The 57671-nt window shown below is 40.3% G+C and carries 54 protein-coding genes (2 of these 54 only partly in view); 24 read left to right on the top strand and 30 right to left on the bottom strand.

Features of this window, described 5'->3' with window-relative positions:
- From EV695_RS13055 to EV695_RS13030, 6 genes are all read right to left on the bottom strand, one after another.
- Positions 1-27: the start of a M14 family metallopeptidase gene (locus EV695_RS13055; protein WP_131906427.1), read on the bottom strand. Its footprint begins 885 nt before the window's first position; 27 of the gene's 912 nt are visible here — the first part of the coding sequence; the start codon lies at positions 25-27; the stop codon falls past the left edge of the window.
- A gap of 111 nt (positions 28-138) precedes the next feature.
- Entirely contained in the window at positions 139-678 is a 540-nt protein-coding gene (locus EV695_RS13050; protein WP_131906426.1) for a tetratricopeptide repeat protein, read from the bottom strand.
- Between the two features lie 123 nt (positions 679-801).
- On the bottom strand, positions 802-2058 hold the full coding sequence (locus EV695_RS13045) for an OmpA family protein (RefSeq protein ID WP_131906425.1): 1257 nt from the start codon (positions 2056-2058) through the stop codon (positions 802-804).
- A gap of 128 nt (positions 2059-2186) precedes the next feature.
- A complete protein-coding gene (locus EV695_RS13040) occupies positions 2187-2987 on the bottom strand; it encodes a class I SAM-dependent methyltransferase (RefSeq protein ID WP_131906424.1) in 801 nt (266 codons plus the stop codon).
- Between the two features lie 42 nt (positions 2988-3029).
- Positions 3030-3236: a SlyX family protein gene (locus EV695_RS13035; protein WP_131906423.1), complete on the bottom strand. Its 207-nt coding sequence runs from the start codon at positions 3234-3236 to the stop codon at positions 3030-3032.
- 36 nt (positions 3237-3272) lie between these two features.
- The gene (locus tag EV695_RS13030) at positions 3273-4520 is read right to left on the bottom strand and encodes an argininosuccinate synthase (protein WP_131906422.1); all 1248 of its coding nucleotides are present in this window, start codon (positions 4518-4520) and stop codon (positions 3273-3275) included.
- A 75-nt stretch (positions 4521-4595) separates the two neighbouring features.
- On the opposite strand from EV695_RS13030, the gene murB reads away from it, so the two are divergent.
- Both murB and EV695_RS13020 read left to right on the top strand, forming a co-directional pair.
- A complete protein-coding gene (gene murB / locus EV695_RS13025; RefSeq protein WP_131906421.1) occupies positions 4596-5609 on the top strand; it encodes a UDP-N-acetylmuramate dehydrogenase in 1014 nt (337 codons plus the stop codon).
- 162 nt (positions 5610-5771) lie between these two features.
- On the top strand, positions 5772-6746 hold the full coding sequence (locus tag EV695_RS13020; RefSeq protein WP_131906420.1) for a PhzF family isomerase: 975 nt from the start codon (positions 5772-5774) through the stop codon (positions 6744-6746).
- Positions 6747-6804: 58 nt separating this feature from the next.
- On the opposite strand, the gene cydC is transcribed toward EV695_RS13020, so the two are convergent.
- The 6 genes from cydC to fur all read right to left on the bottom strand — a co-directional run bounded on the left by cydC (position 6805) and on the right by fur (position 14113).
- On the bottom strand, positions 6805-8493 hold the full coding sequence (cydC, locus tag EV695_RS13015) for a thiol reductant ABC exporter subunit CydC (RefSeq protein WP_131906419.1): 1689 nt from the start codon (positions 8491-8493) through the stop codon (positions 6805-6807).
- Positions 8483-10351: a thiol reductant ABC exporter subunit CydD gene (gene cydD / locus EV695_RS13010; protein WP_131906418.1), complete on the bottom strand. Its 1869-nt coding sequence runs from the start codon at positions 10349-10351 to the stop codon at positions 8483-8485. Before cydD ends, cydC begins: the two co-directional genes overlap by 11 nt.
- A 46-nt stretch (positions 10352-10397) precedes the next feature.
- Positions 10398-10499, bottom strand: coding sequence for a cytochrome bd-I oxidase subunit CydX (gene cydX / locus EV695_RS13005; protein WP_022954336.1), 102 nt, complete (start codon positions 10497-10499; stop codon positions 10398-10400).
- 24 nt (positions 10500-10523) lie between these two features.
- Entirely contained in the window at positions 10524-11669 is a 1146-nt protein-coding gene (gene cydB, locus EV695_RS13000) for a cytochrome d ubiquinol oxidase subunit II (RefSeq protein WP_131907058.1), read from the bottom strand.
- An 11-nt stretch (positions 11670-11680) separates the two neighbouring features.
- The gene (locus EV695_RS12995) at positions 11681-13285 is read right to left on the bottom strand and encodes a cytochrome ubiquinol oxidase subunit I (RefSeq protein WP_131906417.1); all 1605 of its coding nucleotides are present in this window, start codon (positions 13283-13285) and stop codon (positions 11681-11683) included.
- A gap of 423 nt (positions 13286-13708) precedes the next feature.
- The gene (gene fur, locus EV695_RS12990; RefSeq protein WP_131906416.1) at positions 13709-14113 is read right to left on the bottom strand and encodes a ferric iron uptake transcriptional regulator; all 405 of its coding nucleotides are present in this window, start codon (positions 14111-14113) and stop codon (positions 13709-13711) included.
- A 145-nt stretch (positions 14114-14258) separates the two neighbouring features.
- Here fur and hemP point away from each other — a divergent pair, with 145 nt between their 5' ends.
- The 4 genes from hemP (at position 14259) to EV695_RS12975 (ending at position 15623) form a co-directional block, all read left to right on the top strand.
- Positions 14259-14444, top strand: a complete 186-nt coding sequence (gene hemP, locus EV695_RS12985) for a hemin uptake protein HemP (RefSeq protein WP_131906415.1) — start codon at positions 14259-14261, stop codon at positions 14442-14444.
- A 235-nt stretch (positions 14445-14679) separates the two neighbouring features.
- A complete protein-coding gene (locus EV695_RS12980) occupies positions 14680-15060 on the top strand; it encodes a hypothetical protein (RefSeq protein WP_131906414.1) in 381 nt (126 codons plus the stop codon).
- 22 nt (positions 15061-15082) lie between these two features.
- On the top strand, positions 15083-15256 hold the full coding sequence (locus EV695_RS20195; RefSeq protein WP_165874707.1) for a hypothetical protein: 174 nt from the start codon (positions 15083-15085) through the stop codon (positions 15254-15256).
- 34 nt (positions 15257-15290) lie between these two features.
- Positions 15291-15623 (top strand): hypothetical protein, encoded by a 333-nt coding sequence (locus EV695_RS12975; protein WP_131906413.1) that lies wholly within the window; start codon positions 15291-15293, stop codon positions 15621-15623.
- A gap of 224 nt (positions 15624-15847) precedes the next feature.
- Here the strand turns inward: EV695_RS12975 and EV695_RS12970 are convergent, their stop codons facing one another.
- A complete protein-coding gene (locus EV695_RS12970) occupies positions 15848-16087 on the bottom strand; it encodes a hypothetical protein (RefSeq protein WP_131906412.1) in 240 nt (79 codons plus the stop codon).
- Positions 16088-16205: 118 nt separating this feature from the next.
- On the opposite strand from EV695_RS12970, the gene EV695_RS12965 reads away from it, so the two are divergent.
- The 5 genes from EV695_RS12965 (at position 16206) to EV695_RS12945 (ending at position 20893) form a co-directional block, all read left to right on the top strand.
- Positions 16206-17507 carry a DUF2325 domain-containing protein gene (locus EV695_RS12965; RefSeq protein ID WP_131906411.1) on the top strand — a complete coding sequence of 434 codons (1302 nt, stop codon included), beginning with the start codon at positions 16206-16208 and terminating at the stop codon, positions 17505-17507.
- Between the two features lie 85 nt (positions 17508-17592).
- Positions 17593-17985, top strand: coding sequence for a Fur family transcriptional regulator (locus EV695_RS12960; protein WP_243651604.1), 393 nt, complete (start codon positions 17593-17595; stop codon positions 17983-17985).
- A 200-nt stretch (positions 17986-18185) separates the two neighbouring features.
- Positions 18186-18998: an NAD(P)-binding domain-containing protein gene (locus tag EV695_RS12955; protein ID WP_131906409.1), complete on the top strand. Its 813-nt coding sequence runs from the start codon at positions 18186-18188 to the stop codon at positions 18996-18998.
- Between the two features lie 157 nt (positions 18999-19155).
- Entirely contained in the window at positions 19156-20394 is a 1239-nt protein-coding gene (locus EV695_RS12950; protein ID WP_131906408.1) for a glycosyltransferase family 4 protein, read from the top strand.
- On the top strand, positions 20369-20893 hold the full coding sequence (locus tag EV695_RS12945; protein ID WP_243651603.1) for a phosphatase PAP2 family protein: 525 nt from the start codon (positions 20369-20371) through the stop codon (positions 20891-20893). Before EV695_RS12950 ends, EV695_RS12945 begins: the two co-directional genes overlap by 26 nt.
- A 261-nt stretch (positions 20894-21154) precedes the next feature.
- On the opposite strand, the gene EV695_RS20275 is transcribed toward EV695_RS12945, so the two are convergent.
- The 5 genes from EV695_RS20275 to EV695_RS12920 all read right to left on the bottom strand — a co-directional run bounded on the left by EV695_RS20275 (position 21155) and on the right by EV695_RS12920 (position 28904).
- Positions 21155-23776 (bottom strand): SRPBCC family protein, encoded by a 2622-nt coding sequence (locus EV695_RS20275; RefSeq protein WP_131906407.1) that lies wholly within the window; start codon positions 23774-23776, stop codon positions 21155-21157.
- 237 nt (positions 23777-24013) lie between these two features.
- Positions 24014-25243 carry a TFIIB-type zinc ribbon-containing protein gene (locus tag EV695_RS12935; protein ID WP_243651602.1) on the bottom strand — a complete coding sequence of 410 codons (1230 nt, stop codon included), beginning with the start codon at positions 25241-25243 and terminating at the stop codon, positions 24014-24016.
- Between the two features lie 218 nt (positions 25244-25461).
- Entirely contained in the window at positions 25462-26592 is a 1131-nt protein-coding gene (locus EV695_RS12930; RefSeq protein WP_131906406.1) for an SPFH domain-containing protein, read from the bottom strand.
- Positions 26593-26659: 67 nt separating this feature from the next.
- Complete coding sequence (locus tag EV695_RS12925) at positions 26660-27862, bottom strand: toxic anion resistance protein (protein WP_131906405.1); 1203 nt, start codon at positions 27860-27862, stop codon at positions 26660-26662.
- A gap of 196 nt (positions 27863-28058) precedes the next feature.
- A complete protein-coding gene (locus EV695_RS12920; protein WP_131906404.1) occupies positions 28059-28904 on the bottom strand; it encodes a 5-bromo-4-chloroindolyl phosphate hydrolysis family protein in 846 nt (281 codons plus the stop codon).
- A 395-nt stretch (positions 28905-29299) separates the two neighbouring features.
- On the opposite strand from EV695_RS12920, the gene EV695_RS12915 reads away from it, so the two are divergent.
- Positions 29300-29779, top strand: coding sequence for a rhodanese-like domain-containing protein (locus EV695_RS12915; protein WP_131906403.1), 480 nt, complete (start codon positions 29300-29302; stop codon positions 29777-29779).
- 243 nt (positions 29780-30022) lie between these two features.
- Here EV695_RS12915 and exaC read toward each other — a convergent pair whose 3' ends face one another.
- A complete protein-coding gene (gene exaC, locus EV695_RS12910; RefSeq protein WP_131906402.1) occupies positions 30023-31543 on the bottom strand; it encodes an acetaldehyde dehydrogenase ExaC in 1521 nt (506 codons plus the stop codon).
- A gap of 133 nt (positions 31544-31676) precedes the next feature.
- On the opposite strand from exaC, the gene EV695_RS20180 reads away from it, so the two are divergent.
- Positions 31677-31829, top strand: coding sequence for a hypothetical protein (locus EV695_RS20180; RefSeq protein WP_207907082.1), 153 nt, complete (start codon positions 31677-31679; stop codon positions 31827-31829).
- Positions 31816-32736 (top strand): helix-turn-helix domain-containing protein, encoded by a 921-nt coding sequence (locus tag EV695_RS12905; RefSeq protein WP_243651600.1) that lies wholly within the window; start codon positions 31816-31818, stop codon positions 32734-32736. Before EV695_RS20180 ends, EV695_RS12905 begins: the two co-directional genes overlap by 14 nt.
- Before the next feature lie 127 nt (positions 32737-32863).
- Here EV695_RS12905 and EV695_RS12900 read toward each other — a convergent pair whose 3' ends face one another.
- The gene (locus EV695_RS12900) at positions 32864-33718 is read right to left on the bottom strand and encodes a sulfurtransferase (protein ID WP_131906400.1); all 855 of its coding nucleotides are present in this window, start codon (positions 33716-33718) and stop codon (positions 32864-32866) included.
- Between the two features lie 23 nt (positions 33719-33741).
- Positions 33742-34407, bottom strand: coding sequence for a glutathione S-transferase N-terminal domain-containing protein (locus EV695_RS12895; RefSeq protein WP_131906399.1), 666 nt, complete (start codon positions 34405-34407; stop codon positions 33742-33744).
- Positions 34408-34708: 301 nt separating this feature from the next.
- Here EV695_RS12895 and EV695_RS12890 point away from each other — a divergent pair, with 301 nt between their 5' ends.
- The gene (locus tag EV695_RS12890; RefSeq protein WP_131906398.1) at positions 34709-35314 is read left to right on the top strand and encodes a hypothetical protein; all 606 of its coding nucleotides are present in this window, start codon (positions 34709-34711) and stop codon (positions 35312-35314) included.
- A gap of 90 nt (positions 35315-35404) precedes the next feature.
- Here the strand turns inward: EV695_RS12890 and rlmB are convergent, their stop codons facing one another.
- From rlmB to EV695_RS12865, 5 genes are all read right to left on the bottom strand, one after another.
- Entirely contained in the window at positions 35405-36142 is a 738-nt protein-coding gene (gene rlmB, locus EV695_RS12885; RefSeq protein ID WP_131906397.1) for a 23S rRNA (guanosine(2251)-2'-O)-methyltransferase RlmB, read from the bottom strand.
- 3 nt (positions 36143-36145) lie between these two features.
- Positions 36146-36448, bottom strand: coding sequence for an antibiotic biosynthesis monooxygenase family protein (locus tag EV695_RS12880; protein ID WP_131906396.1), 303 nt, complete (start codon positions 36446-36448; stop codon positions 36146-36148).
- Positions 36449-36457: 9 nt separating this feature from the next.
- On the bottom strand, positions 36458-38845 hold the full coding sequence (gene rnr, locus EV695_RS12875) for a ribonuclease R (protein ID WP_131906395.1): 2388 nt from the start codon (positions 38843-38845) through the stop codon (positions 36458-36460).
- 149 nt (positions 38846-38994) lie between these two features.
- Positions 38995-39366 carry a hypothetical protein gene (locus EV695_RS12870; protein WP_131906394.1) on the bottom strand — a complete coding sequence of 124 codons (372 nt, stop codon included), beginning with the start codon at positions 39364-39366 and terminating at the stop codon, positions 38995-38997.
- Between the two features lie 265 nt (positions 39367-39631).
- Positions 39632-40411, bottom strand: a complete 780-nt coding sequence (locus EV695_RS12865; protein ID WP_131906393.1) for a sialate O-acetylesterase — start codon at positions 40409-40411, stop codon at positions 39632-39634.
- Between the two features lie 154 nt (positions 40412-40565).
- Here EV695_RS12865 and recB point away from each other — a divergent pair, with 154 nt between their 5' ends.
- Together recB and recD are read left to right on the top strand one after the other, a co-directional pair.
- Positions 40566-44309 (top strand): exodeoxyribonuclease V subunit beta, encoded by a 3744-nt coding sequence (recB, locus tag EV695_RS12860; RefSeq protein ID WP_131906392.1) that lies wholly within the window; start codon positions 40566-40568, stop codon positions 44307-44309.
- Positions 44309-46240 carry an exodeoxyribonuclease V subunit alpha gene (gene recD, locus EV695_RS12855; RefSeq protein WP_131906391.1) on the top strand — a complete coding sequence of 644 codons (1932 nt, stop codon included), beginning with the start codon at positions 44309-44311 and terminating at the stop codon, positions 46238-46240. Before recB ends, recD begins: the two co-directional genes overlap by 1 nt.
- 252 nt (positions 46241-46492) lie before the next feature.
- On the opposite strand, the gene EV695_RS12850 is transcribed toward recD, so the two are convergent.
- Entirely contained in the window at positions 46493-46717 is a 225-nt protein-coding gene (locus EV695_RS12850) for a tautomerase family protein (protein ID WP_131906390.1), read from the bottom strand.
- Positions 46718-46898: 181 nt separating this feature from the next.
- Between EV695_RS12850 and EV695_RS12845 the strand changes: the two genes are divergently transcribed.
- A complete protein-coding gene (locus tag EV695_RS12845; protein WP_131906389.1) occupies positions 46899-47585 on the top strand; it encodes a winged helix-turn-helix transcriptional regulator in 687 nt (228 codons plus the stop codon).
- 257 nt (positions 47586-47842) lie between these two features.
- Here the strand turns inward: EV695_RS12845 and EV695_RS12840 are convergent, their stop codons facing one another.
- Both EV695_RS12840 and EV695_RS12835 read right to left on the bottom strand, forming a co-directional pair.
- Positions 47843-49588 (bottom strand): Ig-like domain-containing protein, encoded by a 1746-nt coding sequence (locus EV695_RS12840; protein WP_131906388.1) that lies wholly within the window; start codon positions 49586-49588, stop codon positions 47843-47845.
- A 475-nt stretch (positions 49589-50063) separates the two neighbouring features.
- A complete protein-coding gene (locus tag EV695_RS12835; protein WP_131906387.1) occupies positions 50064-50951 on the bottom strand; it encodes a hypothetical protein in 888 nt (295 codons plus the stop codon).
- 380 nt (positions 50952-51331) lie between these two features.
- On the opposite strand from EV695_RS12835, the gene EV695_RS12830 reads away from it, so the two are divergent.
- The 6 genes from EV695_RS12830 to EV695_RS12805 all read left to right on the top strand — a co-directional run bounded on the left by EV695_RS12830 (position 51332) and on the right by EV695_RS12805 (position 57194).
- A complete protein-coding gene (locus tag EV695_RS12830; RefSeq protein WP_131906386.1) occupies positions 51332-52540 on the top strand; it encodes a hypothetical protein in 1209 nt (402 codons plus the stop codon).
- The gene (locus EV695_RS12825; protein ID WP_131906385.1) at positions 52537-53880 is read left to right on the top strand and encodes a hypothetical protein; all 1344 of its coding nucleotides are present in this window, start codon (positions 52537-52539) and stop codon (positions 53878-53880) included. Before EV695_RS12830 ends, EV695_RS12825 begins: the two co-directional genes overlap by 4 nt.
- A 7-nt stretch (positions 53881-53887) precedes the next feature.
- Positions 53888-54301 carry a hypothetical protein gene (locus EV695_RS12820; RefSeq protein WP_131906384.1) on the top strand — a complete coding sequence of 138 codons (414 nt, stop codon included), beginning with the start codon at positions 53888-53890 and terminating at the stop codon, positions 54299-54301.
- Positions 54302-54872: 571 nt separating this feature from the next.
- Positions 54873-55157, top strand: coding sequence for a type II toxin-antitoxin system Phd/YefM family antitoxin (locus EV695_RS12815; RefSeq protein ID WP_131906383.1), 285 nt, complete (start codon positions 54873-54875; stop codon positions 55155-55157).
- Positions 55158-55528: 371 nt separating this feature from the next.
- The gene (locus tag EV695_RS12810; protein WP_131906382.1) at positions 55529-56194 is read left to right on the top strand and encodes an AP2/ERF family transcription factor; all 666 of its coding nucleotides are present in this window, start codon (positions 55529-55531) and stop codon (positions 56192-56194) included.
- Positions 56195-56333: 139 nt separating this feature from the next.
- Positions 56334-57194: a DUF1287 domain-containing protein gene (locus tag EV695_RS12805; protein ID WP_207907080.1), complete on the top strand. Its 861-nt coding sequence runs from the start codon at positions 56334-56336 to the stop codon at positions 57192-57194.
- Positions 57195-57239: 45 nt separating this feature from the next.
- Here EV695_RS12805 and EV695_RS12800 read toward each other — a convergent pair whose 3' ends face one another.
- Positions 57240-57671: the end of a DUF4116 domain-containing protein gene (locus EV695_RS12800; protein ID WP_131906381.1), read on the bottom strand. Its footprint extends 1437 nt past the window's final position; 432 of the gene's 1869 nt are visible here — the last part of the coding sequence; its start codon lies beyond the right edge, outside the window; it ends in the stop codon at positions 57240-57242.

Here is a 57671-nt window from a genome sequence, read left to right as displayed (position 1 = left end):
TTTTGACGGTTCACTGTTGTGACTCATTGCGTTACCTTTGAATGATTTCTTGTTTAAGCTTCAAAGTGCATTTTACGGAATCGAAAAAGCGCTGTCTCTACCTATAAAAAGATAAATTACTAGCTAGTATTGCTAGCATTAAGTGAGTGTCAGATTAGGAAAGAAGTCTTTTTCTTTAAGGTAGGGATTAAACTGCAACGCATGAATAATATTCTGCATCGCTAGTGAAAGTTTGTTCTGGCGTAATCTAATGATCGCGCGACCCGCGAGAGAACCAAAATGACGAGGTTCGAGTTCCAGCGTCTTGGCAATATCTATCAATGATTTTTCGTATTTTTCCTGATGGAAATACACAGTAGCTCGTTGATTCCAGCCTTCTGCATAATCAGGTTTCATTTTGATGACTTGATTCAATACTTCTATCGCACCGTTGAAATCGTAAGAACGACGTTTCTGCAAGGCATCTTGCATCAATTCATCAACCTTATCGTCACCTGACATCATCCACTGTTTCCAGATTACCTGCTCAAGCTTACGTGCCTGTTCCACACTGGACGCGTGTTTTAAATCTTTAAACAGAGAGTCCAGAATTGTGTTTTCGGCAAATACAGGTGCGTGAGCCATTATGCTGAGTAGAATAATACAGAAAGTCTGTTTTAACAGTGAATAGTGGCTCATATCATCTCTTTTGATTTTGCAGTAACAGTATTTCAAGCATAGACCATTAATAATGATATTCAACTTTTATGATTTTTGTTTTGTCCTTTTTAATCCGGAAACCTAAAAATGATATCAAGCAAACTAGTTACTCTTTTTATCATTATTAGGCTCATCGATAAGAATGGGTTTAACGACAACCCTTCTATTAGTAATATGGACTAAATCACTGCTACCTTTTAATAAGGGCTTGGTTTCACCAAATGCCTTAGTGGTAAAACGTGATTGATGAACACCCTGTTTGTATAAATAATCTTTCAGGGTTTCAGCGCGTTCTATGGATAGCTTCTTGTTATATTCAATTTCAGATCGCGCGTCAGAATGCGTCTCTATTATAAAGTTATAACGGGTACAGTTTTTAATGACTTTGATGACTTTATCCAGGCTCGCAATTTTCTTTACATTGATTGCTGATTCATCAGAATCGAATAGTTCTAAAAATTCTGGCGTTAAAATATCACAAGAAGATTTCTCGCTATTTTTTACTGCTAACTTGTTGCTTGTACTAGCTTTTTGGGTGCTATGTGTTTGATCAACTTTTTTACTCGTATCATTTTTAGTTTTCGTATCTTTCTTCTCATGTGTGTTTTTATCCTTTATTTCGGGTTTATCAGCGGGCTTTTTCTGCGATGCTGATTTCTTTTCTTTTTCGTATTCGGTGTCCGCTTTAACTTTAGTTTCTATAAAGTTTTCAATCGTTTTAAGAACAGTACCTTGATACCACTCGGTTAAATTCGAACAATCCGACGTACTATGTCCTTCGCCCCAGGTTGATAATCTGAAACTGGTTGTTGGGTCTCGTAAGACCTTGGCACCTTGTTGAAATGACGTCCAGGTACTGGCTAAACAACAAGCACTATTAAACTGCATTGCTGGTTCGCCTTCTTTGGGTTTAGACAAATGCTTAGGGTAAGAGGCAAATACAGAAAGCTCGGGCTGACCTTGAATAAGTTTTATTTCTTCTTTGTTCAGTAAGGTCATGCCAGCGGCTTTTAATTTATCGATGACTGTTTGTTTTAAGTTATCAGCCAGGATAATGTCTCTTGTTTTTGCCCCTTTGATAATATCATCAATATTGACATAGATACCTGTTAGACCGCGCAAAGACATAAAGTTCTTTTTATAATCTTCTTTTTGTACAGGTAAGGGTTCTTTTCCACATTGTTGGTAAAGATTATTCTTTCTCGCATCGGCTAACAGCTGACTTATTTCTTTATTCGTTTCGCTCATATTACTTTTAGATTCAGGTGTTTCTGCCTGTGTATTTGCTGATATTGCAACGTTTAGTAGAAGTGCGGAGGTAAGGGTAAAGAATAGTGTTTTATTTTTTGTTTTTTTCATGACGAATTAATAATGATAGTTTCGCCTGATTATATAACATGCAATATAAGCCTCAGCTTAATATCTAGATAAATGGTGTTTCATTTTTAAAGCCTGAAATTGATCTAAAACGCTGTATAATCAATGGCTCACTGTTTTTTAGGTAGGTAGATATCGTATCGTGTCGATTTGCCGGTGATTTGAAACGCAGGCTCTAGTGATTCCGTGAGTTTTTCGGCCAATCTTGGGCGTTTAACCACAATACGTTTTTCGGCTTTAGAAAGTGCGAGCATCAATACTGACTCGCTGTCTTGATCATCGCCGACGATATCGTGAAAAAACTGCATTTCCTTTTTTACTTGTGCGGTTTTATTGCGGCTAGGGAACATCGGGTCAAAATAAATGACATCTGGTAATTCAGACTCATTAAGTGATTCAAGATAATCCATTGCCCCTTGATTGACTAACGCAAGCCTAGCGAGTATTTCTTCTAATTCGCTGTCCATAACCAGTGCGGCTCTTTCTAATGCATCTTTCAACAAGGCATGCACCACCGGATTTCTTTCCAGCATAGTAACATCGGCACCAAGAGAAGCTAAAACAAAAGCATCGCCGCCCATACCCGCAGTTAAATCTAATACCGTGGGATTTTGAATTTTTTGTAAGCCGACCGCTTTCGCAATATCCTGACCTTTGCCACCACCGTGCAAACGTCTGTGCTGTGTTTTACCAGCCGCGAAGTCGATGGAGATTGAAAGGGCTTTATCCGGCTTTTTCTTCGTGACTTCAGGTACCTTTCTCAGTTCTAACTGGTCGGTACTGATGTGAAGTAGATAATCTGGTGAGATTTTTTTTGTCAGAACAGGGATCGAGGTCTGCTGCGAAAGCCTATCTAGTTTGATCTTGGGTACGCCCCGATCAGCGGTGATAGCGATGATAGTTTTATTCATAGTTAATGCTCAAGAGTATAAACGTCGATGAATAGAACTGTATCAATAATGCGGAGGAGGGTTTTCGTCTTCCTCTGAAACCAGTAAATCTTCTTTGTTGATTGACTGGATCTGGGTTTTCAAAATCTCTATTTGTTGTTCCAGTGCTTTGATTTGTAACTGCTGTCGGTGGACTTCACGATTGAGAGTTTCAATCGTGTTTTCCTGATCCATCGACAGCATTTCCAAATTTTCTAGTCGTTTTTCCAAAATAGTTAACCTGAAGGAACTAATGTACTAATAAAATTAGAGTAATTTACGACCTTTTTGCGAAGCAATTCTTAAACGCAATGCATTCAATTTGATAAAGCCTTCTGCATCCGCTTGATTGTAAGAACCTTCATCGTCTTCGAATGTAGCAATTGCTTCATCGAATAATGAATTTTCAGATTTACGACCAACACAGGTCACGCTGCCTTTATAAAGCTTCAATCGCACTGTACCGTTCACGTATTGTTGAGATTCATCGATCATTTTCTGCATCATCTCACGCTCAGGACTCCACCAGTAACCGTTGTAGATCAGCTCAGCGTATTTAGGCATTAGGCTGTCTTTAAGATGTGCAACTTCACGATCCAGAGTCAAAGACTCCATGCTACGATGTCCTTTAAGCATGATGGTTCCACCCGGTGTTTCGTAACAGCCACGTGATTTCATGCCTACATAACGATTCTCAACGATGTCTAAACGACCCACGCCGTTATCGCCACCCAGTTTGTTGAGTGTTTCAAGCATTGTTGCTGGGCTTAATGCTTCGCCGTTTAGTGCAACAGGATCGCCTTTTTTGTATTCGATTTCGATGTACGTTGGTTCATCAGGTGCTTGTTCTGGTGAAACTGACCAACGCCACATATCGTCTTCTGCTTCAGTCCATGGATCTTCAAGAATGTCGCCTTCATAAGAGATATGAAGTAGGTTAGCATCCATTGAGTAGGGCGATTTTTTGCCTTGTTTCTGGTAATCGATTTCGATGCCGTGTTCTTCAGCATACTTCATTAGTGATTCACGTGAGTTCAAATCCCATTCACGCCAAGGCGCAATAATCGCAACACCCGGCTTTAGCGCATAAGCACCTAACTCGAAACGTACCTGGTCATTACCTTTACCGGTAGCACCGTGAGAGATCGCATCAGCACCTGTTTCGTTGGCGATTTCAATTAAACGTTTTGAAATCAATGGACGCGCAATCGATGTACCCAGTAGGTATTCACCTTCATAAATAGTATTCGCACGGAACATTGGGAATACGAAATCACGCACAAATTCTTCGCGTAAGTCTTCAATATAAATTTCTTTAACACCTGCTGCTTTAGCTTTTTCGCGAGCGGGTTCTACTTCTTCACCCTGACCGATATCAGCGGTAAATGTTACGATTTCACAGCCGTAGTTTTCTTCTAACCATTTGATGATGATTGAAGTATCTAAACCACCTGAATAGGCAAGTACGACCTTTTTGATGTTCTGTTTGTTTGTGGCAGTAGTATTTGAAGACATAATTAATCCAATATTGGGCGCTATAAAGACGCGAGATTATACATCTAATACTGGAAATAAAGTAGAATCTACGTCATGAAAATTAATGAAAATGTGTCTTTAAAAGACTTAAATACTTTCGGAGTCGCGGCTAATACAAAATATCTCTGTGAAATCACAAATTTACAGGATATCGAAGCACTGTTTGAGTGGAGATCAAAGCATAATTTACCTGCTTTATTATTGGGCGGTGGCAGCAATTTACTGTTTAAAAATGACTTTGAAGGGCTAATCGCGAAAGTCTGTTTATCAGGTAAAGATATTGCCGAGGAAGACGATGAAGCGGTTTATGTTTCAGCTGCTGGTGGTGAAAACTGGCACGAGTTTGTTCGCTGGACAATAGATAAAGGTTTTGCAGGGCTGGAAAATCTATCCTTGATACCGGGTTGTGTCGGTGCCGCACCAATCCAGAATATTGGCGCCTACGGCGTCGAATTATCTAATACCTTGCACTCATTACAGGCGGTAAACCTTGATAACGGTGATATTCTCGAGTTCGATAATGAGCTTTGTAAATTCGGTTACCGTGAGAGTTTCTTTAAATCGCAGGCTTTGGATAAGCTTTTAATTACCTCTGTCACTTTTCGTTTGCCGAAAAAACCGGAGTGGCATATTAATTACGCTGGTTTACGCGAAGCACTCGAAGGTGAAGTGCTCACTGCTGATGTAATTAGCCAGGCAGTCATTTCCGAAAGACAACGTAAATTACCCGATCCTGCACAAATCGGTAACGCAGGAAGTTTCTTTAAGAACCCTGTGCTGAAAGTCAGTGAGTTTGAATCACTCAAAAGTGAGCATGGAGAATTACCCGGATTTCCTCAGAATCACAATCATGAAGTGAAAACCTCAGCAGGTTGGTTGATTGATCAATGTGGCTGGAAAGGTCATCGTGTCGGTGATGCGGGTGTTTCTGATAAGCATGCGCTGGTGCTGGTGAATCATGGGAATGCGACAGGTACAGAACTTTGGCAGATTGCAGAGGACATTATCGCTTCTGTTGAGGATAAGTTTGGGATTACCTTAGAGCCTGAACCACGGGTAATCAAATAAAAAGTGCCCCTATACACGGTAAAACCTAGTATTGCCTATCGGCAAGCTAGCTTTAAACTCTGGCATACATGAGTTGTCCATTTCAAAAAACGAAATGGCAATCGCATGGTAAATAGGAGGGTGACTTTGTCACATGACATTAACAATAAGAAGGTTTAAAACATGAATACATACCGAATCTATCAAGTTGACGCTTTCACCAGAACAAAATTTGAAGGCAACCCTGCCGGTGTTGTCGCCAATGCCGATGGTTTGAGTGATAAACAAATGCAATCAATCGCGCGTGAATTAAATAATTCGGAAACCGCATTTATTTTATCTCCGGATGTAAACAGTGATGCTGAAGAGCATGATATCTGGGTGCGGTTCTTTTCCCCGATGACTGAAGTCCCTATCTGTGGGCATGCGACTGTTTCAGCGCATTATGTGTATGCGATGGAAAACAACTTACCTTCGTGTGTGTTAAAACAGAAAGTGGCTATAGGTATTCTGCCTGTAGAAATAATCCAGAATTATTCTGTTGCTGAGGACCACGGTGATTACAGCCACGGTGATTACAGTATTATGATGACTCAGGGAGAGGTTGAAATCTCACCCACAGTTAGTAAGCAAATTAATGATGATATTCTTCTCGCTTTGGGCATATCAGAAGCAGATCGAGATCAACGTTGCCCGATACAGGTGTCATCAACAGGCCATTCGAAAGTAATGATCGGCATCAATAGCGAAGATACATTACACGAACTAACTCCTAATATGTCGGCGTTAGCTTCAATCAGTGAGTCAGTGAATTCAAATGGTTTTTTTGTGTTTGCGCTGAATGATGCTGCTATGAATGATAAAACAGATGATTCTATTATTAGTCATGGGCGAATGTTTGCTCCTGCAATTGGTATCAATGAAGATCCGGTAACGGGTAATGCAAATGGTCCTTTAGGGGCTTATCTGGTCAAACACAAAATACTGGAAGTCGATCAGAATGGTGATGATCAAGTCAGTTTCAGAGCCATTCAGGGTGAAGCGATGGGAAGACCGGGTATCGTCAATGTCATTGTCGATTCTGAAAACGGTTTACCAGTAAAAGTACGCATCGGTGGTGATGCGGTAATTGCGTTTAAAACAGAGATATCTGTTTAACTTGTAATATTAACGAGTAATAAAAAAAGTGCCTTAAAGTAGGGGGGTGACTTTCAATTTATTTTTTATCCTGATTAGAGACAATATTTCCTTTCTCTATACGTACAATTTGATCCATCGCATCAAGTCCAGAAAGATGATGCGTAATTAAGATCAAGGTGCGTTGTTTGTTGTGTTCAATGATTGAATGCAGCATGTTTTTTTCGGTAATACTGTCAAGCCCTTCACCTGGCTCATCCAAAATCAGAATAGGCGCAGATTTTAATAAAGTACGGGCAATACTGATGCGACGCATTTGACCGCCAGAAAGTTTGTGGCCTGCTTCACCAATCCAGGTGTCATAGCCTTCTGGCAGTTCCATAATAAAATCATGAATCTGGGCTACTTTACAGACAGACTCTAATTCACTGTCCGTAGCTTTTCGATTTGCTAATAACAAATTGCGTTTAATGGTGCTATTAAACAGTGTGCTGTGTTGCGATGCAACGGCGAATTGTGAGCGCAGTTCTTCACCATCGAGATGCTCGATAGGAACACCGCCATAACTGATTTCGCCAGAGCTTACTGGCCAGAATTTCATTAGTGCATTGATTAAACTACTCTTGCCCGAACCACTTGGTCCAACAATCGCAATATGCGTTCCTGTGGGGATGTTTACGTTTATGTTTTGTAAGGTGTCTGTTTCCTGTGATGGGTAACGTAAGCTCATACTGTGAAACACTAAATCAGCAGAATCTGGCAGTGGGTGTGGAATTTCTGGTTCGATAACGGCAGGTTTACTGTCCACAATATCAAATAATCGACGCGCCGCTGCAAGTGTTGTGGGTAAGGTTTGAAACGCCAAAGACAAAGGCATAATCGCTTCAAAACTTGCCATGGTAAACAGGGCAAGCATCGGTAAACTCGCCGGCCCGATGGCTTCACTGTTAACCATTGGGATAGCGATAATCAACATTAACAGCACGCATAAATTTGCCAATAACCCGGACATAGCCTGTGAGCCACCATTAAGTGTGGCCAGCGATTTCTGATCTTTTAACAGACCTTCACTGAGTTTTTCAACAGAATCAGAATGTCGCTTGGCTGCGTCATTAATCAATAACTCACTCATGCCCTGAGTGCTATCCATGACTGCAGAGCGTAATTCCGAGGTTATTTTTGATTGTCTGCTAGAGGCTGAATATCCCCAGCGATTTATCAACAAAGGTAATAAAACACCCGCGGCAACTAAAAAGAATAGTTCGATCAATGCCAGTGTCTGACTATATTGCCAGAGAAATATAACGATAATAATACTGCTGATAAAAGCTACTGTTACCGGTGCGATGATACGTAAATAGAAGTTGTCTAAAGTATCTATATCAGCACGAATTCTACTGAGTAAATCACCACTGCGATAATTTTGTATAACCGCTGGCGCAAGAGGTTCTAAGTGATCATAAAACCAACTGCGTAAACTGGCGATTAATCGAAACGTTGCTTCGTGGGTAACAAGACGCTCTGCATATCGACTGCTTGTTCGGATAATGGCAAAAGCGCGTATTAATGCGGCGGGTGTAAAATAATTAATCGCCGCGCCTGTTATTCCTGCGATTGCCATACTGGCGATAAACCAGCCAGATAAAGCCATAAGCCCGATATTAGCCAAAATGGTGAGCAGAGATAACACCACCCCAAGCAACATCCAGCCCCACCACGGTTTGATCAGGGTAAACAACCTGCGCATGACTTGAAAATCACTCATCATGGTGTTGATCTCCCTGTTCGAAAAGATCGACCATTTTTTGATATAAGGGGTTTTCTGCCATCAAGGTTTGATGGTTAGCGATTGCAACCACGCGGCCTTTTTCGAGTAATACCACGCGATCAGCCTGTTGTACGGTATTCAGTCTATGGGCGATACTGATGACGCAACGGTTTTGTGAGAGTAGTTGCAGACTTTGTTGAATGAGTAACTCACTTTCCTGATCTAAATGAGCTGTTGGCTCATCGAGCAATAATAATGGCGCATCTTTTAAGAATGCTCGCGCCAAAGCGATTCTCTGGATTTGTCCGCCCGATAATCCTGCACCGCGTTCTCCTATGTGAGTGTCATAGCTGTCAGGCAGTGACTCGATATATTCATCAATCAACGCTGATTTTGCGGCATTTTTCATTACTGAATCATTGGCGGATGGGTTTGCCAAACATATATTTTCTCTGATGGTTCCCTGGAATAGATGCGCGCGTTGTGGCATCCAGGCGATATTGTGTCTCCATTCATTGAGATGATCATGTCTCAACGGCTTTTGATTGATAACAATCTCACCTTGCTGCGGACTGATAAAACCAAGTAACAAGTTCATCAGCGTACTTTTACCCGCGCCACTTGAGCCAACAATGGCAATATTCTCATTGGGATGAATGTTTAGTGAAAGATGCTCAAGTGCAGGGCGGCCAGGTTCGTACTCAAAACTGACATCCTTAAATTCAATTTCTATGGAATTAGTTATTCCAAGGGTTTTGTTCTCAATAGAACTGCTCTGAGACAATTCACTAGATGAACTAGAAGCTAAATCTTTATTAACCGTAACATCGTTATGCATAGCGCTCTTAACCAAAGAACTCTTAATCAAAGTATCTTCACTTTCAACGTCATCAGGATGCAATATTTCAATCATTTTTTCAGCTGCACCAATAGCTTCCATACGCGCGTGATAATGGGTTCCCATATTGCGCAACGGTTGATAAAACTCAGGAGCTAGCAGTAACGCAAAAAAGCCATAGAAGAAATCTAACTCGCCATACATCAAACGAAAACCAATCAATACCGCGACCATCGCAATACTCACGGTTGATAAAAATTCTAGTAATAATGATGACAAGAAGGCCACACGCAAAACCGACATGGTGCTTTTGCGGTAATCATCTGAAATTCGGGCGATGAGTTGGGATTCTCGACGACTGGCATTGAACAATTTGAGTGTTGTGAGGCCTTGAATCATATCCAGAAAATGGGCGCTCATTCTTGCCAGTTTGCGCCATTGTTTTTTATTCAGGCGCTCAGTACCTTTGCCAATCATGATCATGAAAAACGGAATCAGAGGGGCTGTCACCAGCATAATGACACCCGAAATCCAATCGATGGGGAAGATGAAAACCAGAATGGAAAGCGGGATAAGTGCCACCAATGACATGGTAGGCAGATACCGTGCATAGTAATTTTCCAGTGCATCGACACCATCGACAACGGTGTTGATGAGTTCGCCACTACGTTCGTTATTCAAAGATAAGGGACCGACTTCGAATAAGCGATCATGTAGTTTTTTTCTTAGGTCGCGTTTAACGCGAAGAGCCGCTTCTACCGCTGTGTACTCCGAAGCCCAATTGAGCCCGGCACGAAACAGATAGACAAAAAATAAAGCAACAAAGTAGCTGCTTAAATTAGCTACTGTTGCCTTTTCAAAGATGACATTGTTGATAATGTTTGCCAGACACCAGGCCTGAGCAATCAGCAGTAGGCCTGATAATAATCCCAGACCTACTGAAAAGCGTAAGTATGCGCCCGTCGTTTTCTTTTGAGCTTTAAGAAATTCTGGACTAGCAGAATCTTTGGCGTCAGACATAGCCACATATCTTACTTGGTTTTTTAGACATCTTATTAGTTAACGTTTACTCATCTTCATCAAGGCCATTTAGCTCAAGCCACATGACGTTAATGATGCCAAAAGCACAAGCCAGTAAAACACCAAGAATCCAGGCAAAATACCACATAATTTTCTCCTATTTGTACTTTAATTAATAAAGGCTGTGCTGTTTCTCACGAATGTCTTCAACACTGTATTTACCCCAAAGTTTTACGTAACACCAAACGGTGTAAATCAAAATAATGGGTACGAATAATAGGGTTGCAAATAACATGATTGATAAGGTTAATTCACTGGAAGCGGCATCCCAAATCGTTAAGCTATGACTTGGGTTAACGCTTGATGGAAGAATGAAAGGGAACAGTGAAAATGCACCCGTCAAGATTATTCCAAACATGCTCATAGTAGTCATGGCAAAAGCTATACCGGCTTTACGCGCGCGAGCCGATAAAAATGCTCCAAATGCTGCTACAAAACCAACAATTGGCGCGATCATAGTAAGTGGATATTCAGTGTAATTTGTTAGCCATGCACCTTCAAAGATTTCCACAGTTTTACCCAATGGGTTCGCAGGTGCTCCGGTATTGATTTCGCTTGTTAGAGCATAACCATCAATACTCGTCCACAACCACAAACCTTCAATTGCAAACAGTGCGATCACAGCAATCGCCGCAAATTGCGTGTAAGTGCGGGTGCGGTTATAGACTTCGTCGCCACAACGCATCATGAGATATGCACCGCCATGCATCACAAACATTGAGATAGCGAGTAAACCAGAAAGTACAGCAAACGGATGCAATAGGCCAAAAAAGTTTCCGTCATAGAATGAACGTAAATAATCGTCATAGTGAAAAGGCACACCTAAAAACAGGTTACCAAATGCAACGCCCAAAATTAATGGTGGAACGATTCCCGAAATGAATAAACCCCAATCCCAGGTACTGCGCCATTTTTTGTTTTCTAGTTTAGAACGATAATCAAATCCAACTGGTCTAAAGAACAGAGAAAATAGCATTAGCATTAATGCCAGATAAAACCCTGAAAAAGTGGTCGCATAAACAATCGGCCATGCCGCAAAAATCGCGCCAGCAGCCAGTATTAACCATACCTGATTGCCATCCCAATGCGGGGCAACCGCATTGATAGCAACACGGCGTTCTTCGTCTGTTTTGCCTACGAAGGGTAATAACATGCCGACGCCCATATCAAAGCCTTCTGTCATTGCAAAGCCTAGCCAGAGTATGCCAACGAGTAACCACCAGACCATTTTAAGCGTTGTGTAATCGATAAATTCCATCATAGTTCTCCTTATAACAACTCAGCTTCTGGGGTTGATGAATGTGGTGCGTGATACATTTTTCCACCTTCTTTTTCGTGGTAGTAACGACCAGTATGTAAGCTACTTGGACCTAAACGTGCAAACTTTTGCATAAGGTATACTTCGATCACCAATAGAATGGTGTAGAAAACCACGAAGCCAATTAAACTATAAAGAACATCGTTATAAGTAAGTGAAGATACCGCCATAGACGTTGGTAAAATCTCACCCACAGCCCATGGTTGACGGCCATACTCGGCAACGAACCAACCAGTCTCGATAGCTACCCAGGGCAGCGGTAAACAGAGGAATGACACCCATAGGAACCAGCGCTTAGTGAAAACAGTACGTCGTGCAGTAAAGATAAATGCCAGACCAAATACTAAAAGCATGGTAAAACCTGCTGCGACCATAATGCGGAAAGACCAGAAAATGGGTGCAACATGTGGGATGGTGTCTTTAGCTGCCGCTTTGATTTGCTCTTCAGTTGCATCCACAACATTCGGTGCAAACTGCTTTAAGTGCAGGGCATAACCAAGCTCACCTTTAGACTCGTTAAAGCTTTCTTTTTCAACTGCTGATGCTTCACCTTTACGCACTTTTTCGAACAGCGCATAAGTGTGTTTACTGTTACGGATACGGTCTTCATTTTCAGCAATAATATCCTTTAAGCCTTTCACTTCTTCATCCAGTGAGCGAGTGGCGATAATGCCTAAAGCATAAGGAATTTTCACCGCATTGTGTGTTTCCTGTGCGTCCTGATCAGGGAATCCGAATAAGGTAAACGCAGCGGGTGCGGGTTCTGTTTCCCACTCGGCTTCAATGGCCGCGAGTTTTGCTTTTTGTAACTCACCCGTTTCATAGCCACTTTCATCACCGAGTAAAATAACGGATAAAATGGAAGCTAAACCGAAGCCCGCAGCAATGGCAAAAGAACGTTTGGCAAAGCCAACATCACGTTTCTTTATCAAATACCAGGCACTGATACTTAAGACAAACATAGAACCAGCGACATAACCCGCTGAAACCGTATGAATAAACTTCACCTGTGCAACAGGGTTGAATAAAACCTCAGAAAAGCTAGTCATTTCCATGCGCATGGTTTCGATATTGAATTCTGCACCAACCGGATTTTGCATCCAGCCATTAGCGATTAAAATCCACAGGGCCGAAAAGTTAGTACCAAGAGCCATTAACCAGGTTACGGTTAAATGAGAGACTTTGCTTAAACGATCCCAGCCAAAGAAGAATATGCCGACAAAGGTTGATTCCAGAAAGAATGCCATCAAACCTTCAATCGCCAGCGGGGCACCGAAAATATCCCCCACATAATGCGAATAGTACGACCAGTTGGTGCCGAATTGGAACTCCATGGTCAAACCTGTGGCAACACCTAAGGCAAAGTTAATGCCGAATAATTTACCCCAGAACATCACCATGTCCTTGTAAATCTGTTTACCGGTCATCACATAGACTGATTCCATAATGGCCAGTATGAATGTCATTCCCAGGGTTAATGGTACAAATATAAAATGATATAAAGCGACTGTTGCGAACTGCAAACGCGATATATCGACGACTTCTTCTGGAATCATGATAAATATGCTCTCGTGTATAAAGTGTTAGTAAATTATTAAGTATTAGTAAATAAGAAAGCGCTAATTAAAGTCGGTATCATAAGGGGTGTCTTTGATAATTCACAAAGCGATCTATTTTTTTTCATAAAAAAACTAACATTTATCAAGAAAAATTAAAAATAGTGTGGGAGCCACTTTAAACCAGCAGAAAAAAAGTGTTATGAGAACTATTTTAAAGGAGGGAAGAGTAGGGGATGTTGGCGCGTATTTAGATAAAATAACGTAAGTAGCAATAGAGGTATTACTAACAAATAACGTATTAATTAAAGAAGGTATCTAGAAAAGAACGGACCTGAATGAGAGCATCATTAAATATCAGGCATGCGTTCCAGAAAAAACTGCCCGTAAGTAGGGGGGTGTAAATTTATACAATCAAAAGAGTTACTTCTCCTTAAATTCACCATAAAGAGTTAGTGAGTGTTCCATCAGCACGAAGCCGTGTTCTTCAGCAATTTCTCTTTGTCTTTGTTCGATAATCTCATCATGAAACTCAATGATCTTACCTGTTTTCATATCAACCATATGATCATGATGTTCACCAGTGTCTAACTCAAAAACACATTGATCACCTTCAAAATTGTGTTTGATCACCAGGCCAGCTTCAACAAATTGGGTCAGTACGCGGTAGACCGTTGCAATCCCCACTTTGATTCCCTGACTGAGTAACTCCTGATAAATTTCTTCTGCGCCGTAATGCTGTTTTTCTGAAGTTTCCAGAAGCTTCAATATTTCTACTCTGGGTCTTGTGACCCTGAAACCAGCCTCTTTAATATCATTTTTATTCACGATGTTATTACCTTCACCACAACAGAAAAACCGAGAGTTTATCTTATGAGGGTTGTCTGCGGAAGTTACCATAAAGAAAAAAAGAGTTGCAATAGTAATGATAATCGTTATCATTTGTATTTAGAGTTAACAACTAGTGAATAAAATGGTTTCAGAAGATATGAATCAGATAGATGTTAGTAAAATCATGAATGGCAATAAAAAAGCCATCCTCCGTCATGCTGATAAGCAGTATTTGTTATCAATTACCAGACGAGGAAAATTAATCCTGACTGCTGCTGAACAATCATTATTACCCAAGCAGTACAAAGTGTTCCTCAAAGAGACATAACTTTTCTTTGGTAAGTGTTAGTTATGTTTTTTATGTTCAAGCCAATACGTGTTCTACCCCGTCTCGTGCTAGCCAGATCTTTTTTACTCAATCAGTCTTAGGTGAGATTGATAATCGATAACGAGCTTTAGCTTTTTTCACTCTAAGCTTTTTATCGAAATCAATCTCAGTACAGATCTAAAAATAGTATAGATCTAAAAATAGTATAGATCTAAACATAATAGAGAGCGTAAATATGAATTTTTTAAGCATGAATGTGTATATCAATGCCTGGCTAGACTGCAGTCACCCTTTTATTTCGATTCACAATAAATTTGATGATGATGTGTTGTTGCATTTCAATGAGGATAAGGTAAATCAATTATTCGAAAGCGGTGATCTGTGTATCGATGATTTTCAAAACACGGATAGTGATCACCAGCTAACAGTCATTGCCGAATTGTTGGCCATCCAGTCAAATGAACGCATTAAAATCCAGTTGGCAGAGTTACAAGGTGGTTTGAAAAGACGTGCCCCCAAAGCTGTGACTAAATTTCCTAATCAAATAGCTATTCAAACAACTAAGACTTCTAAGCAAATAATCCCGATATCGACTCTTCAAGCAGCAGCGCCTTAGTGTTGTAGAGCGAGATTGAACGATGAATCAAAAATGCGATTGTTATAACAGTGAACTAGAAATGCTGTTGATGGCAGAGAGCCATTTACTTGCCTGGACAGAGCCGAATTTATTAAATCAATTAGTGGATCAGGGAATAGAGATAGATGAGCCTCTTGAAATATCAATCGAGGTAACAGAGGCTAACAAAATCTAACAAGATCTAACAAGATCTAACAAAGGTGTGAGAAGTGAATATAAATAACCAGAAACGTCAGAAGTACAGCGACCCATTGCTCAAAAAATTGACGGATGAACAGATGCTTTTATCGACAGAAGTGAGTGAGTTGAATAAAGAGCTCACTGTCATAAAGTACATTCTTCGCCAAAAACAGAAAAACCTGCGTGAGATCAATACAAAGTTGATTCAGAAATCCATGAGGGGGCCTTTTTTATCCGTTGTTTCTTCTTTGTCCTCAGAAGCACAATTTGAGAAAAGCGGACATTTTTTGGCTAAAGATATACTGGTCTGTTTTGATGGCGGTAAAAGTGATCCACATAAAATAAATCACCAGAGAGATTAATCAAGTCATTCATTGGCTTCGCTTCGCTTGGTTTAGTGTTAGATCGCAGCCAGATTGCATCTGCTTTTTTATGCTCTAGGACTGCTCTCTATAAGCCGATATCTATACTAATAAAATAGAGTGGTTAGAGAGTAGACCAGATCATAAAAAAAGGCTTCAAAGTAGGGGGGGGGGCAGTTAAGGTTTTAACTGTTACATCCTTATATTGCTTAGTATGATTTGGGTTAGTTATTAGACGAATGCGCCAAGCATTTTAGGCATGTTTCCAAACACAATTCCTGAATATTTCGTTTGGTAATGCAATCCATACAACGAAAATCACTGGCGCAAACCTGTTTTGTTTCCAGTAGTCGTTTCAGGGTGCTTCTTTTAATCTCAAGTTTTAAAGTAACATCTTGCTCTAAATCTACAACGTCTTGTTTTTGAAGTATTTCTATTTTTTGTGTTTTAGCTAATACAGTCATAATCGCCTCAGTATAAATTTAAGTAAAAACATTAGATTAGGCTTTTAATGATAATGATTATCGTTTATATTTACAAGAAGCAATATTCTGATTTTCACTTAAGACTTACAGGTTTGTTATGTGCCAAATACCCTCTAATAAAACATCGCTTACAACTGGTTCTACTGTTACATCTGCATCGCTTTCGACATTACCCATTCCTGACCTTAAAAAGAAAGCGACTAAACGCGGATCTCGTTTGAAGTTTTGGGAATTAAGTACACGTTTTCATTGTGCTGCTTTAGGTACCTGTTTAACGTTGAAAGAATTACGTCAAATTGGGAATAAAGCGAATATTAAGGACATCAATTCCTGGGACGATTACTGTATACACGTTTCATTCTTACAAGCATTAGATGCTAAATGTTATGTCAGTAATCTGGTAAATAAGTTATTAGATAAAAAATATAAGATCAATATCCTGTATTTTTCCAAAACAAAAACAGAAGATGAAAGAATAGCGCTATGGAATAATGCCGTGAATACCGGCGATATTGCAGGTGCTTTCTGGGCGATGCTTACGCATCCAGACACCACAGAAGAGACGCTTTATCAAGTGTATGGCAAGGTCCACATGTTGTCGCATCTATCAGGTGCTACCGCGCGAATCGATATACGTGAATTTCATATTCTAGAGAAACGTAATAACGCCTTACAAGATCAGATAGACATCAATGAAGCCGTTTACAATAAAAAACTGGATAAGAAAGAAAAAGAATTAACACAAATGAAAACTGAGTTATCACAACTTCAGCAAGAAAAAAGTATCTACGAACAAGCAAAAGAAGAGCTGAATAGTATTAAAAACACGCCTTTCATACACCGTTTCGAAGAAGAAATTAAACAATTGAAAGATGAGCTGGAAAATGCACAAGCAAATGTAGAGCGACTCAATAAAAGCAATCAGGAATTGGAAGCAATTGCCACGCAAGAACAAGAAAAAAACGGTGAGCTCAATCATCAGTTAAGTCACTTAGCTGATGAAAAAACCAGTATTGAAAGTACTCTGGCAAGTTTATTAAATCAAACCGATGGTGCAATCGATAGTTGTGAAGCATGCCCGAATACTAATTCTGATTTGTGTGGCCGTTGTGTTTTATATATCGGCGGAAGAAATAGTCAATACACGCACTTCCGTCAATTGGTAGAACAACAAAATGGTGCCTTCATTCACCACGACGGTGGACGAGAAGATGGTCACCAAAAATTAGCCAGCATCGTCTCCAGGGCAGATGTGGTGGTTTGCCCATTAGATTGTGTCAGCCATACCGCGATGAATGCCGTTAAACGCCATTGCCAAAATAATACTAAACAGCTGGTTTTCATTCCTCATGCAAGCTTGTCTGCTTTCTCGAAGGGGCTGACAGAGGTCATGGATTAGACGGTATAAAGTATTTGAAAACAGAAATGATAACCATTATCATTGTCTTTGATGCAAATGAGATTTATTACTGTTTGAGGGTATGATGAAGTCGTTAAAAAAAGCAGGTCTGATAAAGACTCAACCAAGAATGCTTATTCTGGATATATTTGAAGCACAGGAGAAAAAGCATCTAAGCACTAACGATATCTATATGGCGTTACAGCGTAACAAGACGCCGTTATCACTCGGCACTATTTACAGGGTTGTGAATCAGTTTGAAAAATCAGGCTTAATACAAAGTCATCACTTTTCTCCAGATAATGCGGTGTATGAATTATGTGCGGCAGACAATCATGATCACATGATTGATATAAGAACAGGCAAGATTGTTGAATTTCATGATGAAATCATTGAGAAACGGCAAAAAGAAATCGCAGAAGAATATGGATTGGATTTGGTTGATCACAAATTTATTCTTTATGGATATTTCAATTAAAATGACCTGAGTTTGCATTGTTTTAATCCTTCTTAAATCACTTGAAGCCATACTTAAAAAATTAGTCCTCAATAAAAAATGCCCCATAAGTAGGGGGGTGGCTTAAGGTTTTCATTTAATCATTATTTTTTCCTGTTTTTATCGACAGAGTGGTTTACGCTTTAGTGAACCAGAGAAACAGATTAATCACGAGATAACTAATGAAATCAGCAAATCAACAAACAGATCAACAAGCAGATCGTCTACGCCTGGGTATCCTCGGCACAGGTCATTTAGCCACGTACACCGTAACCGGTTTAAGACGGTCTGGGGATACACGTCAGGTAATAGTAAGCCCCAGAAATGCAGAACGCGCCAAATACCTAGCGGATAATCAGCAGTGCATCGTTGCAGAAGATAATCAAGGTGTGATTGATCAGTCCGATTTGATTCTATTAGCCGTTAGACCTTGGCAACTAACCGAGTTACTGGAAGGACTGGTTTTTCCTAAAGATAAAATAGTGGTCTCGGCGGTTGCGGGCTTAACTCTGGAGCAAGTTAGAAATAAAGCAGATTTACCTGACATGCTCGCGCTGATTTTACCGGTAGTCGCCGCAGAAAATGCACAAGGTTTTGTGCCGATTTATCCCGACATACCAGAAGTCAAAGCGTTGGCAGATTCACTGGGTAAAACCATCGCCTTCAAACAGGAGTCTCAATTTGAAGAAGCGTCTGCAATGGCTTGTTTGAATGGCTGGTTGTATCGATTCTTTGATGAGCAATATCACTGGTTGATTAAAAATGGTATTGAGGAAGAGGATGCGCGCAATATGGTATTACATAATACCCTAGGAGCTGCGCACTATGCTTTGGGTAGACCGCAACAAGGCTTATCTGAACTTGCGGGTGAAATCGCACGTCAAGGCACATATACCAAAGCGGGTTTAGATCAACTTGAAGCGGGCGGTGCTTTCAAGCAATGGAGTGATACTCTGGATATGATTAAAGCCAAACTAGATGCGAGTGATGAATAGGGAGCAATAAGAAAAAATAGGAAACAAATACATCGTTACATTTTTCAGTTATTAAAAAGACATATCGGTAAAGCGTTCATTTAAAGACACTTGTCATAATTCCTTAATCAATCAGTCATTAATTTGTCATGAATTTGACAAAGTCTCGTAACAAACGATGAGTACAGTCACCCTAATGGAAAGAGGGTGTTATATGTACGAAACGGTTTTAGATCTACCCATTAACTCAGGTGCTTATAAAATAGCAGTGGTCACAGAAACCTGGCTGCCCGATATCAATGGTGTTGCTTTGACCTTGGCCAATATGGTTCGGGGAATGAAGCAAAAAGGCTACGCAATTGATGTCTACTATTCTTCCACCAAACATAATGAGAATACAGATCTCATTGCTGATCATGAATTCCTTCTACCTGGTTTTAAGCTGCCGTTTTACAAAGAAGTAAAAGTAGGTCTGCCAGCAAAACACACCTTAAAAAAGATGTGGGGTGAAAACTTACCCGATGTCGTATTGGTTGTGACTGAAGGTCCCTTAGGGACTTCTGCCATTAAAGTGGCGCATAAATTTGGCATTCCTGTCGTGAGTGAATTTCACACTAATTTCGATCAGTATTGCCGTTATTATCACCTTGGCTTTCTGCTGGGTTTAACGCGTCGTTACCTGCGTCGCTTTCATAATAAAACCGATATTACGCTTGTTCCTACGCGGGTATTGCAAGACGAATTGCATTCTCAGGGCTATGACAATGTCGGGGTGTTATCACGGGGAGTAGACACCGAACTGTTCCATCCATCACGTCGTGATAATGCATTGCGCAAAAGCTGGGGTATCAATGAGGATGATTTAGCCGTTATTTTCGTCGGTAGACTGGCAGCTGAAAAAAATCTACCGCTCGCAGTAAAGGCTTTTCAGGCAATAAAAACCAGAGATCCAAAAGCCAGATTTATTCTGGTGGGGGATGGCCCTATGCGTCAAACACTCGAAATTGAAAACCCTGACTTTATTTTCTGTGGTGTCAAAAAGAAAGAAGCGCTCGCCAGACATTATGCGTCGGCAGATTTATTCATTTCACCCAGTATGAGCGAAACCTTTGGCAATACCTTGATAGAAGCGATGGCGAGTAATTTGCCTTCCGTGAGCTTTAATTATGCCGCCACACAGGAAAACATCACCCATGGGGTCAATGGTATTGCGGTTCCCTTTGGTGACAACGAGGGATTTATTCAGGCAGTTGTGGAAATCATCACGTCAAAATCCTATATGAAAAAATTAGGAATGCAGGCAAGAGAAAAGGCAGAAGAACTGAGCTGGAATAGTATTTACGACAAGTTCGACGTCATTTTAAGTGAATTAATCGAGGAGGAAATAGAGTGTGATCAACTTTTTAGAACGACTTAACCAGAGCGAAATACCTTTATGTATGCTTTTTAATAAATTCAATCATAAACGTTTATTCAACCGTTTTTTTGCCGTGATCAGCCGCTTGGGAAACGGCGTTTTCTGGTATGTATTGATCGCACTTTTACCCATTATCTATGGTGTTGAAGGGGCTAAAGTTTCACTGCACATGATGATTGTGGCGATTGTTTTACTGTTGATTTATCGCCGTCTAAAATCAGCTACACTTCGTGTTCGACCGTACCGTTTTGACGATAATATTCTGCAGAATGTTGCAGTGTTAGATCAGTTTAGTTTTCCTTCAGGTCACACCATGCATGCGGTTGGTTTCAGTACGGTTTTATTACAGTATTTCCCGGAATGGTATTGGTTGGTTGTCCCGTTTACGGTACTTGTTGGATTATCCCGATTGATTCTTGGGCTTCACTATCCCAGCGATGTATTAGCGGGAATCGCACTAGGTAGTAGTATTGCGATGGCGAGTTTTATGCTTCTTTGATTTGATGTTAGCTTCCTTGTGCCTAAAGATAAGGAAAGGTCTGCGCCTATTGCAAACTAGTCTCAACTTTAGTGTGATCAGAACACAATATAGGAAGCAAGCTTCAAGTGTGTTGGTATAAAAACAGAGGATGCATATAACAGGCGGGTTCTAAGACTAAAAATCATTACAAGCCGCGTTATATAGGCACCCCCCCACTTATAGCGAGTTTTTTTCTCAATGTTTTGTGTGTTAAACCAAAAGCCACACGTCTGGTTGAGGCTAGTACTGAATCTCCACATCATTCAATGGGTAGGAACAACAGGCCAGAATATAGCCATCATCGACTTCCTTATCGCTAATGCCACCGTTATGTACCATGTGCACATCACCCGATTTCTTTTTCACTTTACAGGTACCGCAGACACCAAACTGGCAGGCGCTCGGGATATTCAAACCCGCTTCTAGTGATGTTTCTAATAGGGTAATTTTCTGATTAGAAGGCAATGTTCTCTCAGAGTTTAAGAATGACACCGTAGTCTTTATAGACTCATCCAGAAAGACATCATCATGTGCCACTTTTTCTTCTTCCAGCACTGGCATATCGAAGCTTTCTTCGTGGTAATGACTCATGTCAAAATCAGCAGCAATTAAAATATCACGAACCGTTTGCATAAATATTGCAGGACCACAGCAATAGATTTCCCGTTCGAAAAAGTCAGGCGTGGTTAATTCAAGAATTAATTGGTTAATGCGTCCGGTATATCCTGTCCATGGAAGGAAGGGTTCACGGTCTTCCACAATCCATGCAATCTGGAAATTCAGAAACCGCGTCGATAGCCTTTCTACCTGTTCTTTGGCGATAATATTTGATGGACTACGTGCGCAGTGGATAAAACTAATGTCTAATTCACCCCCACGATCGAATAGGTATTTGGTCATCGATAACATCGGTGTGATTCCGCTACCGCCAGAAATAAAGCAGTATTTATCCGCATCGTGATTATACAAATGAAATTCGCCAGCGGGGCCAAAAGCGCGTAACTCCATGCCTAGTTTGAGGTTTTCAAACATCCATTTACTGCCAATGCTGTTTGGATTTAATTTAACCGTTATGGATAAAGACAGCGGCCTGGAAGGGCTGGATGAAATGGTATAGGTGCGGTAAATCTTTTCGCCGGGCATGGGCAATTCGAGTGTAATAAATTGTCCCGGGGCGAAACTAAACCAGTTATTGGTGTGCGTACGAAAAGTGAAGGTGATGACATCATGCGTTTCAGGCACGATATTGATCAGTTTTAACATCGAACTTTGTGCTTCCCACGGCTGGCTTTGATCTAAATACAGGTGGGGAATTTTGTTCTGATCAAAACTCGGCTTTTCGATATCTTCTTCATCTTCTTCGGACTTTTTCGAAAAGTTTTTCAGGTTGGCTTTTTGTAACAGGTCAATCGCTGAATTATCGTGGTGTGTCGTGGTATTCTCAAAAAGTGTTGAATCTTGTGGGCTAATCGGGGCTGTCGCTGGAGTATTAGCGGCATTCACTGCTTTTTCCAGATCGATGGCAGGCGTCAATTCACCTGGAATGGTGGGCGGCAAATCTTCGATATAGACGATTTTGTTATCTGCATTATGTACGGTGTTATCTGTTTTATCTAAGCTATGTGCATTGAGTACGGCAGATGCTTTTTGCTGGCTGATTTGCTGATACCAGTTGATAAACTGAATGACTCCATCTTCTTGTACAACAGAGTAAGGACCAGGCGTGTAATTAGGTGAGCGTATCCCTTTCTGGTTTTCTTCGACCAGTTCCAAATCTTGCTGGTTAGTCGCTTTCCATACGGCGATTAGAGTCTCTAGGTCATAATCCTTGCCTTCTACAGCGTCTTTATGAACCAGCCATCTTGTGGTTACTTTGGTTCTGTTGGTGCTTAAGGGGGTTACACAAAAGGTGATGCTATGGTCCGATAAAAAATGATTCCAGGTATTTGGATAATGAAAAAATAACAGCGTTCCAAGTTCTTTGTCTGTGGAATCCACCATTAATTTTTTAGACGCTACTTTGCCATCCATGGTGAATGATTCAGCTTCATGCTGTAAAGGCATTCGGGTAACGCGGTATTGTCCGTCATCACTCAGGTGGAATTTAGCAGGAATATTCAAGGTATCGCATTTATCCCAATGCTCTTGAACCATGCCCAGTGTTGGGTCGGATTCATCTGGTATTCCCGTGAAGGAAGGGTCGTCAGAATAAGTACGACAGAGTTCTGGATGACTGCCGGCACAGTGGTAACATTCGCGATTATTTTCTAAGACTAATTTCCAGTTACCTTCTTCGATAATACTGCTTTCGTGGACGATCTTTGCATCGTGTAGTCGATGCTTTTCAAGGTAGGGGGTAACCGTTTTTTTAAATGACTCAAATTCAGGCGCATCATCGCTAAGGCAAAGATAGATGATACCCTCAATGGTTTCGCAATTTACGCTATGTAGTTTATGGTCGTTAGGGTTGAAATCTTCGCCCATATCTTTGGCATATTTCAACTTGCCTGAAAGGTCATAAGTCCATTGATGGTATGGACAGACTAACTGGGGTTTATGCCCCTTATCTTCTTTGCAAAGGCGAGAACCGCGATGTCGGCAGGTGTTATGAAAGGCTTTGACGCTATTGTCTTCAGCGCGTAAAACGATAATATCGTAATCACCAATTTCATAGCGGAAGAAGTCTCCCACATCCGGAATCTGGCAATCGTGCCCGATAAAAATCCATTCGCTATAAAAGAGGTTTTCTAAATCAGCCTGAAAAATATTCTCATCATTATAAAACGCTTGAGGTAAGCTCCAATTGGGTTTGCAGCTTTCTAGATGCTTTAAAAGCTCATTCTGAGGATTATTGATTTTCATGTTATTAGCGCCTGTCTCATCGAAAAATACCATTCACAGAAACACATGTTTTCTAAGCACTAAATTTAACTATCTGCTTTAGAACGGGACTTAAAACGATAATCAAAATCAAGCTTAAAACCAGGTGTAAAACCAAACTTTAGAATGGGCGTTTCTTGGATATTAAACACACAATTTTTTTTTCGCAATCAGTGAATTTGTGCAGGGCAATATATGCTTTAAAGACGTCGCTTTTGATTAAAAACTTTGAAATTGGTTCATGTTTTCGAATACACCGTTCGTTTCCATCACGTATAGCAATGCCAATGCAGCCGCGATTGCAGTAATGACCGCAAGCCCAATCTTGATAAAGCTATAAGGACGTTCACCTTGAATGGTGCCGTTACGCCCGTTTATAACGTAGCGATAGGTTTTACCACGGTATTGAAACGCCGCTGACCAAACAGGTAACAATACGTGTTTGAAGGTGGTGTCTTGATGTTGCGTATTAACTGCAGAGATACGTTGATGGTCACCGCCAATATCGTAACGTATCGACTGCTTGATTTTACGCTCCATAATGTTTTCAGCCTGGAGGAAACCCTGATCCACAGTAACCTGATAGATTTCACTGCGAAAGCCGCTGATATATTCTTCAGAATAAGGCACCAGATTATCCAGATCCCACGGCTGTAGGTGATCGATAATGGTTCTGGGTAGGGTTTTTGACGCACCAATCAAGACATCATCAAAATGTAGATCAACCTGTCCGCCAACAGGCTTCCAGCGAATTCTTGGAACCGTTCTGACGCGTTGTACACGTTTTCCATTAACCACCGTGGAGTAAACCTGACGATCATAATAGGTGGTGCCGCGTTGTCCACGGTATTGATTGTAGGTTTGGCTATCGTAGGTCCAGTAAGGGAGATAAATCCCCACGAGTTTTTCTTCGCGCTTACTGTGACTTTTTAAAGAAGAGGGGGCAAACCAGTGACTGCCGATCCATTCATCAAAAATGGCAATGGCCTGTTTTTTCTCAAACTTAAAAGGCAGTAAGGACTTAGGCTCGATAAAGCGTGCGTAACGGGTATCAGTTATAACCGGAGTCGCACAATAGGGGCATTCGCCAGCGTGTTCATGCTGTTTAAAGCTAAATTCTGCACCACAAGAAGGGCATTGAATAACAGCGACGTCGTCCTGGTTTTTGGGATCACTATGTTGCAGGCGATCGAGTTCTTTTAAGGCCTGTTTAAAATCGAATTCTTTGATGGGCTCGACTTTGGTGTCGACAGGGTAATGATGACCGCAAGATCGGCAAACCAAATCCTGTGAGGAAGGAGAGTAGACCAGATCTGAACCACAGTTCTTACAGCTAAAATGCGCTTGCGAAATGACATGAGCGTCTTCTTTGGCCCGCGCGAAGTTTTTCTTTTCGTCTGTGGTGTTAAGGGGCGTAAATTTCAGCTCCTTGTCGAATAAACTACTCACTACTGTCGAGTCTCATGCCTGATTTTTGTAAATTTCATGAAAAGCTCATGAAATAAAAGGTTAGTGACACCCCCCCACTTATAAGCACTTTTTTTAGATTCAAACAAAATATAAAAAAAACAGGCTATAAGTGGGGGGGTGGCTATGTAGTTATGGTTTTGCCTAATCGTTTGGCTTAATGCTTATCTTATTACTTATATTATTAAGGAATAATCAGTTTACGAATTAGGAAGTTCTGGTGGTTCGGCTTTATCTTCTTCAAATAAACCTTCTAACGCAGGAATCGATTCGATCGATTTCCATTCTTCCATGCCATCTATCCACGCCAAAGTACCAGGAGAAATTTGCCTATTGGTCGCAAGCTGTTGCAATTCAGTAAGATCAAACGGTCCGGCTGCTTTTCTATCAATTGCTACGTGCCAGTTGGTATCAGGTAATGGCGGTGGAGCAGGGGCTGGATGCGCTTGTGTAGTATGTGTTGGCATTGGAACAGTTGGCTGGGCATTCATATCGTTTGCCATTTTATTCGCCATGGCAAAACCTAGTCCCATTTCAATGGCGCTACCAGCACCACCGCCCGTTGAACCATTTTGCATTGATTCTGCTGCACCAAACTGGATGTATTTATCCAGATTACCGATCATACCCATGCTGGTACGCTTATCGAGTGCTTCTTCAACCGCTGGCGGTAAGGAAATATTCTCAACCAGAACCTTAGTCAGTTCGAGCCCGTAGTCTTTGAATTCAGGCGCAATGCGTTGAGTGAGTAATTCACCTAACTGCCCCTGATTACCTGCAAGATCAAGCACTGGAATATCAGAGCTACCAAGGATGTCCGTGTAACGCGTCACGATTAAGTTGCGCAACTGACTGCTGATTTCGTCGACGGTAAAGTGACCATCAGTGCCGACGATTTCAGTGATGAATTTTGCGGGGTCATCAATACGGATATTGTAAGTTCCAAAGGTACGTAAACGCACCATATTGAATTCTTTATCGCGCATCATAATCGGGTTTTTAGTGCCCCATTTTAGGTCGACAAACTGACGCGTATTAAAGAAATAAACTTCAGCCTTGAAAGGGCTTTCAAAACCATGATACCAATGCTGAAGCGTAGACAGAATCGGTAAGTTTTTGGTTTCAAGTTCATACAAACCCGGGCCCAGTACGTCTGCTATCTGACCTTCACTGACAAATACCGCGATTTGAGATTCGCGTACCGTTAGTTTTGCGCCGAATTTGATTTCGTTGCCGTAACGTTGAAAACGATAAACCATCGTATCAACACTCGAGTCAGTCCATTCGATAACATCGACAAATTCGCCAAATAACTTATCCCAGATTCCCATGTTTATTCCCTTTGCTATGTATGTCTAGTTTTACAGTTTATCTCAATTTGATGAGCAATGACTGTGATTAACCTTTAGTAATTGCTTTTGCTGCTTCACCAGCAACTTCATTTACCGGGTTATCAGCGCGTGATTTTGCCGCGACCAATGCCGCGCGTAATTCACCTTCCATGTGTACGAGCTCTTTCGCAGCTTCTGCACGTTTAGCTTTGCCTTCTTCGGCAATTTTCAAACTGTCGTTGATGGTTTCGATAAGTTGTGTGTTAGCTTTGCGTACTGATTCAATATCGAACACACCGCGTTCCATTTGCTGACGGACTTCTGCATTTGCTGTGCGTAAGTTATCTGCATTGCTTTCCAGTAAATCGTTCGTCAGATCAGTGGCTTTTTTAACCGTTTCTGCCGTATCGCTCATGCGGAAAATCGTTACTGCCTGTGCTAACTGATTTTTCCAGAGTGGCACGGTGTTGATCAGTGTCGAGTTAACCTTATTGATTAAGGTCTTGTCGTTTTCCTGAACCAAACGTATGCTTGGCAGACTTTGCATTGCCACCTGACGGGTTAAACGCAAATCATGTAGTCTACGTTCAAGGTCATCACGCGCGCTGCGTAAATCTCTAACCGCTTGAGCAGCTAGCATATTTTCAGCATCTTCTTCGGCAGCTTTAGCTAACTCAGGGATTTGATTTTCATCGATCATACGAAGTTTTTCATCACCGGCTGCGATATAAAGCTCGAGCTTGTGGAAGTACTCTAAATTCGCATCGTATAGTTTATCCAGCGAGATGATGTCAGTCAGCAATTGCGTCTTTTGCTCTTCCATCTTGTCCGTGATGTTATTGATTTGTTTGCGGACATCTTCGTACTTGCTTAAAAATACAGATACAGGTTTTGCTTTGCCGAATAAACGCGCAAAGAATCCCAGTTTTTTATTCGGGTTCAGTTCGTCGATATCGAATCCACGAATTGTAGCAATCATGTCATTGAGTGGTGCACCGGTTTTGCCTAAATCTTTATTACGAACGCCTTCTAGCATGTTCTCAGAGATGGTGCTCATCTCTTCCTGTGCTTTACTACCGAAGAATAAAATGGTGCTTCTATCTTCTACATTAATCTCTGAAATTAACTGATCGATGTCTTTTTTCTCATCACTGTCAGCTTTACTGTAAGCAATGATCTCTTTTGAGATTTCTTTGTATTCTGCGATTTCAGTACCTGGCAGAATCGCTACGTCGGTCGATGTAGCTGTTTGTGTGGTAGTTTCAGACATGAAAAGGTTCCTTTATAAGCGTTGAATTAGTGAGTCAGTTAACGTTGGCAAAATTAGTTATAGAGTGGATAGGTGAGCATTTTTAACGCTCTTTATTTTTTATCCTTACGTTTTTGTATCTCTCTACGTTTTTATTTGTTCCTGTTTTTTTACGTGTACCTAATGGCTATGTAGCATTTCGCCCGTTTAGGTTTGACTAAATATGTTTTAACTGGGTTTTTAATACTTCTATTTTTACATCAAGATCGAGTTGATCATTTTCTAGCAGCTTTTTGTGCTGCTCTTCGAAGGTTGATTCAATCGAATCCAGTACTTCTTGAAAGTTCTTATCCAACTCGGCGGTTGAAGCATCTTTGCCATGCGTCTTTGCATAGCTTTCAGTGACTCTGGCAGTACCATCGAGATAGACTTTTAAAAATTTGCGTGCTCGGTATAAGTCTTTAGGGTCATCTTCGATAAGTTTTAGAATGCCACGTGCTTTTTCGATAATACGTCTAAGGTGCTGATCGAACTTGATGTTCTTAATGTCTTTACGTGCGTTTTCTATAACAGCAATTTTTGCTTCGGCGGCTTCCAGCGCCTCAAACACTTCATCAGGATCAACGCCTAAGGAAATATTACCCGTTTTATCCTGACGCGGGTCAACACCGTAGGCGAGGTAGAAACCAATCAGCGCTACAAAACCAATCAGAATACTGGCTAATAAAGTATAACCAGAAAGCATGAATGCGGTTAAGCCAGTGGTTATGCCTAAGAGTGAAGCAGCGAATGACTTAAACGGCATGCCGGGTGCTTTCGCTAATCGCTTTTGTTTGAAGCGGCTTTCAAGTTTGAAGCCATGGCGTGCGATCACTGCTGTAATCATAAATGCTGCAAATAATGCACCAGCGACAATGCTGGAAAAAACATTGCCTTTGAGTAGATGGATAATTGCACCAATCAAAACCGGTAAAGGCATCAAAAATAGCAAGGTGCCTTTAATACCTGTTTTTACCGTGTTTAAAATCTGGTTTTCAGGATCGTAGCGTGTGGCTTTGGTCATAATGTCTAATGTCTTTGGATGAAAGAGTGTTGAATAATGCTTAGCTCAGATGAAACAGAACTTGAAGAGACACCAGCCCAACAGTGGCTGACAGTAAAATAAAGCCGATAATTTTTTGAATAAGATAAGGCATCGATATCCAGTAGTAGAGTGTTTAATAAACGGGTTATTAATAGATTATATAGTGCCTGTACAAGCGTTTATCAAGAGCATGGCACTAAACAAAACAATTATTACGCTAAAATTTAGTTTACGTGATAGTTAGTTAATAAAACATGAACACAGTTCATTTAAAAATAAACAATAATGAAAATATACCCATTTATGAATCTATTTTCATTGCTTATCTCTTTTTATAATTCAAGTCGTTTTAATTATAGAGTTAAGGTGGCGTTATGGCACTTACATTCAAGCAATTAGTGGATGATGCATTAACCGCTCATATTGAAGAAATCTTCCCATGGGATGTAGAAGAGTTTAGGGCGAAAAACCCCGATACCTTGATGCTGGATATTCGGGAGGATGATGAATTTGATGGATGCTATATTGAAAACTCATTGCATGTGCCAAGAGGCATTCTGGAGCAAGCTTGTGACTGGGATTATGCTGAAACCGAACCTGACTTAGTCAAAGCCCGAAAGAAACCGATTATCGTTGTCTGTCGTTCTGGAAACCGCAGTATATTGGCTGCGTTGACCATGACATTAATGGGCTATGAGAATGTGGTTTCCTTAAAAACCGGCATCAAAGGGTGGAATGATGCGGACTTGCCTTTAATCAACAAAGCGAATGATGTGGTAGACCCTGACTGGGTTGATGAGTTTGTTAATCCGCCAATTAGAAAGGATCAGTTAGCGGTTAATAATGCTGATTAGAAATAAGAACTAGAAATAGGAACTAGAAATAAGTCCTAGTGACTAGTCACAAATCACAGTAGTTATGATGAAGTGAATGAAACTAGCATATACATCATCGAAAAAAAGTGCCCCAAAGTAGGGGGGTGACTAAGTCATTTAAACTGAATACAAATGAAACCTTGTGATGTAGATTGAGCCTCCAAAGAAGCTCAATCTACTGTTAGTTAAACGTAATGTATTACTTATTGAGTTACTTAAGGTCTAGAAGAATCCTAATGGATCTTCGCTATAACTCACTAACAAGTTTTTAGTTTGTTGATAATGATTCAACATCATGCCGTGGTTCTCACGCCCGATACCTGACTTCTTGTAACCGCCAAATGCCGCATGCGCTGGATAAAGGTGATAACAATTGGTCCAAACGCGTCCCGCTTGAATAGCTCGTCCCATGCGGTAAGATTTATTCATGTCGCGTGTCCATAAACCTGCACCCAGACCATATTCAGAATCATTCGCTAGCGCGATGGCTTCTGCTTCATCTTTAAAGGTCGTTACACTGATTACCGGACCAAAAATTTCTTCCTGGAAAACGCGCATATCGTTGGTGCCTTTTAAAACAGTAGGCTCAATATAAAAACCTTTGTTGAGGCTATCATCCGTTAACGCCACGCAACCACCTGTGAGTACTTCAGCACCTTCAGCTTTACCGATTTCAATATAATTCAGGATAATATCGAACTGTTCTTTAGAGACTTGTGCGCCAACCTGCGAGTCGGTATCCAGTGGATTACCTTGTTTGATGGTTTTCGATTTAGCGATGAGGCGTTCGATAAAGTCATCGGCGATGTTTTCCTGCACTAGAATACGCGATGGACAGGTACATACTTCACCCTGATTGAAGAAAGCCAGTGCAGCACCTTCTAGACATTTTTCCAGATAAGCGTCTTCATGATTCATGATGTCATCAAAGAAAATATTCGGAGATTTACCGCCCAGCTCTACAGTAGATGGGATTAAAGAATCCGCCGCACATTTCAAAATGTGTTGACCGACAGCCGTCGACCCCGTGAAAGCAATTTTTGAAATGCGTTCTGACGTTGCCAAGGCTTGTCCGGCCTCTTGACCAAAGCCTTGAACCACATTCAATACACCTGAAGGCAATAGATCACCAATGATTTCCATCAATAGGCTAATCGATAAAGGTGTTTGTTCTGCTGGTTTAAGCACGATGCAGTTACCTGCGGCTAATGCAGGTGGTATTTTCCAGGCAGCCATCAATAATGGAAAATTCCATGGGATGATCTGGCCAACAACACCTAATGGCTCGTGATAATGATAAGCAACGGTGGTTTCATCTAATTCACTGATACCGCCTTCCTGCGCACGGATACAACCTGCGAAGTAACGAAAATGATCGGCTGCTAATGGCACATCCGCTGCCATCGTTTCACGGATACCTTTACCGTTGTCATAGGTTTCTGCAATCGCTAGCAGTTCCAGATTTTCTTCAATACGGTCAGCTATTTTTAATAAAATATTAGAACGCTCGGTTACTGACGTTTTGCCCCATGCGTCTTTCGCTGAATGAGCCGCATCTAATGCTAGCTCGATATCCTCAGCAGATGAACGCGCAACTTCACAAAACACCTTGCCATTGACTGGTGAAACATTCTCAAAGTATTGACCTTTTTGCGGGGGTACCCATTCGCCACCAATATAGTTTTCGTAACGAGATTTGAATTGAATTTCTGATTCTGGGGTATTTGGATCTGGGTATATCATGGTTATCCTCATTGTTTTATTTAAAGTTATGACTAAGTGTTTATTATTGTTTTGTACTGCTTAGTTTTTTGGCAAATTTCGCTCGATGAGCGTTGTGTTAGATTTGCTGGTATGTAAATTAGGTGATTATTCGATGCCACACTTATATGAAAATCCTAAAAGGTTTAGTGTGAGTCCTGCTAGTGTTATTGTGTCATCGTATAAGCCCAGTTTTCAGGAAAACCAGCTATACTCTTTCTTATCCAGTGAGTTAAGAGGAGATCACGATGGAGATGAAGCAACTTAAACGGTTAAGGACCCCGCGAACCCTAATCGAAAATAGAATAAGCTTTGCCGGTCCGAGTTCTGAAGTGAGTATTTACGATACCTATGAATCCGCTAAACGCGTGCGTTTAGATGCGGGCGAATTATTATTCTGTGGAATGATGACCGGACGCAAAATCATGCATTCCCCCAATGAGCCAAAGGGTCAGGAATTTCTACCGCATGAATCCTTTATCATGGCGCCGGGTGAAGTAGTGGCTATCGACTTTCCTGATGCCAGAAGAGATCAGCCAACAACCTGTTTAACGGTTGAGATTTCAAAAGATAAGGTAAGCCGTGTGAGCCAGCGATTGAGTGATTCAATACCTATGCTGGAGTCGGCCAATGACTGGCAATTTGGATGTCCGGTTCTGCATACTCATCACTCATCAGAAACACAAAGACTGCTGAATAGACTGACTAAGCTTTTCACGGAGAATCACCCAGATCGGGATACCCTGATCGATCTCAATGTATCTGAATTAATCATTCGCATGCTACGCCATAAAACCCGTGATTTTCTGCTGACGTATTGCAGTAAAGATCCAGAGGCGAATAGTTTGATTGCAGCGCTGGACTGGATTAATAGCACCTTATCCAAGCCGCTCGATATCGATCAACTATGTCGACATGCAGGGATGAGTCGTAGTCGGCTCTATGTGGAATTTAAAGAAAAGCTTGGTTGTTCGCCGGTAGAACTTCAGCAGCAGCTACGTTTGAAGCGCGCCGCAGAAAGAATTAGGGATGGTGAGTCGATAACTGCGATTAGTTATGATCTTGGTTTTAATAATCCCAGCCATTTTTGTTATCGCTTTAAAAACTTCTTTGGCTGTACTGCAACGGAATACAAACTACGAGGTAACGAAGAAGATATAAAGTCTCTATCGTAGCTCCAAAGTAATTCCATAGTAATTAAAGATCTAAGGCACTTTTGTTAAAAAAGTGCCTCAAAGTAGGGGGGTGACTTATTCAGTTATTTCCTAGCTATTATGTGGTTAAGATGTAGTTATGATCTAGCTATCCAGTACCTACTGGGCGTTTTTCATCTCGAATCCATTCACTCCATGAGCCAACATAGAGTTTAGAGCCAGTGATTCCGGCTATTTCCAAGGCAAGCATATTGTGGCAAGCGGTGACACCAGAGCCACACATATTGACGAGCTGATCATTCTCATTCTGTAACAAATCATCGAATTGTGCTTTTAATTCTGCAGCAGGTAAAAAGCGACCATTGTCATCCAGATTTAATTGAAAGGCTCTATTTATAGCGCCGGGTACACGACCCGCTACCGTGTCTAATGGTTCCGATTCGCCTCTATAGCGCTCAGGTGTTCTGGCATCAATCAGGGTGAATGTTTTATCTTCAATATTCTGCAGAACCTGTGCGGTGCTGATAATAGCTTCAGGATCAAGTTCAAAGTTGAATTGATCGGCGTCTGATTTTGGAACGGCGGCAGGGATTTCAGTCGTTAGTTTTCGACCTTCTTTAATCCACTGCTGAATGCCACCATCGAGTACCGCAACATTATTAAAACCAAAAGCACGTAATTGCCACCAGAGCCTTCCTGAGTAAGCATTGCTAGCATCATCATAAGCGATAACCTGTGTGTTTTTGCCAATACCCCAGGCGTTTAACTTTTGTATGAGTGCATCGAAATCAGGAAGTGGATGACGGCCACTTTCCGGGGTGATTTCTGAGGACAGGTCTTTCTCTAGATGACAGTGAAACGCATTAGGAATGTGGTTTTCTTGATAGTTTTTTAAACCCAGACTGCGGTCAATTAATGACGTTCGACAGTCAAAAATGATCCAGTCAGGATTGTCTAAATTATCTTCAAGCGTTTGTGTAGAAACAATGTTCGTGTATTTCATTGATTTTCTCTTGAGTGGTTATTTCAGGTCATAAGGGGATGGCATCGGTTATACCAAAGTGCGAATGCCTTGCTGTGCTGCATTGCACGTTTTACCACGCCTAATTCGTGACAAGAATTGAGCACGCCAAAAACACTGCAATCAACGTAATTGGGTTTTTCTCCACCAAAAAATTCATTGCCTTTAAGACCCTCTGTTGTCCAGTGATCAATAGCGGCCAGAAACTCTTTTTCGGCGTCGACAATATTGTATTTGTCTTTCATTTTTCGTGCGACTTTAGGCATCGCAATTGCGCCAGCAAAACGAACCACTTTGCCTTTTAACCAGCCAAATTGACCCGGCTTTATAATGCGTTGAAAGTTTCGTAATGACGTTTTGAAATTAGGGTGTATCAAAGGCGGCAAGTAATGTACTAAAGTCTGGTCGATCCAGTCTGTCCATTCTTTGGTTTTATCATCTACGGTAAACTTGGCGTATTTGTTATTGATATGTTCGATGATGGTAGCGGATTCGACAATAACCTCGTCACCGTCTTTTAGTACCGGCACTTTTTTATGGTCGGTAAAATCCAGTTCTTTCATGCCAAACGGAGAGACTTCTACAATCTCGTAAGGTTCTTTGATAAAAGCAAGTAAGGCACGGACTTTGCTGCAAAAAGGGCAAGATTGAAACTGGTAAAGCGTGATCATAAATAAAGTAAACCCAGTGGAAATAAATGAACCTTTCCCAGTTGCATACTCCTTAGTGCTGTATCTTAAGTACTTTTTAATCAGTATTTTAGTGAAGCAGGAGTTTTTAAATTGGGATAGTTGTTATTTTAGATAGTAACCTGTTTATTCAGCAATTTGTAATTTTCGTCGGTACTTTTTTCAATCATGTTTAGTTAATTTTTAAACACTTTTAATATCAAGCTATAACAGCAATATTCTCACTTAAAGAGAGCCCTTAAATAGCTTCACTCATCATTTTATTCAGCAGGAAATAATTAATATGATCAAATTATTAACAATAGCACCATTAATGGTTTTGTTAGCATTTATGATGACGGCATGTGGCGGCGGCAGTACTAGCTCTGTTGTTAATGCAATTATTGATGCAAACGACGACGTTGTTGATACATTGCCACGTTGGACGATTGGCGACATGAAGTTTGCGGCCAGTAGTTCGAAGAAAAACAGCCTTGCTAATTATGATGTGTTAACCACAACGAGTCTTGGTTTGAATGAAGATGGTGAGATTGTGACTTCGATCGTAGCTCTGTCTTATAAAGACAATGGACCTGGTGTTTACACACTGGTTTCTTCATTGGATCAGTTGCTAACGCGTCAGACAGAAAACCCATTGGGTAACTTCATCCTGATTACTGCATCGATAATTAATATAGCCAATGACTCGACGACGTATAACTCCGATGACAGTGGTTTTGCCAATGTTACTCTAGAGGGTGGTGATTTAGTCTTTAATATTCCTTCACCAGTAGGTCTAATCCGAGGCAGTGGAGATGCATTCCCACAGTTACCTTTTAACATCTTATTCACTTTGATTGATATTTTTGAAGATTTACCGACGCCTTTATTACCTAAGCCAGCAGAGTAATAAACGGTAAAAGTCATAAAAGTATAATAAGACAAAATAAAAACGGCCCACTAAACAGTGGGCCGTTTTTGTTTCTATAAGTTGTATTTTTTAAGCTTGTCTTTGTCTAACTACTTCATACAGACATACACCGGTAGCTACCGAAACATTCAAGCTGGACACTTGTCCAGCCATTGGGATTGATATCAGTGTATCGCAATGTTCTTCGGTCAAACGACGCAAGCCTTTACCTTCAGCACCCATCACAATCGCGCTCGGTGTTTTGAAATCGTAGGTATATAAGTCACCGGATGATTTATCACTTGTACCAATAAACCAGATACCTTCTTTCTTGAGCTTTTCAATAGTACGAACCAGATTGGTAACTTGAATAAACGGCACAGTTTCGGCTGCGCCAGAAGCCACTTTGCGTGCAGCAGGTGTCAAACCAACTGCGTTGTCTTTCGGTGCAATAACGGCATGTACGCCAGCACCTTCGGCTGTTCTTAAACAAGCGCCTAGATTATGTGGGTCTGTCACGCCATCAAGCACTAAAAGTAGGGGGGTGCCTTCTATATTTTCCAAAATATCGAAAAGATCATCTTCCTGAAAACTCTTCGGTGCATTGTATTCTGCAACCACACCTTGATGCTGATGAGTCTTAGCCAACTTATCTAGACTTGCAGGGTCAGAGCGATGTGCAATTAAGCCACGTTTCTGTGCATGGTTGATTAATTCTTTAACGCGTTGATTGCGTTTGTTTTCTGCAATCCACACTTGAGTAATATTATCTGCATCATTTTTTAGTGCAGATTCAACCGCGTGAATGCCAGTGATCAATGTCTTCATGCTTTATTTGAAACTTCCTAATTGTTGTAAGTTCTGGCTACCAATTGAGCCTTCTTTGTAACAGGAAAACCAGTCAGCAGCATTTGGGATATTTCCCATTTGTTGCTCGGCGGCCTGTGCTGCTTCGCGCGTTTCCCAGTAGACGATGTCGGTATACCCGTCGCCAATGGTGTTTTTATGAATATCCCACTGAATAAACCCCGGTTGTTTGCTCATCCAGCTTTCGATGATTTCACCTGCAATATTTAGTAGGTAGGCTTCATCGACGTCGTCGTCTAACTCATAAGTGATAATGTCTTTAAACATATAAATTCCTTATTGTTTGCCTTTTCGCTTAGACGCTAACTTTGCTTTCTTTTTGGATTTTTTCACATTTTTCGGTGTGGTTTTCTTTTTCTTCTTAGCAGAAGTCTTCTCGGAGTTTTTCGTGTCTTTTTTCGCGTTTTTCGAATAAGAACTTCCAGATTTCTTTTTGCGAGGTTTTCTTGATCCTTGATCATGACTATCTTTCGAGTCACCAGAATCAGGAAGTACAAAATCAATCTTACGATCTTCAAGGTCTACACGAGCAACCAGTATTTCTATCGAATCACCCAGACGGAACGTTTTGCCTGAATTTTCACCTGTCATGGTATGTCGAGCAGCATCAAAGTGATAATAATCACTCTTCAATGCGGATACATGAACCAGTCCTTCGACAAACACATCATCAAGCTCAACGAATAAGCCAAAGCTGGTTACCGTTGAAATAATGCCTTTGAACGTTTCGCCAATCTTATCCTGCATATACTCAGCTTTAAGCCATGACATCACATCACGACTTGCATCATCAGCGCGTTGCTCGCATTGTGAACAATGTTCGCCAAGCTTTTTCATTGCGGCGTAATCGTATCGATAACCTTTGGCCGTTTTATTTTCCAGAATATGCAAAATCGCACGATGTACCAATAAATCAGGGTAACGTCGAATCGGAGATGTAAAGTGAGCATAGTCTTTTCTGGCAAGGCCAAAGTGACGCGTATTATCTGGGTGTTCTTTATCTTCTGGTGCGTATTGTGCGCGACTCATCGAACGCAACATGACCGTTTGAATCAAACGTGCATCAGGTCGATCTGAAACGCTTCTCAATAACTCGGCATAATCTTTGGGTTGTGGATCATCGCCACCCCCCAACTTTAAGCCCAAACCGTTGAGGAATTCATGAACCTTAGCCAGCTTTTCCGTTTCTGGCCCTGCATGCACACGATGCAATGCAGGAATTTTGTTCTTTTTCAAGAAACGTGCGGCACACATATTCGCGGTAACCATGCACTCTTCGATGATCTTGTGGGCATCGTTACGTGTGGTTGGAATGATGTTTTCTATCTTGCGATTTTCACCGAAAATAATTTGCGTTTCGGTGGTTTCAAAATCAATCGAACCGCGATCATCACGCGCTTTGCGTAATACTTTATAGAGTTTGTAAAGATCATCTAAATGATCAATGATCGGCGCATATTCATCGCGTAAATCAGCATTCTGATCAACAACCATAGCCGCCATCTTGTTATAGGTTAGGCGCGCAGCAGAATTCATAACCGCGTTATAAAAGCGATAATCTGTGACTTCACCATTTCCATCAATCGTGGCTTCACATACCATACACAGGCGATCAACTTTGGGGTTAAGCGAACACAAACCGTTAGAGATTTTCTCTGGTAGCATCGGAATCACTTCCGCAGGGAAGTAGACCGAAGTAGCGCGTTCAATCGCTTCTTTGTCTAATTCAGTACCTGGTCGAACATAATGTGAGACATCGGCAATTGCAACGGTTAGTACCCAGTTACCTTGCTTATTTTGTTCACAATAAACCGCGTCATCAAAGTCACGCGAATCTTCGCCATCAATTGTAACCAATGGCATCTGGCGTAAATCGACACGGCCTTTTTTATCTTCTTCTAACACCTCATCGCTGAGTTTGTCTGTTTCGGTTTTAACACCTTCAGGCCAAACATGCGGTAAATCGTGCGATCTCAATGCGATATCGATTTCCATACCCGGTGCCATGTGGTCACCCAGTGTTTCAATAATCTTACCGATTGCCTGATGTCTTGAAGTTGGATGTTCAACAATACGCGCAACCACAATCTGGCCGCTTTTAGCATCGCCACTGTTTTCGGGTGGGATCAGAATGTCTTGTGCGATACGTGAATTATCGGGCGTTACAAAACCCAAACCACTTTCGACAAAATAACGACCGACAACAGACTCTGTGTTGTTTTCTAAAACTTCAATGACGGCGCCTTCGCGACGACCTCTACGGTCGATACCGGTGACGCTGGCAAGTACCTTATCGCCATGCATGACTTTACGCATCTGTTTGCCGTGCAAGTACAGATCGTCAGAGCCATCTTCAGGGATTAAAAAGCCAAAACCGTCAGGGTGTCCTTGAACACGACCTGCAATTAAATCGGCTTTGGTAGTGGGTACATATTTTTTACCACGATTAAATAAAATCTGACCGTCACGCTCCATAGCGCGTAAACGGAACTTCATTGCATCGAGGTCTGGTTGTTCGGTGACGCCGAGAGCATCGGCTAATTCGTTGAATCCCATCGGGTGGCCCGTTTTGTCCATGACATCGAGCATTAACTCACGGCTTGGGATAGGGCGATCGTATTTTTTCGCCTCGCGTTCTTTGTGCGGATCTTTATAATTTTTCATGAGGCGCATTCTACGCCTTTTTAATGATAATTTATCTAATTAAAGTCAAAAAATAATAACGTTTAAATTATTCAATAAAACGAGTTTGGGATTAGCTGAGATTAGCCTGATATTTGATGTAATGCCTGGCTTAGACTTGAATGACTCTTCTATAATTGACGAGCGTAGAACGTATCTTGTGTTTCTGCATACATTCGAGAATTTGAAATATCATTCACATTGTATCCAAGAATCTCCAATACAGTGTCACTGCAAATGATATTAGCGTATATGGAAAGTGGGAATTTCATGTTTTGAATAAAAGAGTAACGTTTAACACGTGTTTCCTTGAGCTCTAAAATAGCTTCAAATCCTCTTTTTTGACCAAGAGCTGCAGCCTTTACCTCGCCATCTTCTAAAATGATTTGGCACGATTGATTCTTATCTGTGGTAATAAAAACAGTACCTGTACTATCTGAACGACAAAATTTGAAAAGGCAGGTTTCTAAATGATTTGAATCGATAATGTGGTGCGTTTGCATGTGTATTTTCAGTCTCCAAAAACGTCAACTTTTAGTAAAAAAAGAGTAACGTTAAATAATTGAATCAACACGGATAATTAGAATTTTTATATTGCTTATCGCATTGATACTGACTGTAAGTGGTGTGAGATTAAACCTTGTTCGAAGTACCAGATTAACGGTACTAAAATAGTTAATTTAAACTGAACTGCAGTGATTTCAAATCAAAGACAGTATTTTTTAAGCTGAATTGGATCACATATAGCCGAGCAAGTTATTGCTCTGATTATCTATTGGTATAAGCTCTGGCGAAGCGCTTGCCTAATTCCAGCTGGCCTTGAGTATCGTAATGAACATGGTCATAAATTTTACCTAGACCATTGGTTGATACCAGTTTCACACTGGGTAGGGTTCTTTGCGTATTAACCTGCGCTTGTTGCACGGTATCGAGCATAAAGAATGCAGGGTCTTCAGGATTCACTTCTCCCATGATGAACACGCTACGCGGCGAATCTAATTGTCTTCTCACGCCTGTGATAAAGCGTTTAAGATTTGATTCGTAGTTGTAAGCATTATGTTCTGAACGCGCATCGCGTTCGCCTTGCATCCAGATCACTGCATCTACTTTTGTATTTACAATATTATTGCTTTGTGTGCCGACTTTAACGAAACCGCGTTGGCGTAATAAACCTGCGAATAAACCAGAACCGGGCAACCATTGATTGATCGAGCTGCCTGTTGCCACATGTTTAATAATGATGTGTTTATCGTTAGGGAAAGCACGGGAAATGGCATGGGCAAAACTCACTTCAGGGCCGAAATGTGAAAACTTCGCCAACTCACGTTTACGACCTTGGTAATAAAACTCAACATTACTCGGCTGGCGTTTTAAAAATGCTGGTAATTGATGTGTTTTGCCTTTGCCCATCATGTTCGATTGGCCGGCTAAAATATACACTCTTTCCTTGGCGGATAGATTACTTGAAACAAGTAACGACAGCGAAAAGACAAGCGCGAATGCAAATAGATAAGTAAATGACTTACCTTGAGTTTTTTGAAATGACATAATTTGTTTTATTCTTAATTAGCTAAGTATTTTAGTTCTTATGCCATCCACTTCGACATGTAAGTTATTCTTGAATAAGCCTAAGGGTATTTTGAGCTTCCTTAAGTTCAAGATTACTGATATCTGACATAAAAACAAGGTAATATTGGTTTTCATGAGAACCCTAAATCCCTACGAAATTCCCTTATCCTCAATAAATTTAATAGAAGCCAGCGCGGGCACGGGTAAATCGTGGACTGTAACCTTGCTGTTCCTTCGTTTGATACTCGAAAAGAATCTCACAGTTGACCAGATTTTAGTCGTAACGTTCACCGAAGCGGCTACCAAAGAACTGCGAGATGATGTGCGTCAAAGATTAGTCGGCGCATTAGCCGCATTTAAAGCAATCAACGAACACGGCCTGACAGATGCACTTAAAAAAGAATACGGCGAAGTATTGGAACTCATCGAACGTGAATCTGATTACGAAGAAGCGATTCGCCGTTTAAATCGCGCCAAACTCAGTCTTGATGAAGCCGCGATATTTACCATCCACGGTTTCTGCCAACGCACCTTGAGTGAAAATGCCTTCGAAGCAGGGCTACCTTTTGAAAGCGAACTGATGGATGATGACAGTGAGTTAATGCAAAAACTCACGGATGATTTTTGGCGAAGGTATACCGACAACGCACCGAAATCATTAATCTTCAAATTACACCAGAAAAGTGTCACGCCCGACTCATTACTCAAAGATATTAGAAATGCTGTGGGTAAACCGTATCTTGAATTATGCGGTCCAGAAAACAATGTAAATTGCTCAAATGATGCTAGTTCGAATGAAAGTGAAAAAACGGACAAATGGGACATTCTGGAAAAAGGCTTACAGAATATTGTTAAACAATGGCAAACAGACGGTGCTGAAATCACCCAAATATTATTAGAAGATAAAAACTTAAACGGTAATAAATTCAGGAAACCCACGGTTGCAAAGTTATGCAACGAAATGAATCAAATTAAAGCCTTGTTTGATATCAATGCAGATTTCATTGAAAGCGCGCAGAAATTTAAACATTCATATATAGAGACAGGGACTAAAGCTAAATGCACCCCGCCAGAACACAGCTTTTTCTCAGCATGGGAATCCTTTTCAGAACTTTGGGAACAACTTAATAAAGGCTCAGATGATTTTCTCAATAACACCCGCATCGAGCTACTGAGATATTTACAAGAAGAACTCCCGAAAGAGAAAAAACGCCTCGGTGTTTTATCCTTCGATGACCTGCTATTACAACTTCAACAGGCGTTAAAAACTAACCCGCAACTGGCGATAGATTTACGCAAGAAATATCAAGCTGCACTGATTGATGAATTTCAGGATACGGACCCGATTCAATACGATATTTTTAGTACTATTTATAATGATCCGCACACCCAAGAAAACGCTGTTTTCTTAGTTGGTGATCCGAAGCAGGCGATTTATAGTTTCCGTGGTGGTGATATTCATACCTATCTAAAAGCCAAAGCCGATACGGATGAAAGCAATCATCACACACTTAAAACTAACTGGCGTTCGCATGACAAATTAATCTCTGCGTTTAATACCTTATACGCTCAGTCTGATAATCCCTTTCAGGATGAAGGCATCGAATACGTGCAGGTCAAGTCGGGAAAAGACCTCAATGATATTCAAGCACCAGAGGCGCGAACTCCATTGCAACTGTGGCGCTTTAATCAAACGCCTGGCGAAAAACCTGATGGCAAACCAGAACCTCAATCTGCCGATGCAATCCGCAAAGAAATCGCCGATGCAGTAGCGGGTGATATTGCAGAATTACTCAATGCATCCAATCAGGGTAAGGCAACCATTGAAGGCAAGCCTATTGGTGGTGGAGATATCGCGATTTTAATCCGCTCGCACACGCAAGGCGATATGATCAAAGCCGCGCTTAATCAACGTAAAATCGCCAGTGTGCAAAGCAGTAAGCAAAGTATTTTCGAAACCCACGAAGCGGTTGAAATTCATCGATTACTCACAGCGATTGCCGATCCGCAACGCGAAGATAATGTACGTCGTGCATTGGTCACCGAACTTATGGGGTATCAAGCACAGGACTTGTTAGATTTAGAGTCAGACAGCAATGCCTGGGAAGAGATTCTATTGTTATTCCAGAACTGGCAATACCAATGGAAGCATCATGGCTTTCTACCGATGATGCGCGCTTTGATGAAATCACAAAACACGCATCAACATCTGCTCAACTTTATGGATGGCGAACGCCGGATAACCAATACTCTGCACCTCGCAGAAATCATCCATCAAGCAGTTCGTAAGAAATCATTAAGTATCGAAGAAGTCCTGTTGTGGCTGAAACAGCGCCAAGAAAACAGCAGCGCCACAGAAAGCGAATTGCGTCTAGAAAGCGATGAAAACCTCGTCAAAATCGTCACTATTCACAAATCAAAAGGTCTGGAATACCCCATCGTCTATTGCCCCTATGTCGGTTTAAGCCCGAAAGCGAATAGCGATAAAATATTCACCTTTCACAAAGACGAACGCAGTTATCTAGAAATTGGTTCATCAGAAAGTGATGAGCATAAAGAACTGAAAAAACAGGAAGAACTGGCAGAAGATACGCGACTGCTTTATGTGGCGTTAACCCGTGCTAAATATCAGTGCAATATTGTGGTGTTCCCAGAAACCATCAGTGGCAGTCCCGATCGTTCTGCACTGGGTTGGTTACTCACCAATGGTAAAAGCAATCCGTCCGGTTCTGGCAAAGCAGAAAAAGAACAGAAAGCCGAATTCAAACTGGCGTACGAGCAAAACTTACTGAAACTCGAAACCGTTGGTAACGGCAATATCTCACTCGATGATTTGCCCGAGTATCCACAGGATTTGGTGTATCAGCCGATTGAAACAAATCAAACCCTGACAGCCCGTGAATTTACCGCCGAGATTAAATCGCAAGCGCAAATCACCAGTTTTAGTGGCTTGACCGCTGGCGCACACGCCGAAACGCCCGATTACGACAGTTTTGTCGAAATCAATAATAAACAAATAGCGCAGGCGGATGATGGCGCTGAAAATATCGTAGAAGCCTTCCCCAAAGGCGCAACTGCGGGTACTGCCTTGCACGAAATTTACGAGAATATTGACTTCACCCAGCCACTGGAAGAGCAAACAGAAACCTTCGATAGAATCCTCGAAAAATACAGCTTCGAAGAAAAGCACAAACAAGCCGCGATGCGTTTGATTGGAGAAAGCATTGAGGCTGAACTGCATCAGAATCAAATGTCAGCAGAAACCGAAATCTTGTCACTGAATAAGCTGAGTAAAGCACAGCGTTTGGACGAGATGGAATTCTATCTGCCACTCGAACGACTCGATATCGAAAAGCTAAAACAAACCTTATTTCAGCATTTACCGGTAGATGACGAATCCGACACAACACCGAAGTGGCGTCAAATCCGCGAAGCTGTAGACACCTTGTATTTCGATGAAGTCGAAGGCTACCTAAAAGGCTTTATCGACCTGATTTTCGAATACAATGGTAAATACTATCTGGCGGATTACAAATCCAATACGCTTGAAAACTATGCGCCTGAAAAACTCTTCACGCCAATGGCTGAGGCGCATTACTATCTGCAATACCTCATCTACTGCGTGGCGTTACACCGCTATTTAGAACAGCGTTTACCCAGCTATCAATGGGAAACGCATTTCGGTGGCGCGTATTACCTGTTTATTCGTGGCATGACAAAAACCGAACAATTAGATCAGGACTCACAAAAAAGTGCCTCAAAGTGGGGGGGTGTGTTTTACCATAAACCGAGTCTCGATTTGATTAATGCATTGGATGGTTTGTTTATGCGTCTACCTAGCCACAACGTACAGCCCGAAACACAGGAGGCAAGCTAATGTCAGAGCAACTCTCCATGTTCGGTGATTCTGCTGATTCGAAAAAGGACGCAAGTGACGTACTGCCAGAAACAGTAGAAACACCATCGACAAATTTGCAGCAACAAGCTCCACCAGAAGCAGAAGAATACGAAGCACTAGACAAGCAACTTGCAGAACTCATGCAAGAGCTAAACAGCTCGAAAGATAAAGAAAGCGACTTACAAATAGCACAAAACAAAGTCATCAAACGCTGCACTTTAGAGATCAGCAAACACACTCGCGAAGGTCAAATTGCGATTCCGGTAACGGAAGAAGATCAAGCCGTATTATTGCAAACCAATGTCGGCGGCGAAGCAGGGGATTACAAACCACTGATAATCGATCAGGGTTATTTGTACCTTCGACGTTACTGGCAATACCAAAACCAACTGGCGAAACAAATACGCGCGCGTATGACTGTTGATGAAGATATTGATTCCATTACCAAGTCGGAAAATCAGGATAGTTGGGCACAACAACGTCTGGATGAATTGTTCTCTGACGATAAAGATAGTGCAAACGAAAAAGAGTCAAAAGAAATCAATTGGCAACGCCGCGCTGTAGAGCTGGCATTAAAACATCAATTCCTAATCGTCTCAGGTGGCCCGGGCACGGGTAAAACAACCACGATAACGCGTTTACTGGCATTATTGATTGAACAGCATTTATCTTCATCAGATGAAAAAACTGCCCCAAAGGTGGGGGGTGGCTTAACAAATAATTTCAAGGTTTTATTAGCCGCGCCAACCGGTAAAGCCGCTATTCGTATGCTCGATTCGATTCGCGATGCGCAAGCAGGTCTGGGTTTGACAGAAGATGCAGCGGCACTCATGCCCAGCGAAGCCAGTACCATTCACAAACTACTCGGCTACCAGCACGGCAGCGTCAACTTCAAACACAATCGCAACAACTCATTGAATGCCGATGTAGTCTTGGTCGATGAAGCCTCGATGATCGATATCGCGCTTATGTCTAAACTTGTCGAAGCCGTTCCCGCTCATGCGAAACTGATTCTCATCGGCGATAAAGATCAACTCTCATCCGTAGAAACAGGCTCGGTATTTGCCGATATGTGTAGCGGATTAGAAGAGGATAAAAGCGAGCACTTGGTGACGCTAAAGAAAAACTGGCGCTTCTCCAAAGACAGCGACATCGGACAAAGCGCGATAGCCGCCAATCAAGGTGATAGCAGAAAATTACTCAGCTTACTCAAAGATAGCAACAGTGAGAATTGTAAACTCATCGCACCAGATACATTAAGAGATGCCGAGCTAATCAAACCGTGGCGAACGTATATCGACGTTATCAATAATCCTGACGCTAGCTACGATGAAATCTTTCAGGCATTCACTCAATACCGAGTGTTATGTGCTTTACGCCGCGGACCGAACGGCAGCGTGAATATGAGCAGTCGCATCGAAACCGCACTGGCAAAACAAAACCAGATACATTTCCGCAAAAAGTTCTCGAACAATAACCAAAGCTGGTATCACGGTCGTCCCATTATGATTACTCAAAACAGTTATGGCAAAGGGCTGTTTAATGGCGATACTGGAATCACCCTGATTAGAGATGGCGAAGTAAAAGTGTATTTTCCTTCTGCTGACGATGGGCTTTCTGCCGCTGATGGCTCTCATGCATACAAAAGTTTCTCTCCAGTGCGACTACCCGCACACGAAACCACATGGGCGATGACCATCCATAAAAGCCAGGGCTCAGAATTCAATCAAGTCGTTTTGATATTGCCACACGAAGAAATGCCATTGCTAACAAGACAATTAATCTATACCGGAATCACCCGTGCAAAAGAGCAGGTGAGTATTGTCGCGAGTGAGAGTGTGTTGGTAACTGGGGTTAAGGCTGAGGTGGTTAAGGCGACTCGGATAGAGCAATCATTATCCAACGCATAACATGAAATATATTCTTGTTATTGCACTAGGCACAATAGTCATTGGTTCTTTATTAACTTTCGGTGTGTATTTTATTTTCGGAGAAAATTTAGGATACTTTTTTGTGAAATTTATAGCCGTTCCGACTGGCGCTATTCTCTCACTATTCCTATTTGTGGCTTATGATACCTTATGGCCTAAAAAGTAATAAAAAATCTGTTTTCTAAATAGATTAGGCATCAGCTGTTTTCACAGCCGATGCCCGTTCAAGCTTTATGCAGCTTCGCCGCGTTGAAGGCTATGAACATCTTTAGCGTGGAGGGGTTTTCCTCCGATACCCAAGTCGCCTTGCTTGATATCCTCGATATATACCCAGGTCACTCCGCGCATGTTTTCACCTTCGATTTCTACCATGGCATCGGTAAGTTTCTCGATGATTTGTGTCTTCTGTGCGGGTGTGAATACATCTTCAATTAGCTTTACGTTGATAAGTGGCATAATATTTTTTCCTATAGTTAATAAAAAGTTGTTAAAAAAAAGTGTATAAATAAAACCAAACAGTTTGTGTTGGTGAGGAAATAATAGAATTCGCAGACAAAAAAAGATGCGACGTAAACTGTAGTAATGCACTACAGATTGTGTAGTAAGCAACTACACATAGTTAACTTAGGAGGTTGTGATGGAGTACAAACAGTTTTGTCCGGTTGCAAAAGCATCCGAGTTATTAGGAGAAAAGTGGACCTTTCTAATTATTAGAGAAGCCCTGATGGGCGCTACAAGGTTCAATGAATTTCAACGCGGCATGGCACTGATATCTCCAACCATGCTAACCAAGCGGCTCAATGAGCTAACAGAAAACGGCCTGATGGTTCGCAAAAAAATCAATATGCAGAAAGGTTACGAGTACTTTTTGTCTGAAGCCGGAAAAGACCTTTACCCCGTCATAATGCAGTTGGGCGACTGGGGAATGAAATGGGCGCGTGGACAAATGCAGAACTCTGAACTCGATGTCGAACTATTGATGATCTATCTGGTAAGGAGTATTAAACCCGAGAAACTCGCAGGCAATGAAACGACGATTCAATTCAACTTTACCGATTTAGAAAATCTAAAAAAATGGTGGATAGTTGTACAGAATGACGAAGTAGATGTGTGCCTTGAAGACCCTGGCAGGGACGTTGATGTTTGGTTTAATACCGACCTACGCACCATGATCGAAGTGTGGATGGGAGATACCACCTACAAGAAAGCAATTCGAGAAAGCCGCCTAAAACTGTTAGGACCACCGCAACTGACGAGTAATGTATCGCGCTGGATGGCCTACAGTATCTTTGCAGGCATTCCCGAAGCGGTCGAAATCGATTAGAGTTTTAATCAACACATTAAGCCGTGTAAATAAGTTTTTTTTGATCGAATGGCGCAATGCTTATTCGAACTAATTATTATAGTTCGTTGAAAAAGTGCCCCAAAGGTGGGGGGTGTTATTAAAACCTAGGTTAGGGGAACTGACTTCTTTGTTAGCACTTTTGATATTTAATCTGGTTCTGGCTTTTCATACTTATTAAAATATCGGCCATAAATCTACAGCCGATATTTTATATACTCACATAGTCAGATTTTATCTTAAAATTTAGCGTTGAATTTTCGTCTGGTAACTAACAATGAAACGCCAAAAAGTATAAACCAATAGCTAAATAATCCACCACCTGAACTTGTTCCTGTCGTTGTATCCGTACTATTTTCGATAGAAGTTGATGCTACAGGTTGATGGCTTAAAGGTGACTTGATTAAACCTTCTTGTCTATCCGCTATATTCAATTCAGGAGCAGATACTCCAGCGCCAATGCTGTATTCAAAGAAGCGATTGCTGGTAGATGGATAAATAACTCTGCTATAGCCATTGCCGTAAAAACTCAGATTGAAATTACTTTGAGTAAAGCTAATTAAATTTCTAGGAATCTTAATCTCAGATAAGTTTCCTGCAAATGAGGCTTCAAGTTCAGACAATTCTTGCCAATTCCAATCACTTCCAGACCCATTGTAAAAGTATAAGTAGTTACCTTCGATCATGTACTCAGCACCAATACCATCACTCAGTAAGTATCCAGAGTCTTTGTTCTGATCAGTATCTAAGTAAACTTGATAAATCCAAGGGATGTAATTACCGCTCAATTCATCAGTAACGATTGGATTGCGATTCTTCTGGTATAAATACAGATTGTCATTGCTATGAGCAAGGCTAGCGTTTATCCAATCAGGTCCTGAAGCCGTTTGAACAATTCTATCTATATCAGTAAATGCCTTTACAGAATCCCATTCACTTATTTGCCCATCAATCACCATAGATTCGTCATCAACTACATTTGAGTATGAATCAAGTGAATTATCTTCAACCACATTGAAGGTAACCGTTGCTATACGCGAATCATCTACTGAATCGGAAGCCTTGTAAGTAAACGTATCTTCACCGACAAAACCCTGATTGGGTGAATAGAAAATTACGTAATCGACATCACCAAACCACCTGAACCAAAAACTACCATTTTGAGGCGTTGAAAGAATTTCGTAAGTTAAAAACTGACTATCAACATCTGTTCCATCAATGTTGTATCCTAATTCACGACTGTTTTTCGGGACAACAAAGTGTAGATCATTCAAAACAGGTGGGGTATTCGCTCCTATGTTTGGAGAATCAGCTAATTTATACGTGAAATATCGAGTGCTGGCATTATCATCGAAAGCACCGTTAGGGTACAGATCAGTAGTAACACCGCCGAATGCATAATTACTTCCCTGAAATACTGCTTTTATTTTTTTAGGGTTACCAATCGAAACTCTAGAAAGTTTATATTCGACCTTGGTTGCAGAGAAATTTGAGGAAAGTGCACCTAGAGTAGACCAATTCCAGTTTGAACCAGAACCCTCATATTTCATTAATACATTGCCTTCAATCACATAATCAGCGCCGAATACATTACTTAGTTGAAATCCAGTGTCAGAAGAATCATCCGTATCAAGAAATACCTGATAGCCCCAGGAAAAGCCTAAACGTGATCCGTGGGTAGTTGTTTCACTAATATTGGAAAAGTTATTTTCATAGAAAATAAATAAACTATTTTCATCATCAGCCATCGTCGCGACTTTCCAATTGATTCTTTCAGACTCTGTTTGAGGGATATCATCACTATCATCAAGTGGAAAATAATTTAAGCCAAGCCAATCACTTTTAATACTAGAGTTAGTTTCAATATCACCCACGTTGATAGGGTTTGAAATTTCTTCAGCGTAAAGAGATGTTATCTGTAATCCACCAATCAGTAGAATTAAGAGATAAGATTTTAGGGATTTAAAAACTAAGAGAGATATCATGATTTTTTATTTGAATAATTATTAGTAGAAGGGATTAGAACACTGAATAGCGGGTAATAGTGCTTCTAACGATAAAAGGCATAATTAAACGGTTAAACAAAACGGTTAAACAAAACTAATATATATAGAATATTTCTTAGTCTACTGAATGGGACTCTTAAAATGATAACAAGCAGATCAAATAAAACGGTAATCTTGAGATTAATCGAAAAAGCAGCTTTCTGAGGCTCAGCAAGAGCCAAGAAAGTTCATCGTAGTTTCTGTAAGGAATCGTCTATGGACAGTGGTCGATCAAACACTGTTGTTATTTACTGCTACGAAAAAGTGCCTCGCAAAGCATAAATTCTATTTACGTTTTTAAAACACAAAAACGTAATATCATTCATAAGTAGGGGGGTGTCATTTTAAAAACACCTTCCTAATTTCATTTAAACCGTTCTTATAACAACCTGCTATCAGTATCAGCCTGATATGTTTATTTGGGGCTCCAGTCTCCATCGCCTAGTAAACCCTCAATGAGATCACCCAATGAAATATTGAAATATTCTAGAAAGGCTTTTTCACCGCCATCACTAAAATGTGCGTCATTGCAAAAACGTGCGAACAGTTCATAGTCTTCAGAAATATTTCTCACTAATAACTGGCCCAAGTGATAGCTGAGTTCTTGTCCAACACCTGTACTCCCAAAGCTGGAGCCATCCCAGAAGGCTTGAATATTATCCTCGTTCCAGTATTTTTGATGTTTGAAAATAATGGCTGTATTCATCTGAAAATGATTTCTATTCAAAACAACATCTTCCATCGAAACCGCCAACCCCTCATTTAACCAGAGCGGTATAGGTAGATGAGCCAAACACGCATGAGTTAATTCGTGGGCAGCGACTGATTCTGTGAAAGAGATTTCTTGTGATGGGAAAACAAAATGGCCGTATCCATCATTTAAATACACCCCGCCACTTAAGCCGACTTTTGAATCCTCGGGGTAGAACATGAAGAGATAATCATAATACGTCTCTTGATCAGCCGTGATGATCAGAACATGTTTAGCAAAACCGTCATCTGATGCGACATCTTTAAGATTATCTAAAATTTTCGTTCTTGAGAATTCCAGGAACTTAAGAAAATGATTCGTGTATTTCTCATCTTCAGCACTTAAGATGATGAAGTTCTGTGACTCTACGGTGGAATATGATTCGCTGGTTCTTGGCGCTAGCTCCTGCGCTCGTTTCGACGTCAGTTCTGACGCTAACTGCGCCAACCATTTATCGCACTCATTCAACCAAAACGTATTCTGTTCTTTGAATGAAGCATTTGCATCTACATTGCCTCCGATAGAATACCAATCTGGTTTGTAATATTTCACATGCTAGTCCGAATCATTGTGTAGTTTGTAAAATATAATATCAGATGAATTATTTCATCTTATTGATGATAGGTGGTTTTGATAGTTCTTGTTGTGAAGCTTGAGATTAAGAGTAGGGTTAGAATTGATCAGTTGTTAGAAAAAGTAGCTTTCTGAGGCTCACCAAGAGCCAAGAAAGTTCATCGTAGATTCTGTAAGGAATCGTCGATGTACGATGGTCAATTAACTACTATTGATATTTCTTTCGTAATCAAAAAGTGCCTCAAAGTAGGGGCGTCCTTTTTATACAAAATATATTCTATTAATAGAATAAGAAAAAATATATGATGAAACAAACAAAATATTACCAACCATAATCGATAAATATGAAAACTTAATTTATGAATTTTGAAATACTAGATAGAAAAGAAGAAAATAACAGTACTTGTCTTTTAATAAAAGCTTCCTTGAAAGATTACATTTCAACTTTACCTTCCGACTACGATAATTACGATGTCCAACGTTCAATTGTTAATAATTCTTATCTGGATAGATTAGTTAATACTATTCTTAAAAAAGGACACATTCCTTCAATTACTTTGATATCAGATAAAGATGTCAATGAGTTACAGAACGAAATAGTGGATGATTTTAAAATTCTAGATGGGCTTCAAAGAACTCATCGAATGAAACTAATTTATGAGACAAAAGAGCTTTTTCTTAGGGATATAAAGGATGCCTATGAACAATTAACTGATTTTCAGTTTAAAAGAAAATTTCGTGACCAACTTTTAGAAATAGGTTCTTCGAGTAACATACTAATAGAAATCAAAAAATTCTTCGAAGAACATGGTGAAAATGAACTTAATGATTGTTTTGATGCTAACTATCAATGGTTCGAGTTGTGGAGTGGATTATCTCCAGAAGATGAAGTTAGAAAAATGTTAGTTTTGAATGCTGGTCATAAACCAGTAAACATAAAGCATCAACTTGAATTGTTATTTCAAAATATTCTTCCAATTATGGAAGATGTTAAAAGTGGTAGTATTTCAATAAAAAGAGAGAAGGAAGTTTCTAGTATTACGTTCAGTAAACAAAGAGAACTAGGCACTTATCATTTCTCACATCTAATATCAGCACTAATTTCTTTTTTAGATAAAAAGCCAGTTACAACAAATACTCAATTTATAGCAAAGATGCAAGAAGATGAAAAAAAGCTATATGAGCTTATGAGTTATTTTTCATATGAACTAATAGAGAAATTTATAAAATCTGTATATGCAATTGATGTGGCAGCCAAAAGAGAGTTTCAAGACCTAGGAACTCAATGGGTTGGTAGAGAAGTATCACTTGTATCTTTGTTTGGAGCTATTGGACAACAAATATCTGATGTTAATCAGATAGATGAATGCATAGGTCGGCTTGCTGATAATTTCGAAAAATGTAACTTACTAGAATATGAAGAATGTAGAAATAGTGTTGATTTAGCAAAAGTTAATATTGGAAATATAAATAAAAAGAACATATATAATGCTTTTATAAAATTTTCAGAATCAGGTTTCACTGAAACTATCAATTGGAGAGATATATTTTCAGGGGGTGATTTGTGAAAAAAGCTGAATCATTATATTCCGATCTTATAGCTTGTATTTCAAATATATCTGAGGAATCTGAAGCGTTAGAAACTTATTGGAATACCTTAGATGAAGAGAAACAAAATTTATTTGATAGTTTGACAGAAAATATATCTTTAGAAAAAATTAAATTACAAACGTGCAAAAGAAACTGCACTATTTACAATAATTATGATTCTTTGAAAGAGCAGTTTTTACAATTTAATAATGACTTTTCAGCGTTTCCAGGTTTTTCGTATTCGAAGGTTATTTTTATTATCATGATTTCAGAACGTATAATTGAAAATATTACTGAAATTCAAGATGAAGACATTGGTATTTCCTTTCAATTTGCTGAAGTACAACTTGGTTTTGACTCTCATGCGTACGCTAGTAACCTTGGGGATGCTTCTAAAAATCTAATATGGTTTAACCCTGTTGATGAAACTTCATTAAATGAACTCATTTGTTTTGAGTCTGATATTGAATGTTGGTATTCAATACTTTCATCATCTTGTGATATTGATTTTAATACTATTCAAGAATTACTTTTTTGTGATGAATCGGTTTTGGTTGCTGGATCAGCCAATAAAAATGTTATTGAGTTACTTAAAATTCATATGGCTTCATCAGGTGAACAGACAGTTCCAGTAATCGATTATCTGCCTACACCTTCAAATTCTTCAATCGAACTTTATTCACCAAGTTTATCTTATGCTCAGTTTGAAGATGTAGTTGGGATATTAGGTGAATATAATAATCGTAAAGATGTACTGACAAAATATCTTTCAATTTTTCATATAATTGAAAATTTTATGTTTAAAGCTCCAATTGTAAGCCTTGAACGAACATCAACGAATACTATGTTCTCAATAAGAGACTTTAAAAGGTTATATAAATCAGTAGAAATCAATGAAAATAAAGCAATTAGAGATTTGTTTGAACGAAGCTTTTTATTGCCATTTGATGGCAATACTTTTAATAAGTTTGCTTATGATGAATGGAAAGCTTTTATAGCTAGGAATTCTAGTAATGTTGCTGAAATTGAGGAATTCTTAGAAAAGTTGTCATTGTTTAAAAGTTACAACTCTTTAACATTATTAAACATCAGTACATTTCTCTCTAGTGTAGTTTATAAAGTGCGTTGTTCAATTGTTCATAATAAAGAAACTGAATTTCATATCTCTAGTGAAAAGTATCCTATTGGATGTAAGATAATTCTTGAAGATTTTTTGTTGAAGATTCTCGAAGAAATGGTGTTTCTATTATTAAGTGCTGAAAATGATTTAGTTTGGTACAAGTCCAATTCAATAACTCTTTGGGATGAAAGCGCTTAGGAATAATATGGAATCTAAAATACCTCTTCCTACTGACAACATTTACAAGTTCTATGCCATGTTTGGTTTATTACTACTTATCACCAGCATCTTAGGAACTATATGGGTTGGTACTTCTACCAACGAAAAACTACATTATCTAGTTAAAGAATATGAGAGTATTCCAGGTACAGAGGAAGTAAAAGAAAAGACTGGTATTGGCAAATTTATTGAAGCACGTATTAAGGCTCAAGTAAAAAACAAACAAACCTATATCTATGGACTTTCAGGGACAACAACTATAGCAATTTTGCTGATGTTTTATGGCTTTAGGCAATGGCATACAAAAATACAACCTAAGCAAGATGAGTACTTTGATTTGCAGTTACAAAAGTTAAAACGAGAAATTGAAAGTACTGAGAATAAAACCGCCCAAAAGTAGGGGGGTGACTTTTAAAGTACATATAACGCAGTAGGTCGGATAATGAACGCCATCCGACATTTCAATCAGATCAATCATATTCATGTCGGGTGGCGCTATGCTTATCCAACCTACCGATATTATTGTTCATCGAGAAAAAGTGCCCATAAGTAGGGGGTGACTTTCTGATTATTTCTACTCCGAAATAAATAGGACAACCAAACGCTCATAAGCAATATTCAACCGGTAGACGAGCCTGTAAGTTATTGATATATCCTCGACAAACGGTTACTCATGAAACCAAGGAAGATTCTGATTGATAAAAACTGCCTCGCAAAGCATAAATTCTATTTACGTTTTTAAACGCGACAAAAACGTAATATCATTCAAAACTAGGGGGGGCTATTTCATTATTCTTATTTAGCTATGTAACTGGACACCCCTTTTATAATCGTTGGTATATTGCCAATTATTATCTGATGTCTGTATCTTTGTGTGTTATCAACAAGCCATTTGTAAACCTCCCAAGTTTTTTGACATGTCCATTAAATAGGTGCTATTAACAGGTCTTTCTGTTCTTTAAGGCAAGGCTATGCAAACTAAATTTTCCGAAGATGTGATTTCTCTATCTGATCTTAAAGTTAATCCTGGCAAGGTTGTCAATCATGCCAAGGACTCTCATCGACCCATTCTTTTAACCAGTCGTGGTTGTGGAGTGGCTGTGGTGCAGGGGCTTGAAGAGTTTGAAAAACATGGTGAAGAATTAGCATTTGTAAAAGCCATTGCTCAGGGCTTGCTAGAGATAGAAGAGGGTAAATACATCGGTTTTGCAGAGGCTAAAGAGAAACTAGGCCTTATCCGACCTACATACTTTTAATTGTCATCGAGAAAAACCGCCTAAATACACGCGTAAGGTCTAGAGTCGTCTTACAGACGAGCTAGTCCTAAGCTCTGGCATAAATATTCGGCTAAGGCCTCACCCTTCGGGTCGTCGTCACTGCGTTCCAACGTTGTCTCGGTTGCACCTCGTCTGAGTTGTCCATTTCAAAAAACGAAATGGCAAGCTCATGGTAAGTAGGGGGTGACTTTCTGATTATTTCTACTCCCAATAAACAAGTAATTAACATAAAAACTTATTAACAGAAGTAATTAAACACATCCTCATACTTTTATTATGTTTTTCGATGGTATCTGTGTAAATTGATCTTATGAATTCATTAAATATCAGACGTTAATTTTTATATAGATATGATTAGAACCTATAGAAAAGACGAGCATAAGGCAGGATTTATCGGAATCCGTGTTGCTGTTATGGTCGATTCGAAATTAATGCAAAAGTATTATACTTTTAAATCTACTGATCAATCAGAAGATGAGATTTTATCGGATGCTAAATCACTTCATGCAAAATGGATGATGGAAAAAAACCTGGCTAGCAGTAAACGCGATATTGCTGCTAAGGAATTGAGGCGGGTTAGTTCTCCTTTTTCTACAGGAATTAAAGGGATTAAGTTTAGAATTTCGCATAATACTTGTTATTTTTATGTGCAGGGCATGACGAATAAAATTCGTTTTCATAAGAACTTTAGTATTAACAAATACGGTTATGAAATGGCGTGGTTTAAAGCGTGTGAGTTCCTACAAAAAAATAAAGACTATTCTTTATTCGATTCGATTTATAAAAATATACCGGTTAAGGAAAGGCTGTTAATCGCTTTCAGGTATTTATATTTTACGCAAAAGCAGGCAGTACACATTGAGGCTATCGTACCTATTATTCCTGAAGATATTTTGGTGTCGTGGCTTAAACAATTATTAACGCAGTTTAAAAGTAACAAGCCGTTTAAGGCGGAAGTATTAAAATATATGAGCGATCATAATATTAAAGATACTGAGCTTTTAAGTATGACTTGAAGCGATTTGTGGGGTAAGTCGGATAAGGTAAGCCATCCAACATTTGTGTGAGATCAATCAAGATCGTACAGGATGGTATAAAGCTTATCCAACCTACCTAATAATGATTCATAAAAAAAGTGCCCCAAAGGTGGGGGGTGTGACAAACGTAACTATGAAAAGCACACAAAACCATTATCGCAAAACAATTCTATTACTCGTCTTAGTGGTTGGGTTTGTTGGAGTGATCGCGTTGTTGGCTACTGGGCAGCTTTCATTCATCAAAGATCATAAATTCAAAGACGATACTTTTAGCGGCGATACTTTTAATGACGATGTATTAAAAGATCACTCGAAAAACATTAATCCCCAGTCAAACCCCAGTCAAGATGCCGATCAGCGTCAAACCGATGTTGAGCTTATTGAGCCAACTATCGTTGAAGTACCTGAGAAGGAATTAACGTTTCAGGATCACTTGGCAATTCAAACTGAATTACGTCTCCAGTCTGATGTTAGATACGACGGTAGTTATCGCAAAATTGCTTATCCGATGGGCGATGTTCCTGAAAATATCGGCGTCTGTACGGATGTGGTTATTCGATCGTTTCGAGGTTTGGGTCTTGATCTGCAACAACGTGTTCATGAGGATATGAAACGTAATTTCCGCAGCTATCCCAACAAATGGAAGCTGTCTAGACCTGATACTAATATCGATCATCGGCGTGTGCCTAATCTGATGACTTACTTCAATCGCGCTGGCGCATCGTTAAAGATTAAGGATGATCCGATGGATTATATTGCTGGGGATATTGTCGTTTGGGATTTAAACGCAGTAAAAGGTAAGAGCAGGAGCAAAGTACTGTTGCATATAGGAATCGTCTCTAATTACGTATCTGAGTTAACGAGTAATCCCTTGATTGTTCACAATATCGGAGCAGGCCCACAAATGAATGATATGTTGTTTGATTTTAAGATTATTGGGCATTATAAGTATGGCGATAAAAAAATAGCCCAAAAGTAGGGGGGTGGCTTTATTTTTTTATCCTCTAAATTGTTTTCCTAAACCTCAACTTTTATTAAGCTTGGACTTGTAACGTTGTTGCATATTGTAAACCTCATTAGTGACATCTGTACCAACAGCGAATTCGATTGCTTTAGGGTTTTGTTTTACGGCTTCAAATACAACATTTTTATCTCGGCGCAATTCGATTGGGGCGTGGCGAAGGGCTAAGCCATTTTGTTTAACTGCCGCTAGTATAATTTCTATGTCGTTTTTAAGCGGGTTATTTTTACGACCTAAGTCATAAACGATACTTCTTTTGGGTTCATATCTTGAGCCTATAAACTCCAAGGCTAAGCCATTTAGTTTTACGGCATCTAAAGAAAATTGTCTTTTTAGTCTCAGCGGTAGTGGTGTAAAAAGTAGGTTCTCATGACTTTTTGTAATAGCCAACAACATTACATCTCTATCATTTTTAAATTTACTGTCCATATAATG

Origin of the sequence: Cocleimonas flava, assembly GCF_004339015.1 — a bacterium.
In the GTDB taxonomy this organism is placed as follows: Bacteria; Pseudomonadota; Gammaproteobacteria; order Thiotrichales; family Thiotrichaceae; genus Cocleimonas; species Cocleimonas flava.
This window is presented reverse-complemented; position numbering and strand designations above follow the sequence as displayed.

What these genes read in the sequence shown, in the direction of transcription:
- EV695_RS12950 (WP_131906408.1), top strand. Translation starts at nt 19,156, where the DNA reads ATGAGTACAGTCACCCTAATGGAAAGAGGGTGTTATATGTACGAAACG.
- EV695_RS12830 (WP_131906386.1), top strand. Translation starts at nt 51,332, where the DNA reads ATGAATTTTGAAATACTAGATAGAAAAGAAGAAAATAACAGTACTTGT.
- recD (WP_131906391.1), top strand. Translation starts at nt 44,309, where the DNA reads ATGTCAGAGCAACTCTCCATGTTCGGTGATTCTGCTGATTCGAAAAAG.
- cydD (WP_131906418.1), bottom strand. Translation starts at nt 10,351, where the DNA reads ATGTCTGACGCCAAAGATTCTGCTAGTCCAGAATTTCTTAAAGCTCAA.
- EV695_RS20195 (WP_165874707.1), top strand. Translation starts at nt 15,083, where the DNA reads ATGAATCAAAAATGCGATTGTTATAACAGTGAACTAGAAATGCTGTTG.
- EV695_RS13050 (WP_131906426.1), bottom strand. Translation starts at nt 678, where the DNA reads ATGAGCCACTATTCACTGTTAAAACAGACTTTCTGTATTATTCTACTC.
- cydB (WP_131907058.1), bottom strand. Translation starts at nt 11,669, where the DNA reads ATGGAATTTATCGATTACACAACGCTTAAAATGGTCTGGTGGTTACTC.
- EV695_RS12930 (WP_131906406.1), bottom strand. Translation starts at nt 26,592, where the DNA reads ATGGGAATCTGGGATAAGTTATTTGGCGAATTTGTCGATGTTATCGAA.
- EV695_RS12880 (WP_131906396.1), bottom strand. Translation starts at nt 36,448, where the DNA reads ATGTTTAAAGACATTATCACTTATGAGTTAGACGACGACGTCGATGAA.
- recB (WP_131906392.1), top strand. Translation starts at nt 40,566, where the DNA reads ATGAGAACCCTAAATCCCTACGAAATTCCCTTATCCTCAATAAATTTA.
- EV695_RS12895 (WP_131906399.1), bottom strand. Translation starts at nt 34,407, where the DNA reads ATGATCACGCTTTACCAGTTTCAATCTTGCCCTTTTTGCAGCAAAGTC.
- rnr (WP_131906395.1), bottom strand. Translation starts at nt 38,845, where the DNA reads ATGAAAAATTATAAAGATCCGCACAAAGAACGCGAGGCGAAAAAATAC.
- cydX (WP_022954336.1), bottom strand. Translation starts at nt 10,499, where the DNA reads ATGTGGTATTTTGCCTGGATTCTTGGTGTTTTACTGGCTTGTGCTTTT.
- EV695_RS13020 (WP_131906420.1), top strand. Translation starts at nt 5,772, where the DNA reads ATGAATACATACCGAATCTATCAAGTTGACGCTTTCACCAGAACAAAA.
- EV695_RS12900 (WP_131906400.1), bottom strand. Translation starts at nt 33,718, where the DNA reads ATGAAATACACGAACATTGTTTCTACACAAACGCTTGAAGATAATTTA.
- EV695_RS12965 (WP_131906411.1), top strand. Translation starts at nt 16,206, where the DNA reads ATGTGCCAAATACCCTCTAATAAAACATCGCTTACAACTGGTTCTACT.
- EV695_RS12915 (WP_131906403.1), top strand. Translation starts at nt 29,300, where the DNA reads ATGGCACTTACATTCAAGCAATTAGTGGATGATGCATTAACCGCTCAT.
- EV695_RS20180 (WP_207907082.1), top strand. Translation starts at nt 31,677, where the DNA reads ATGCCACACTTATATGAAAATCCTAAAAGGTTTAGTGTGAGTCCTGCT.
- EV695_RS12960 (WP_243651604.1), top strand. Translation starts at nt 17,593, where the DNA reads ATGAAGTCGTTAAAAAAAGCAGGTCTGATAAAGACTCAACCAAGAATG.
- hemP (WP_131906415.1), top strand. Translation starts at nt 14,259, where the DNA reads ATGGTTTCAGAAGATATGAATCAGATAGATGTTAGTAAAATCATGAAT.
- EV695_RS12980 (WP_131906414.1), top strand. Translation starts at nt 14,680, where the DNA reads ATGAATTTTTTAAGCATGAATGTGTATATCAATGCCTGGCTAGACTGC.
- rlmB (WP_131906397.1), bottom strand. Translation starts at nt 36,142, where the DNA reads ATGAAGACATTGATCACTGGCATTCACGCGGTTGAATCTGCACTAAAA.
- EV695_RS12955 (WP_131906409.1), top strand. Translation starts at nt 18,186, where the DNA reads ATGAAATCAGCAAATCAACAAACAGATCAACAAGCAGATCGTCTACGC.
- EV695_RS12845 (WP_131906389.1), top strand. Translation starts at nt 46,899, where the DNA reads ATGGAGTACAAACAGTTTTGTCCGGTTGCAAAAGCATCCGAGTTATTA.
- EV695_RS12920 (WP_131906404.1), bottom strand. Translation starts at nt 28,904, where the DNA reads ATGACCAAAGCCACACGCTACGATCCTGAAAACCAGATTTTAAACACG.
- EV695_RS12865 (WP_131906393.1), bottom strand. Translation starts at nt 40,411, where the DNA reads ATGTCATTTCAAAAAACTCAAGGTAAGTCATTTACTTATCTATTTGCA.
- EV695_RS12890 (WP_131906398.1), top strand. Translation starts at nt 34,709, where the DNA reads ATGATCAAATTATTAACAATAGCACCATTAATGGTTTTGTTAGCATTT.
- EV695_RS12840 (WP_131906388.1), bottom strand. Translation starts at nt 49,588, where the DNA reads ATGATATCTCTCTTAGTTTTTAAATCCCTAAAATCTTATCTCTTAATT.
- cydC (WP_131906419.1), bottom strand. Translation starts at nt 8,493, where the DNA reads ATGATGAGTGATTTTCAAGTCATGCGCAGGTTGTTTACCCTGATCAAA.
- EV695_RS13045 (WP_131906425.1), bottom strand. Translation starts at nt 2,058, where the DNA reads ATGAAAAAAACAAAAAATAAAACACTATTCTTTACCCTTACCTCCGCA.
- EV695_RS13030 (WP_131906422.1), bottom strand. Translation starts at nt 4,520, where the DNA reads ATGTCTTCAAATACTACTGCCACAAACAAACAGAACATCAAAAAGGTC.
- EV695_RS13040 (WP_131906424.1), bottom strand. Translation starts at nt 2,987, where the DNA reads ATGAATAAAACTATCATCGCTATCACCGCTGATCGGGGCGTACCCAAG.
- EV695_RS12905 (WP_243651600.1), top strand. Translation starts at nt 31,816, where the DNA reads ATGAAGCAACTTAAACGGTTAAGGACCCCGCGAACCCTAATCGAAAAT.
- exaC (WP_131906402.1), bottom strand. Translation starts at nt 31,543, where the DNA reads ATGATATACCCAGATCCAAATACCCCAGAATCAGAAATTCAATTCAAA.
- EV695_RS12925 (WP_131906405.1), bottom strand. Translation starts at nt 27,862, where the DNA reads ATGTCTGAAACTACCACACAAACAGCTACATCGACCGACGTAGCGATT.
- EV695_RS12815 (WP_131906383.1), top strand. Translation starts at nt 54,873, where the DNA reads ATGCAAACTAAATTTTCCGAAGATGTGATTTCTCTATCTGATCTTAAA.
- EV695_RS12995 (WP_131906417.1), bottom strand. Translation starts at nt 13,285, where the DNA reads ATGATTCCAGAAGAAGTCGTCGATATATCGCGTTTGCAGTTCGCAACA.
- EV695_RS12810 (WP_131906382.1), top strand. Translation starts at nt 55,529, where the DNA reads ATGATTAGAACCTATAGAAAAGACGAGCATAAGGCAGGATTTATCGGA.
- EV695_RS12970 (WP_131906412.1), bottom strand. Translation starts at nt 16,087, where the DNA reads ATGACTGTATTAGCTAAAACACAAAAAATAGAAATACTTCAAAAACAA.
- EV695_RS12850 (WP_131906390.1), bottom strand. Translation starts at nt 46,717, where the DNA reads ATGCCACTTATCAACGTAAAGCTAATTGAAGATGTATTCACACCCGCA.
- murB (WP_131906421.1), top strand. Translation starts at nt 4,596, where the DNA reads ATGAAAATTAATGAAAATGTGTCTTTAAAAGACTTAAATACTTTCGGA.
- EV695_RS12820 (WP_131906384.1), top strand. Translation starts at nt 53,888, where the DNA reads ATGGAATCTAAAATACCTCTTCCTACTGACAACATTTACAAGTTCTAT.
- EV695_RS20275 (WP_131906407.1), bottom strand. Translation starts at nt 23,776, where the DNA reads ATGAAAATCAATAATCCTCAGAATGAGCTTTTAAAGCATCTAGAAAGC.
- EV695_RS12870 (WP_131906394.1), bottom strand. Translation starts at nt 39,366, where the DNA reads ATGCAAACGCACCACATTATCGATTCAAATCATTTAGAAACCTGCCTT.